Source organism: Salmonella sp. SAL04196 (genome assembly GCF_046550835.1).
GTDB lineage: Bacteria > Pseudomonadota > Gammaproteobacteria > Enterobacterales > Enterobacteriaceae > Salmonella > Salmonella enterica.
On sequence record NZ_JBGDXE010000001.1, the window covers coordinates 805,466 to 860,673 of the forward strand.

The 55,208-nt window shown below is 48.7% G+C and carries 65 protein-coding genes, 2 tRNA genes and 1 pseudogene (1 of these 68 cut by a window edge); 25 read left to right on the forward strand and 43 right to left on the reverse strand.

The genetic code is table 11. The annotated features are described in order from the left end of the window. The 7 genes and pseudogenes from ACLJPE_RS04080 to gstA form a co-directional block, all read left to right on the forward strand. Positions 1-266, forward strand: a pseudogene (locus ACLJPE_RS04080) (electron transport complex subunit RsxC); the annotation flags it as partial. After that, entirely contained in the window at positions 267-1,325 is a 1,059-nt protein-coding gene (rsxD, locus tag ACLJPE_RS04085) for an electron transport complex subunit RsxD (protein WP_000231891.1), read from the forward strand. It begins immediately after the preceding pseudogene. Between the two features lie 3 nt (positions 1,326-1,328). Further along, a complete protein-coding gene (rsxG, locus tag ACLJPE_RS04090) occupies positions 1,329-1,949 on the forward strand; it encodes an electron transport complex subunit RsxG (RefSeq protein WP_000920822.1) in 621 nt (206 codons plus the stop codon). A gap of 2 nt (positions 1,950-1,951) precedes the next feature. Then, positions 1,952-2,644, forward strand: coding sequence for an electron transport complex subunit E (locus ACLJPE_RS04095; RefSeq protein WP_001289628.1), 693 nt, complete (start codon positions 1,952-1,954; stop codon positions 2,642-2,644). Further along, positions 2,644-3,279 carry an endonuclease III gene (nth, locus tag ACLJPE_RS04100; protein ID WP_001030318.1) on the forward strand — a complete coding sequence of 212 codons (636 nt, stop codon included), beginning with the start codon at positions 2,644-2,646 and terminating at the stop codon, positions 3,277-3,279. The genes ACLJPE_RS04095 and nth overlap by 1 nt, the downstream gene beginning before the upstream one ends. Positions 3,280-3,880: 601 nt before the next feature. Further along, complete coding sequence (dtpA, locus tag ACLJPE_RS04105) at positions 3,881-5,386, forward strand: dipeptide/tripeptide permease DtpA (RefSeq protein WP_000100911.1); 1,506 nt, start codon at positions 3,881-3,883, stop codon at positions 5,384-5,386. 104 nt (positions 5,387-5,490) lie between these two features. Next, entirely contained in the window at positions 5,491-6,096 is a 606-nt protein-coding gene (gene gstA / locus ACLJPE_RS04110) for a glutathione transferase GstA (protein WP_000765727.1), read from the forward strand. Between the two features lie 58 nt (positions 6,097-6,154). Here the strand turns inward: gstA and pdxY are convergent, their stop codons facing one another. The 5 genes from pdxY to anmK all read right to left on the reverse strand — a co-directional run bounded on the left by pdxY (position 6,155) and on the right by anmK (position 10,729). Continuing rightward, the gene (gene pdxY / locus ACLJPE_RS04115) at positions 6,155-7,015 is read right to left on the reverse strand and encodes a pyridoxal kinase PdxY (protein ID WP_023232825.1); all 861 of its coding nucleotides are present in this window, start codon (positions 7,013-7,015) and stop codon (positions 6,155-6,157) included. Between the two features lie 59 nt (positions 7,016-7,074). Beyond that, a complete protein-coding gene (tyrS, locus tag ACLJPE_RS04120; protein WP_023232826.1) occupies positions 7,075-8,349 on the reverse strand; it encodes a tyrosine--tRNA ligase in 1,275 nt (424 codons plus the stop codon). A 126-nt stretch (positions 8,350-8,475) separates the two neighbouring features. Then, a complete protein-coding gene (gene pdxH, locus ACLJPE_RS04125; protein WP_001282334.1) occupies positions 8,476-9,132 on the reverse strand; it encodes a pyridoxamine 5'-phosphate oxidase in 657 nt (218 codons plus the stop codon). Between the two features lie 58 nt (positions 9,133-9,190). Next, positions 9,191-9,520: a C-type lysozyme inhibitor gene (mliC, locus tag ACLJPE_RS04130; RefSeq protein ID WP_023232827.1), complete on the reverse strand. Its 330-nt coding sequence runs from the start codon at positions 9,518-9,520 to the stop codon at positions 9,191-9,193. Positions 9,521-9,607: 87 nt separating this feature from the next. After that, positions 9,608-10,729: an anhydro-N-acetylmuramic acid kinase gene (anmK, locus tag ACLJPE_RS04135; RefSeq protein ID WP_023232828.1), complete on the reverse strand. Its 1,122-nt coding sequence runs from the start codon at positions 10,727-10,729 to the stop codon at positions 9,608-9,610. 272 nt (positions 10,730-11,001) lie between these two features. Here anmK and slyB point away from each other — a divergent pair, with 272 nt between their 5' ends. Continuing rightward, positions 11,002-11,469: an outer membrane lipoprotein SlyB gene (gene slyB, locus ACLJPE_RS04140; protein ID WP_000597179.1), complete on the forward strand. Its 468-nt coding sequence runs from the start codon at positions 11,002-11,004 to the stop codon at positions 11,467-11,469. 47 nt (positions 11,470-11,516) lie between these two features. On the opposite strand, the gene slyA is transcribed toward slyB, so the two are convergent. Further along, the gene (gene slyA, locus ACLJPE_RS04145; protein ID WP_000764551.1) at positions 11,517-11,957 is read right to left on the reverse strand and encodes a transcriptional regulator SlyA; all 441 of its coding nucleotides are present in this window, start codon (positions 11,955-11,957) and stop codon (positions 11,517-11,519) included. Between the two features lie 194 nt (positions 11,958-12,151). On the opposite strand from slyA, the gene ACLJPE_RS04150 reads away from it, so the two are divergent. The 3 genes from ACLJPE_RS04150 to ACLJPE_RS04160 are packed head-to-tail and all read left to right on the forward strand — an operon-like array spanning position 12,152 to position 15,290. After that, positions 12,152-12,388, forward strand: coding sequence for a DUF1656 domain-containing protein (locus ACLJPE_RS04150; protein ID WP_000649755.1), 237 nt, complete (start codon positions 12,152-12,154; stop codon positions 12,386-12,388). Between the two features lie 2 nt (positions 12,389-12,390). After that, the gene (locus tag ACLJPE_RS04155; RefSeq protein WP_023212224.1) at positions 12,391-13,251 is read left to right on the forward strand and encodes an HlyD family secretion protein; all 861 of its coding nucleotides are present in this window, start codon (positions 12,391-12,393) and stop codon (positions 13,249-13,251) included. Continuing rightward, on the forward strand, positions 13,251-15,290 hold the full coding sequence (locus ACLJPE_RS04160; protein ID WP_023212225.1) for an FUSC family protein: 2,040 nt from the start codon (positions 13,251-13,253) through the stop codon (positions 15,288-15,290). The genes ACLJPE_RS04155 and ACLJPE_RS04160 overlap by 1 nt, the downstream gene beginning before the upstream one ends. Here the strand turns inward: ACLJPE_RS04160 and sodC2 are convergent. The 3 genes from sodC2 to ACLJPE_RS04175 form a co-directional block, all read right to left on the reverse strand. Further along, positions 15,266-15,787: a superoxide dismutase [Cu-Zn] SodC2 gene (sodC2, locus tag ACLJPE_RS04165; RefSeq protein WP_000826820.1), complete on the reverse strand. Its 522-nt coding sequence runs from the start codon at positions 15,785-15,787 to the stop codon at positions 15,266-15,268. The genes ACLJPE_RS04160 and sodC2 overlap by 25 nt on opposite strands. A 79-nt stretch (positions 15,788-15,866) precedes the next feature. Then, positions 15,867-16,763 carry an aldo/keto reductase family oxidoreductase gene (locus tag ACLJPE_RS04170; protein WP_020898737.1) on the reverse strand — a complete coding sequence of 299 codons (897 nt, stop codon included), beginning with the start codon at positions 16,761-16,763 and terminating at the stop codon, positions 15,867-15,869. Between the two features lie 50 nt (positions 16,764-16,813). After that, positions 16,814-17,053: a DUF1289 domain-containing protein gene (locus ACLJPE_RS04175; RefSeq protein ID WP_001538148.1), complete on the reverse strand. Its 240-nt coding sequence runs from the start codon at positions 17,051-17,053 to the stop codon at positions 16,814-16,816. 102 nt (positions 17,054-17,155) lie between these two features. On the opposite strand from ACLJPE_RS04175, the gene ACLJPE_RS04180 reads away from it, so the two are divergent. The 4 genes from ACLJPE_RS04180 to rnt all read left to right on the forward strand — a co-directional run bounded on the left by ACLJPE_RS04180 (position 17,156) and on the right by rnt (position 20,135). Beyond that, complete coding sequence (locus ACLJPE_RS04180; RefSeq protein WP_001041827.1) at positions 17,156-17,755, forward strand: TetR/AcrR family transcriptional regulator; 600 nt, start codon at positions 17,156-17,158, stop codon at positions 17,753-17,755. 58 nt (positions 17,756-17,813) lie between these two features. Further along, on the forward strand, positions 17,814-18,911 hold the full coding sequence (locus ACLJPE_RS04185; protein ID WP_000092927.1) for an alkene reductase: 1,098 nt from the start codon (positions 17,814-17,816) through the stop codon (positions 18,909-18,911). 68 nt (positions 18,912-18,979) lie between these two features. Then, complete coding sequence (gloA, locus tag ACLJPE_RS04190) at positions 18,980-19,387, forward strand: lactoylglutathione lyase (protein WP_001237787.1); 408 nt, start codon at positions 18,980-18,982, stop codon at positions 19,385-19,387. 100 nt (positions 19,388-19,487) lie between these two features. Further along, on the forward strand, positions 19,488-20,135 hold the full coding sequence (gene rnt, locus ACLJPE_RS04195; RefSeq protein ID WP_001282270.1) for a ribonuclease T: 648 nt from the start codon (positions 19,488-19,490) through the stop codon (positions 20,133-20,135). Positions 20,136-20,212: 77 nt separating this feature from the next. On the opposite strand, the gene grxD is transcribed toward rnt, so the two are convergent. Then, entirely contained in the window at positions 20,213-20,560 is a 348-nt protein-coding gene (gene grxD / locus ACLJPE_RS04200; RefSeq protein ID WP_000108176.1) for a monothiol glutaredoxin 4, read from the reverse strand. Between the two features lie 335 nt (positions 20,561-20,895). Between grxD and ACLJPE_RS04205 the strand changes: the two genes are divergently transcribed. Together ACLJPE_RS04205 and sodB are read left to right on the forward strand one after the other, a co-directional pair. After that, positions 20,896-21,717, forward strand: coding sequence for a C40 family peptidase (locus ACLJPE_RS04205; RefSeq protein WP_001552090.1), 822 nt, complete (start codon positions 20,896-20,898; stop codon positions 21,715-21,717). Positions 21,718-21,843: 126 nt separating this feature from the next. Further along, entirely contained in the window at positions 21,844-22,425 is a 582-nt protein-coding gene (gene sodB, locus ACLJPE_RS04210; RefSeq protein WP_000007294.1) for a superoxide dismutase [Fe], read from the forward strand. A gap of 82 nt (positions 22,426-22,507) precedes the next feature. On the opposite strand, the gene ACLJPE_RS04215 is transcribed toward sodB, so the two are convergent. Then, the gene (locus ACLJPE_RS04215; protein ID WP_000102277.1) at positions 22,508-22,597 is read right to left on the reverse strand and encodes a YnhF family membrane protein; all 90 of its coding nucleotides are present in this window, start codon (positions 22,595-22,597) and stop codon (positions 22,508-22,510) included. Between the two features lie 295 nt (positions 22,598-22,892). On the opposite strand from ACLJPE_RS04215, the gene purR reads away from it, so the two are divergent. Further along, complete coding sequence (gene purR / locus ACLJPE_RS04220; protein WP_000190992.1) at positions 22,893-23,918, forward strand: HTH-type transcriptional repressor PurR; 1,026 nt, start codon at positions 22,893-22,895, stop codon at positions 23,916-23,918. Here the strand turns inward: purR and punR are convergent. Further along, positions 23,915-24,847, reverse strand: coding sequence for a DNA-binding transcriptional activator PunR (punR, locus tag ACLJPE_RS04225; RefSeq protein WP_000269523.1), 933 nt, complete (start codon positions 24,845-24,847; stop codon positions 23,915-23,917). The two genes, purR and punR, sit on opposite strands and share 4 nt — an antisense overlap. A 112-nt stretch (positions 24,848-24,959) precedes the next feature. Here punR and punC point away from each other — a divergent pair, with 112 nt between their 5' ends. Continuing rightward, complete coding sequence (gene punC / locus ACLJPE_RS04230; protein ID WP_001182317.1) at positions 24,960-26,165, forward strand: purine nucleoside transporter PunC; 1,206 nt, start codon at positions 24,960-24,962, stop codon at positions 26,163-26,165. Between the two features lie 289 nt (positions 26,166-26,454). Further along, positions 26,455-27,603, forward strand: coding sequence for a cyclopropane fatty acyl phospholipid synthase (gene cfa, locus ACLJPE_RS04235; protein WP_000098879.1), 1,149 nt, complete (start codon positions 26,455-26,457; stop codon positions 27,601-27,603). Between the two features lie 41 nt (positions 27,604-27,644). Here cfa and ACLJPE_RS04240 read toward each other — a convergent pair whose 3' ends face one another. After that, a complete protein-coding gene (locus tag ACLJPE_RS04240; protein ID WP_000493971.1) occupies positions 27,645-28,286 on the reverse strand; it encodes a riboflavin synthase in 642 nt (213 codons plus the stop codon). Between the two features lie 216 nt (positions 28,287-28,502). On the opposite strand from ACLJPE_RS04240, the gene mdtK reads away from it, so the two are divergent. From mdtK to ACLJPE_RS04255, 3 genes are all read left to right on the forward strand, one after another. Next, a complete protein-coding gene (gene mdtK, locus ACLJPE_RS04245) occupies positions 28,503-29,876 on the forward strand; it encodes a multidrug efflux MATE transporter MdtK (protein ID WP_001175081.1) in 1,374 nt (457 codons plus the stop codon). Positions 29,877-30,027: 151 nt separating this feature from the next. Then, a tRNA-Val gene (locus ACLJPE_RS04250) sits at positions 30,028-30,104 on the forward strand. Between the two features lie 10 nt (positions 30,105-30,114). Next, positions 30,115-30,191 (forward strand) — tRNA-Val (locus tag ACLJPE_RS04255). A gap of 157 nt (positions 30,192-30,348) precedes the next feature. On the opposite strand, the gene ssaU is transcribed toward ACLJPE_RS04255, so the two are convergent. The 30 genes from ssaU to spiC form a co-directional block, all read right to left on the reverse strand. Then, positions 30,349-31,407 (reverse strand): SPI-2 type III secretion system apparatus protein SsaU, encoded by a 1,059-nt coding sequence (ssaU, locus tag ACLJPE_RS04260; protein WP_001291707.1) that lies wholly within the window; start codon positions 31,405-31,407, stop codon positions 30,349-30,351. Beyond that, positions 31,404-32,183 carry an SPI-2 type III secretion system apparatus protein SsaT gene (gene ssaT / locus ACLJPE_RS04265; protein ID WP_000193733.1) on the reverse strand — a complete coding sequence of 260 codons (780 nt, stop codon included), beginning with the start codon at positions 32,181-32,183 and terminating at the stop codon, positions 31,404-31,406. The genes ssaU and ssaT overlap by 4 nt, the downstream gene beginning before the upstream one ends. Next, positions 32,184-32,450: an SPI-2 type III secretion system apparatus protein SsaS gene (ssas, locus tag ACLJPE_RS04270; protein WP_000999982.1), complete on the reverse strand. Its 267-nt coding sequence runs from the start codon at positions 32,448-32,450 to the stop codon at positions 32,184-32,186. Continuing rightward, entirely contained in the window at positions 32,447-33,094 is a 648-nt protein-coding gene (ssaR, locus tag ACLJPE_RS04275; RefSeq protein ID WP_000056367.1) for an SPI-2 type III secretion system export apparatus protein SsaR, read from the reverse strand. The genes ssas and ssaR overlap by 4 nt, the downstream gene beginning before the upstream one ends. Before the next feature lie 67 nt (positions 33,095-33,161). Continuing rightward, complete coding sequence (gene ssaQ, locus ACLJPE_RS04280; RefSeq protein WP_000944189.1) at positions 33,162-34,130, reverse strand: SPI-2 type III secretion system cytoplasmic ring protein SsaQ; 969 nt, start codon at positions 34,128-34,130, stop codon at positions 33,162-33,164. Then, on the reverse strand, positions 34,111-34,485 hold the full coding sequence (gene ssaP, locus ACLJPE_RS04285; protein ID WP_001223304.1) for an SPI-2 type III secretion system apparatus protein SsaP: 375 nt from the start codon (positions 34,483-34,485) through the stop codon (positions 34,111-34,113). The genes ssaQ and ssaP overlap by 20 nt, the downstream gene beginning before the upstream one ends. Beyond that, on the reverse strand, positions 34,466-34,843 hold the full coding sequence (ssaO, locus tag ACLJPE_RS04290) for an SPI-2 type III secretion system apparatus protein SsaO (protein ID WP_000449092.1): 378 nt from the start codon (positions 34,841-34,843) through the stop codon (positions 34,466-34,468). The genes ssaP and ssaO overlap by 20 nt, the downstream gene beginning before the upstream one ends. 2 nt (positions 34,844-34,845) lie before the next feature. After that, on the reverse strand, positions 34,846-36,147 hold the full coding sequence (gene ssaN, locus ACLJPE_RS04295; RefSeq protein ID WP_000787224.1) for a SctN family type III secretion system ATPase SsaN: 1,302 nt from the start codon (positions 36,145-36,147) through the stop codon (positions 34,846-34,848). Next, the gene (gene ssaV / locus ACLJPE_RS04300) at positions 36,137-38,182 is read right to left on the reverse strand and encodes an SPI-2 type III secretion system apparatus protein SsaV (RefSeq protein WP_001258221.1); all 2,046 of its coding nucleotides are present in this window, start codon (positions 38,180-38,182) and stop codon (positions 36,137-36,139) included. The genes ssaN and ssaV overlap by 11 nt, the downstream gene beginning before the upstream one ends. After that, complete coding sequence (gene ssaM, locus ACLJPE_RS04305) at positions 38,167-38,535, reverse strand: SPI-2 type III secretion system apparatus protein SsaM (protein WP_000383697.1); 369 nt, start codon at positions 38,533-38,535, stop codon at positions 38,167-38,169. The genes ssaV and ssaM overlap by 16 nt, the downstream gene beginning before the upstream one ends. 57 nt (positions 38,536-38,592) lie before the next feature. Next, positions 38,593-39,609, reverse strand: coding sequence for an SPI-2 type III secretion system apparatus protein SsaL (gene ssaL, locus ACLJPE_RS04310; protein WP_000238886.1), 1,017 nt, complete (start codon positions 39,607-39,609; stop codon positions 38,593-38,595). Further along, complete coding sequence (ssaK, locus tag ACLJPE_RS04315) at positions 39,575-40,249, reverse strand: SPI-2 type III secretion system apparatus protein SsaK (RefSeq protein ID WP_023232831.1); 675 nt, start codon at positions 40,247-40,249, stop codon at positions 39,575-39,577. The genes ssaL and ssaK overlap by 35 nt, the downstream gene beginning before the upstream one ends. Then, positions 40,246-40,794, reverse strand: a complete 549-nt coding sequence (locus ACLJPE_RS04320) for a type III secretion system domain-containing protein (protein WP_001531605.1) — start codon at positions 40,792-40,794, stop codon at positions 40,246-40,248. Before ACLJPE_RS04320 ends, ssaK begins: the two co-directional genes overlap by 4 nt. A gap of 17 nt (positions 40,795-40,811) precedes the next feature. Continuing rightward, on the reverse strand, positions 40,812-41,561 hold the full coding sequence (ssaJ, locus tag ACLJPE_RS04325; protein WP_000862881.1) for an SPI-2 type III secretion system apparatus lipoprotein SsaJ: 750 nt from the start codon (positions 41,559-41,561) through the stop codon (positions 40,812-40,814). Beyond that, the gene (ssaI, locus tag ACLJPE_RS04330) at positions 41,558-41,806 is read right to left on the reverse strand and encodes a SctI family type III secretion system inner rod subunit SsaI (RefSeq protein ID WP_001562742.1); all 249 of its coding nucleotides are present in this window, start codon (positions 41,804-41,806) and stop codon (positions 41,558-41,560) included. The genes ssaJ and ssaI overlap by 4 nt, the downstream gene beginning before the upstream one ends. Positions 41,807-41,817: 11 nt before the next feature. Further along, positions 41,818-42,108, reverse strand: coding sequence for an EscG/YscG/SsaH family type III secretion system needle protein co-chaperone (locus ACLJPE_RS04335; protein ID WP_000444713.1), 291 nt, complete (start codon positions 42,106-42,108; stop codon positions 41,818-41,820). Next, a complete protein-coding gene (gene ssaG / locus ACLJPE_RS04340; RefSeq protein WP_000350226.1) occupies positions 42,086-42,301 on the reverse strand; it encodes a type III secretion system needle filament protein SsaG in 216 nt (71 codons plus the stop codon). Before ssaG ends, ACLJPE_RS04335 begins: the two co-directional genes overlap by 23 nt. Before the next feature lie 93 nt (positions 42,302-42,394). After that, positions 42,395-43,084: a pathogenicity island 2 effector protein SseG gene (sseG, locus tag ACLJPE_RS04345; RefSeq protein ID WP_023232832.1), complete on the reverse strand. Its 690-nt coding sequence runs from the start codon at positions 43,082-43,084 to the stop codon at positions 42,395-42,397. Then, the gene (gene sseF / locus ACLJPE_RS04350) at positions 43,081-43,863 is read right to left on the reverse strand and encodes a type III secretion systems effector SseF (RefSeq protein ID WP_023232833.1); all 783 of its coding nucleotides are present in this window, start codon (positions 43,861-43,863) and stop codon (positions 43,081-43,083) included. The genes sseG and sseF overlap by 4 nt, the downstream gene beginning before the upstream one ends. Before the next feature lie 15 nt (positions 43,864-43,878). After that, positions 43,879-44,313: a SycD/LcrH family type III secretion system chaperone SscB gene (gene sscB / locus ACLJPE_RS04355; RefSeq protein WP_000979963.1), complete on the reverse strand. Its 435-nt coding sequence runs from the start codon at positions 44,311-44,313 to the stop codon at positions 43,879-43,881. Between the two features lie 51 nt (positions 44,314-44,364). Then, on the reverse strand, positions 44,365-44,781 hold the full coding sequence (gene sseE / locus ACLJPE_RS04360) for an LcrR family type III secretion system chaperone SseE (RefSeq protein WP_000249602.1): 417 nt from the start codon (positions 44,779-44,781) through the stop codon (positions 44,365-44,367). Positions 44,782-44,783: 2 nt separating this feature from the next. Further along, complete coding sequence (gene sseD, locus ACLJPE_RS04365; protein ID WP_000388320.1) at positions 44,784-45,371, reverse strand: SPI-2 type III secretion system translocon protein SseD; 588 nt, start codon at positions 45,369-45,371, stop codon at positions 44,784-44,786. A 15-nt stretch (positions 45,372-45,386) separates the two neighbouring features. Beyond that, positions 45,387-46,841, reverse strand: a complete 1,455-nt coding sequence (sseC, locus tag ACLJPE_RS04370) for an SPI-2 type III secretion system translocon protein SseC (protein WP_001527831.1) — start codon at positions 46,839-46,841, stop codon at positions 45,387-45,389. 2 nt (positions 46,842-46,843) lie between these two features. After that, positions 46,844-47,317, reverse strand: a complete 474-nt coding sequence (gene sscA / locus ACLJPE_RS04375; RefSeq protein ID WP_000711021.1) for a SycD/LcrH family type III secretion system chaperone SscA — start codon at positions 47,315-47,317, stop codon at positions 46,844-46,846. Beyond that, a complete protein-coding gene (gene sseB, locus ACLJPE_RS04380) occupies positions 47,314-47,904 on the reverse strand; it encodes an SPI-2 type III secretion system translocon protein SseB (RefSeq protein ID WP_023232834.1) in 591 nt (196 codons plus the stop codon). Before sseB ends, sscA begins: the two co-directional genes overlap by 4 nt. A gap of 6 nt (positions 47,905-47,910) precedes the next feature. Further along, positions 47,911-48,237: an SPI-2 type III secretion system chaperone SseA gene (sseA, locus tag ACLJPE_RS04385; protein WP_000972855.1), complete on the reverse strand. Its 327-nt coding sequence runs from the start codon at positions 48,235-48,237 to the stop codon at positions 47,911-47,913. 202 nt (positions 48,238-48,439) lie between these two features. Beyond that, positions 48,440-48,682 carry a YscE family type III secretion system co-chaperone SsaE gene (gene ssaE, locus ACLJPE_RS04390; protein WP_000210202.1) on the reverse strand — a complete coding sequence of 81 codons (243 nt, stop codon included), beginning with the start codon at positions 48,680-48,682 and terminating at the stop codon, positions 48,440-48,442. A gap of 7 nt (positions 48,683-48,689) precedes the next feature. After that, entirely contained in the window at positions 48,690-49,901 is a 1,212-nt protein-coding gene (gene ssaD, locus ACLJPE_RS04395) for a SctD family type III secretion system inner membrane ring subunit SsaD (protein ID WP_039513259.1), read from the reverse strand. Next, a complete protein-coding gene (gene spiA / locus ACLJPE_RS04400; RefSeq protein WP_039513256.1) occupies positions 49,882-51,375 on the reverse strand; it encodes an SPI-2 type III secretion system protein SpiA in 1,494 nt (497 codons plus the stop codon). Before spiA ends, ssaD begins: the two co-directional genes overlap by 20 nt. 1 nt (position 51,376) lies before the next feature. Continuing rightward, positions 51,377-51,778: an SPI-2 type III secretion system protein SpiC gene (spiC, locus tag ACLJPE_RS04405; protein WP_001562740.1), complete on the reverse strand. Its 402-nt coding sequence runs from the start codon at positions 51,776-51,778 to the stop codon at positions 51,377-51,379. 400 nt (positions 51,779-52,178) lie between these two features. Here spiC and ACLJPE_RS04410 point away from each other — a divergent pair, with 400 nt between their 5' ends. Next, positions 52,179-54,941, forward strand: coding sequence for a two component system sensor kinase (locus ACLJPE_RS04410; RefSeq protein ID WP_001050758.1), 2,763 nt, complete (start codon positions 52,179-52,181; stop codon positions 54,939-54,941). A gap of 30 nt (positions 54,942-54,971) precedes the next feature. Beyond that, positions 54,972-55,208: the start of a two component system response regulator gene (locus ACLJPE_RS04415; RefSeq protein WP_000666335.1), read on the forward strand. 402 nt of this gene lie beyond the right edge of the window; the window shows 237 of its 639 coding nt (coding positions 1-237); it begins with the start codon at positions 54,972-54,974; its stop codon lies off the right edge, out of view.

The following is a 55,208-nucleotide window of genomic DNA, read 5'->3' on the forward strand; positions in this document are numbered from 1 at the left end:
CTAAAGCCGCGGTGGAAGCGGCCATCGCCCGCGCCAAAGCCCGTAAGCAGGAGCAGCAGGCTGGAAGCGAACCTGCCGAACCGATCGATCCGCGTAAAGCCGCAGTGGAGGCGGCTATCGCCCGCGCCAAAGCCCGTAAACAGGAGCAGCAGACCGGAAGCGAACCTGTCGAACCGGCCGACCCGCGTAAAGCCGCGGTTGCTGCGGCGATCGCCCGCGTTCAGGCAAAAAAAGCAGCACAGCAGCAGGTTGTTAACGAGGACTAAATGGTATTCAGAATCGCAAGCTCGCCTTATACCCATAACCAGCGCCAGACATCGCGAATCATGTTGCTGGTATTAATCGCCGCTCTGCCGGGGATTGCCGCGCAGACGTGGTTTTTTGGTTGGGGAACGCTTTTCCAGATCGTTCTGGCTGCCATCACGGCGCTCGTCGCAGAAGCCATTGTCCTTAGACTGCGCAAACAATCGGTCGCCAGTCACCTGCAGGATTATTCCGCGTTATTGACGGGGCTTTTGCTGGCGGTCAGCATCCCTCCGCTCGCGCCCTGGTGGATGGTCGTGCTGGGAACCGGATTCGCCATTATTATCGCTAAACAGTTATATGGCGGGCTGGGACAAAACCCCTTTAATCCGGCAATGATCGGTTACGTGGTGCTCTTAATCTCCTTTCCGGTGCAAATGACAAGCTGGTTGCCGCCTTATGAAATAGCCGCAACAACGCCCGATATGCTGGACACGTTGCGGATGATTTTTACCGGGCATACCGCCAGCGGCGGCGATATGACACTGCTACGTATTGGTATTGACGGTATCAGCCAGGCGACGCCGCTGGATACGTTTAAAACGTCCTTGCGCGCCGGGCACTCCGTTGAGCAAATCATGCAGTACCCGATATACAGCGGCGCGCTGGCTGGCGTGGGCTGGCAGTGGGTTAACCTCGCCTGGCTTGTCGGCGGCGTATTCCTGCTGTGGCAAAAAGCTATCCGCTGGCATATCCCGGTCAGTTTTCTACTGACGCTGGCGCTATGCGCCGCGTTAGGTTGGCTTTTTTCGCCCGCTACGCTGGCCTCGCCGCAGCTTCATCTGCTGTCAGGCGCCACCATGCTGGGCGCATTTTTTATCTTGACGGATCCGGTTACCGCCTCCACGACCAACCGTGGACGTTTAATTTTCGGCGCGCTGGCTGGGGTATTAGTGTGGCTGATTCGTAGCTTCGGCGGCTATCCGGACGGCGTTGCTTTTGCTGTCCTGTTGGCGAATATCACGGTTCCTCTGATCGACTACTACACGCGTCCCCGCGTCTATGGACATCGCAAAGGATAAACCATGCTGAAAACGATTCGTAAACACGGTATTACGCTGGCGCTTTTTGCCGCAGGCTCTACGGGATTGACCGCGGTGATTAATCAGATGACAAAATCAACCATCCACGAACAAGCGCTGCAACAACAGCATGCTCTGTTCGATCAGGTATTGCCGCCAGATCGTTACAATAATAATCTGCAAGAGAGCTGTTATCTGGTCGATGCGCCCGCCCTCGGCAAAGGCACACACCGTGTTTTTATCGCTCGCAAGGATGATAAACCCGTAGCGGCCATCATTGAGGCCACTGCGCCAGATGGCTATTCCGGCGCTATCCAGCTTATTGTTGGCGCAGATTTCAACGGTACCGTCCTGGGGACGCGCGTGACGGAACATCATGAGACGCCAGGGTTAGGTGATAAAATTGAGCGCCGTTTGTCTGACTGGATTACCCACTTTAGCGGTAAAACCATCAGCGGTGAAAATGATACGCACTGGGCGGTGAAAAAAGATGGCGGTGATTTTGATCAATTTACCGGGGCGACAATAACGCCGCGCGCCGTGGTGAATGCGGTTAAACGCGCCGGGCTGTACGCCGAATCACTGCCCGCTCAGCTCCCCCATTTAACCGCCTGTGGAGAATAGCCATGAGCGAAATAAAAGACATTGTTGTTCAGGGGTTATGGAAAAATAACTCTGCTCTGGTGCAGCTACTTGGCCTGTGCCCTTTACTGGCGGTGACGTCTACGGCAACCAACGCTCTGGGGCTGGGTCTGGCCACAACGCTGGTATTAACGCTGACCAACCTTACGGTGTCCGCACTACGTCGCTGGACGCCGGCAGAAATCCGTATCCCGATTTACGTTATGATCATTGCCTCGGTGGTAAGCGCAGTACAGATGCTGATCAATGCGTATGCGTTCGGTTTATATCAGTCTTTAGGGATTTTTATTCCGCTGATTGTAACGAACTGCATTGTTGTCGGTCGCGCTGAAGCGTTTGCCGCGAAAAAAGGACCGTGGCTTTCCGCGTTGGACGGTTTTTCCATCGGCATGGGCGCGACAGGCGCGATGTTCGTGCTGGGTTCGCTGCGCGAGATCCTCGGGAATGGTACGCTTTTCGATGGCGCGGATAGCCTGCTGGGAGGCTGGGCAAAAGTATTACGGGTCGAGATATTTCACACCGACTCGCCTTTCCTGCTGGCGATGCTGCCGCCAGGCGCGTTTATCGGCCTGGGACTCATGCTGGCGGTAAAATATCTTATTGATGAAAAAATGAAGAAACGCCGCGCCGAAACCGCGCCTTCCGCTGTTCCGGCAGGTGAAACAGGGAAAGTCTGATGAACAAAGCAAAAAGGCTGGAAATTCTGACGCGCCTGCGCGACAACAATCCGCACCCCACAACGGAACTCAATTTCACGTCGCCGTTTGAGTTGCTGATTGCCGTGTTGCTTTCCGCGCAGGCAACCGACGTCAGCGTGAACAAGGCTACCGCCAAACTTTACCCGGTCGCCAATACGCCAGCCGCGATGCTGGAACTGGGCGTAGAAGGCGTGAAATCCTATATCAAAACCATCGGTTTATTTAACAGTAAAGCGGAAAACGTGATTAAGACCTGCCGTATTTTACTGGACAAGCATAATGGCGAAGTGCCGGAGGATCGGGCGGCGCTGGAAGCGCTTCCCGGCGTGGGGCGTAAAACCGCTAACGTGGTGCTAAATACCGCCTTCGGCTGGCCGACCATCGCCGTTGATACGCATATATTTCGTGTATGCAACCGAACACAGTTCGCGCCGGGTAAAAATGTCGAGCAGGTAGAAGAGAAGTTACTGAAAGTGGTGCCGAATGAGTTCAAAGTGGACTGCCATCACTGGTTAATTTTGCATGGCCGCTATACCTGTATCGCCCGAAAACCCCGCTGCGGCTCCTGCCTCATTGAAGACCTTTGCGAATACAAAGAAAAAGTCGATATTTGATATGCTCGGAGCGCGTCCGTCACGCCAGCGCGCTCCCACCTTCGGCCTGGATCTATTTTAGCCATCAATCATTCCAGTCTCTGTCCTTTTTCTGATGTAATGTGCTTTCGTTTTCCCTCCACGTCAGGTTAATCATTTTTTTAATCGCAAAAATTTCTATCTATCCGTGATCAGGATCACTTTGATAACTTCATGTGAAATTTAATGACATCTAAGGTTACATTTACAACCGGATAGACTGACGCCCCGTTTTCACTACAAAATATTACTCTGCCATTTTTTCAGATAATGGCCTATATCACTGCTTTTCACCTTAAATAGCAGAAGATATCGCCTTTCACCCAAACCAATGGCCTTTTTGCAGTGTAAAAATCTGCCATTCTTCAAATGAAGAAATTTAACGCTGGATAACATTTCTGACATCGGACGATTCAACCAGAAGAGTTATATGTAACAGATTATTACAAAGCTCTTGTCTGGAGAGGAAAGATAGTGAACATTACCTGCCGTTTCCCCTCCAATATAACAATCGGACGGATGAGTCTGACTCATCACGCGCCAGACAATCCCTGTTAATACGGGGCGTAAAAAAGAGGTAAAAGTGTCTACTGCAAACAAAAAACCAACTGAGAGCGTCAGTTTGAACGCTTTCAAACAACCGAAGGCGTTCTATCTCATCTTCTCGATAGAGTTATGGGAGCGTTTTGGTTATTACGGCCTGCAAGGCATTATGGCCGTCTACCTGGTAAAACAACTGGGTATGTCAGAAGCGGATTCCATCACCCTTTTCTCTTCCTTCAGTGCGCTGGTGTACGGCCTGGTCGCCATTGGCGGTTGGTTAGGTGATAAAATTCTGGGCACCAAACGCGTTATTATGCTGGGTGCCGTGGTGCTGGCTATCGGTTATGCGCTGGTCGCATGGTCTGGTCATGACGCTGGCATCGTCTATATGGGCATGGCGGCTATCGCTGTGGGTAACGGTCTGTTTAAAGCTAACCCGTCTTCCCTGCTGTCTACCTGTTACGCGAAGGACGACCCGCGTCTCGACGGCGCATTTACGATGTATTATATGTCCGTCAACATCGGCTCCTTCTTCTCTATGCTGGCGACGCCGTGGCTGGCGGCGCGTTATGGCTGGAGCACCGCGTTTGCGCTTAGCGTCGTCGGTATGCTGATAACCGTCGTTAACTTTGCTTTCTGCCAGCGCTGGGTGAAAAGCTACGGTTCCAAACCCGACTTTGAACCGATCAACTTCCGTAATCTGCTGCTGACAATCGTGGGTATTGTCGTTCTGATTGCGGTCGCCACCTGGCTGCTGCACAACCAGGATATCGCGCGTATGGTGCTGGGCGTAATCGCTCTTGGCATCGTCATTATCTTCGGTAAAGAAGCGTTTTCCATGCACGGCGCGGCTCGCCGTAAAATGATCGTCGCCTTTATTTTGATGCTGCAGGCGATTATCTTCTTCGTACTGTACAGCCAGATGCCGACGTCGCTGAACTTCTTTGCCATTCGTAACGTCGAGCACTCTATTCTCGGTATCGCGTTCGAACCGGAACAGTATCAGGCGCTGAACCCATTCTGGATCATTATCGGCAGCCCGATTCTGGCCGCTATCTATAACAGGATGGGCGATACGCTGCCGATGCCGATGAAATTCGCCATTGGTATGGTGCTGTGTTCCGGCGCGTTCCTGATTCTGCCGCTGGGCGCCAAATTTGCGAACGATGCCGGCATCGTATCCGTAAACTGGCTGATCGCGAGCTACGGCCTGCAAAGTATCGGTGAGCTGATGATCTCCGGTCTGGGACTGGCAATGGTCGCACAGTTGGTTCCGCAGCGTCTGATGGGTTTCATCATGGGTAGCTGGTTCCTGACAACGGCAGGCGCTAACATCATCGGCGGTTATGTCGCCAACCTGATGGCTGTGCCGAGCGACGTGACTGACCCGCTGATGTCCCTGGAAGTCTATGGTCGCGTATTTATGCAGATTGGCATAGCAACCGCCGTTATCGCCGTCCTGATGCTGCTGACAGCGCCTAAGCTGAACCGTATGACCCAGGACGATGATACCGCTGAAAAAGGCTCTAAAGCCGCTACAGTTTAATTTTCCGGGAAACAACATTCAGGCCGCTAACTGTGCGTTAGCGGCTTTTTTTTTGCTCGTCCCCGCACTACCATACTTTAAACCTCAGCAAAAAGGAGTTACCGATGAAACTGTTCTACAAACCGGGTGCCTGCTCTCTTGCTTCCCATATTACCCTGCGCGAAATTGGCAAAGACTTTACGCTTGATGGCGTCGATCTCGCAAAAAAACGCCTGGAAAACGGTGATGATTACCTGGCAGTCAACCCTAAAGGACAGGTTCCGGCTCTGCTGCTGGATGACGGCACACTGTTGACTGAAGGCGTCGCCATTATGCAGTACCTCGCCGACAGCGTTCCCGACCGCCAGCTTCTGGCGCCGGTAAGTAGTCTTGCTCGCTATCATACGCTGGAATGGCTCAACTATATTGCAACGGAACTGCATAAAGGCTTTACCCCGCTGTTCCGCCCTGACACGCCGGAAACACTTAAACCCGCCGTTCGCGCCGGTCTGGAAAAGAAATTGCAGTATGTGGATGAGTCGCTTTCAGACGACCAGTGGATTTGCGGCCAGCGTTTTACCATTGCAGACGCTTATCTGTTTACCGTATTGCGTTGGGCCTATGGCGTAAAACTGAATATGGACGGGTTAACGCATATTGAAAGTTATATGCAGCGTGTCGCAAAAAGACCGACCGTTGCGGCAGCGCTTAAAGCGGAAGGACTGAATTAATGTCATGTTGCCGGATAGCTCGCTGTAGCGCCATCCGGCCTCTTTTTAGCAGCAATAATTACAGCTGCGTTGCGCTGAAGTAATGTTCAGGGTTAGCGATCCTGTCCTGGGCCGCCACGACCTGCAGTTCGTACTCCTGCATCGTTTTGGTGGCGATCATAATCTCATAGACTGCCGCCGTAACGTGCTCCAGCGCCTGCTGCAACGTCGCGCCCTGCAAAAGTTTGACCAGCAATAAACCACTGGTGACATCGCCAACGCCAACCGGCTGACGTGAGCCGAAATCCACCAGCGGACGGCTAATATGCCAGGCTTCCTGCGCTGTCACCAGCAGCATTTCAAAGCGTTCTGAACTGTAACCGGCGCGGGCGAGATGTTTTACCAGTACAATTTCTGGCCCCTGAGCAATCAGTTCTCGCGCCGCCTGCACGGCGTCATTCACATTATTCACGCTATGTTTGCTGAGAATTTCCAGTTCAATCAGGTTAGGCGCGATAATATCGCTGGCGGGTAGCGCATAACGCACATGGAACTCTGCGACGCCAGGCGCCACGATACAGCCCTTTTCCGGATGCCCCATCACGGGATCGCAGAAATATTTTGCCTGCGGATTTGCCGCTTTAACCTGGCGCACAATACCGAGAATGTGTTCTCCCTGCTCGGCAGATCCCAGGTAACCGCTAAGTACGGCGTCGCAGTGCGCTAACTGGCCAATGTCCGCAATCCCCTGGACAATCTCAGTCAGATGGCTGGGCGGCATGACACAGCCGGTCCATTTACCATATTGCGTGTGGTTAGAAAACTGAACGGTATTCAGCGGCCAAACATTCGCGCCAAGACGGCGCATGGGAAATTCGGCGGCGCTGTTGCCCGCATGTCCGAAAACAACATGGGACTGGATAGCGAGGATATTCTTCATTTTTTTACCTGAACATCAAAAATAAGGGAGTGATTTCTCACTCCCTGTTACTTAATGCCTTATTTCCAGCAAATCAGACAATAGTTCTTTTTGCCGCGACGTAATAAGGTATAGCGGCCAAACAGACGGTCCTCATCGTTAAAGATGTATTCAGGATCGGATTGTTTTTCACCATTGATAGTGACAGCGTTGGAGGCGATAGTCTTACGCGCCTGACCACGTGACGGCTGGAGCTCGGCGTCTACCAGCGCCTGCATCAGGTCGGCGCCTTTTTCCATTTCAACCATCGGTACGCCGTCCTGCGCCAACTGCTCAAAGTCAGCTTCGCTCAGCGCGCTCAGTGAACCGCTGAACAGACATTCAGTGATCCGTTTCGCCGCGACCAGCCCTTCTTCACCATGAACCAGGCGCGTCACCTGCTCGGCCAGCACATACTGCGCGCGCGGCGCTTTCCCGCTGTTTTTATCTTCATCTTCCAGGGCATTGATCTCTTCAATGTCCATAAAAGTGAAGAATTTCAGGAAGCGATAAACATCGGCATCTGCGGTGTTAATCCAGAACTGGTAGAATTTGTACGGACTGGTTTTCTTCGGATCCAGCCAGACAGCGCCGCCTTCGGTTTTACCGAATTTCGTGCCGTCAGCTTTGGTGATCAGTGGAACGGTCAAACCAAATACCTGATTCTGGTGCAGGCGACGGGTCAGGTCGATACCGGAAGTGATGTTCCCCCACTGGTCAGAACCGCCAATCTGTAAGGCAACGCCGTGCAGTTTATTCAGACAAGCGAAGTCGTACCCCTGTAGCAGGTTATAAGAGAACTCCGTGAAAGAGATACCCTGATCGTCACGGTTCAGACGCTGCTTCACCGCTTCTTTGTTGATCATCTGATTAACGGAAAAATGTTTACCGATATCGCGCAGGAAAGTCAGCACATTCATGCTGCCGAACCAGTCATAGTTATTGGCCGCGATGGCGGAGTTTTCGCCGCAATCAAAGTCCAGGAATGGGGCAACCTGTTTACGAATTTTCGCCACCCACTCCTGAACGGTCTCTTCAGTGTTCAGTTTACGCTCGGCGGCTTTGAAGCTCGGGTCGCCAATCAGACCGGTCGCGCCGCCTACCAGCGCAACAGGTTTGTGCCCTGCCTGCTGGAAGCGTTTCAGGCATAACAATGGAACCAGATGCCCCAAATGCAAGCTGTCAGCGGTAGGATCGAAGCCGCAATAGAGCGCGATCGGGCCTTGCGCCAGTCGCTCTGCCAACGCGTCTTCGTCCGTCACCTGGGCTACCAGCCCCCGCTCTTGCAATTGTTTAATCAAGTTACTGCTTGCCATCAAAATCTCCATGTATAAAACGACTGCACCTTTGCCGGTACACGACTTTTCGCCAGACGCGAAAGAGACATAGCATAAAACGGCGGATTCATCCGCACCAGTGCTTAAAACAAGATTTTTGCATCTTTAGGGCGCAAGACGGTCGATTTTCCATGCGCCGTCGTCGCGTTGGTATAAAAAGCGATCGTGCAGACGATGTTCGCCGCCCTGCCAGAACTCCATCTGTTCGATACTCACGCGAAAACCGCCCCAGAAGCTGGGTAGCGGCACTTCGCCCTGTTGAAACTTCTGCTTAAGCTCCAGGAATTTGCTTTCGAGGATACCGCGCGCGGAAATGCGGCTGGATTGTTTAGAGACCCATGCGCCAATCTGGCTGTCGCGCGGACGGCTGTGGAAATACCTCACCACCTCAAGTGTGGAGAGACGCTCGGCTTTGCCTGTCACCATCACCTGGCGTTCAAGCATATGCCAGGGAAATAACAGGCTGATACGCGGATTGTGCTCAATCTGATGCGCCTTGCGGCTTCCCAGGTTGGTATAAAAGACCAGGCCTTTTTCATCATAATGCTTGAGCAATACAATACGCTGGTACGGTTGCCCCTTGTCATCTACGGTCGCCACGACCATTGCCGTCGGATCGGCCAGTCTGGCGTCGCACGCTTGCCCAAGCCAGCGCTCGAATAAGGTTAACGGTTCAGCGGGTAAATCGCGGCGACGCAAGCCGCCTTTCGTGTATTCACGGCGCAGATGCGCGATCTGCTGCAATTGGTCGTTATCAGACATGGCGTTGATCAGAAATAAACAGTGGGTGGCGCTATTGTGCGCCCCCATACTGAAAATCTCAACGCTTCGGATTTTGTAACTGACAGTTATTAAGCACAATTCTGTCTCGTTTATAGACCGTGGCGCTCTCGCCTTGCGACCAGAAAACATAAATCCCGTCGGTATAACGCGCGCCCGAGGCCGAGATTCCTTGCTTCAGGGTCAGCAGCTTATTGTCATAAACAAAACTGACCTCTTCACGCAGGTTATTGACTTTAACGGTAAGCGGCTTCTCATCACACTGGTATTCCAGCATATCCGTTTGCATACGTTCAACAAATTGTTGATAAACGCTACAGCCGGTCAGCAGCACAGGTAAACACATTATTGCGATCTTTTTCATAGGCATATCCCGAAAGCTCTCCTGCTTCTGGAAGGGCAAACGCCCCTTCCTGACCTTGCTAGTTTACCGATATAGGGTCCGGGAAAAATTCAGTTAACTCTGAGTTATTGGGTTAGCCGGGTAAATAGCGCCTAAAACAGTGGCTTCTGTAGCCCCCGTCACGGAAGGTAAATTTCCCGGCAGGCCCGCGAGCGTTCGCCAGGCAAGCCAGGCAAAGGCCAGCGCTTCCATATCATCGCCGTTGATCCCCGCCTTATCGGTGGTCGAAACCTCGATACCGGGCAACAGCGCCGCCAGACGGGCCATCACTAACGGATTCCGGCTTCCGCCGCCACAGACCATCAGCCGCTCGCAGCCGCCATTGAGCAGCACCTGTTGGGCGATGGAGACCGCCGTCAGCTCCGCCAGCGTGGCCTGTACATCGCGCGCGTCTGCGCCAGGGAAAGCCGTAAGATGACGCTCTAACCAGCCATAGTTGAAATATTCGCGTCCTGTACTTTTGGGCGCCGACGCAGCAAAGTACGGATCGCGCAACATCTTTTGCAGCAATGGAAGAATAACCTGACCTTCTTTCGCCCATGCCGCATCTTTGTCGTAGGGCTGCGCGCATTGTCGCCAAATCCACGCATCCATCAACATATTACCCGGCCCCGTGTCGTACCCGCGCACCGCCTGTCCGGGGAAAAGCAGAGATAAATTGGCGATGCCGCCGATATTCAGGACCATACGTTTTTCCGTCGGATGTCCCAACAGCGCGTGATGGAAAGCGGGCACCAGCGGCGCGCCTTGTCCGCCCAGCGCAATATCCCGCCGCCGAAAATCGCCGACCACTGTAATCCCCGTATGGGCGACGATGTGATTATTATCGCCAATTTGCAACGTATGCGAGGCCTCGCCGGTCGGCTCATGCCAGACCGTTTGCCCATGACAACCAATGGCGACGATATCCCGCGGCTGCAAACGTTGTTGCGCTAACAGCGCATTAACCGCCTGTGCAAAAAGCCGGCCTAACTGGGTATCCAGCTGGCCGAGTTGCGAGAGCGTAAGCGGCTGTCCCTGGCAAATATCGAGAATGCCTTTTTTCAGATGAACGGGAATGGGCCAGGTGAGACTTGCCTGTTGCGCTACCATTGTTTCATCAATTGCCGCCAGTACAACATCCACGCCATCAAGGCTGGTCCCGGACATAACGCCAATAAAACGGCCCGATTTCATACCTCTTCCTTATTAAGCTGGGTTAAGCCTTAACACTCGGCATAACGTATTTTGCAATGCGATGCCCGCGTCACGTTTTTTGCCGTGCCGTCCACGGATATCAATGACCTATCTTTTCTTGCTTCCCACTTCGTTTAAGAGTAGTTAATTAACTTCTGATTATGATTTTTACATTCTTTTGGCAGAAGATATGACCTTAACTGCATAAATGCCATATAATTTAGCTATAGGGATGCTGAAATAGCGTTTCGTGAAGAACAGGAGATGGGTAAATGATTAAACGTGTACTGGCCGTTTCACTGATGGGGTTATCCTTAGCGGGGTGTGTTAACAATGATAGCCTTTCGGGTGATGTTTATACCGCATCCGAGGCTAAACAAGTTCAGAATGTAACGTACGGTACTATCGTTAACGTTCGTCCGGTTCAAATTCAGGGCGGTGATGATTCTAACGTGATTGGCGCTATCGGCGGCGCGGTGTTGGGCGGATTCCTCGGCAACACTATCGGCGGCGGTACGGGTCGTTCGCTGGCGACCGCGGCAGGCGCGGTGGCTGGTGGCGTAGCGGGTCAGGGCGTCCAGAGCGCAATGAATAAAACCCAGGGTGTGGAACTGGAAATTCGTAAAGACGATGGCAACACCATTATGGTTGTGCAGAAACAAGGAAATACGCGTTTCTCGGCAGGTCAGCGTGTCGTGCTGGCCAGCAATGGCAGCCAGGTTACTGTCTCTCCACGCTAAACCAGGCTTTACGTGTGGTCACATGGCCACACGTATGCCCCTGCACCTCAATCGTGAGAGTGCAATTCCATAATGTTGTGTTCAAGTTTGGCGATAAGTTTAATCAGAAGCTCAATCTCCTCTGAAGAAATCCCAGCCAAAATTTCACCGCGCGTTTTATGAATGACCGCTTCCATCTCAGCGATCAGCGGCTCCGCTTTTTCGGTCAGTTTAATGCGCTTAGCGCGACGATCGCTGGCGCAGGTTTGCCGCGAAATTAGCCCCTTATCTTCAAGTTGATCCAACGTGCGTACCAGCGATGGCTGCTCAATGCCTATCGCTTTAGCCAATTGAATCTGCGACTGGTCAGGCGGCAATTGATGAATATTGTGCAACGTGACCCAATGTGTCTGCGTCAATTCCAGAGGCTTGAGGCGATGGTCAATCAGAGCACGCCAAATGCGCACCAACCGTGCCAGATCAGAACCTAGTGGCGATTCCAATTTCATCTCCTTATAATTAGCTTGCTAAGTTATTATGCTGATTTTAGAATAGTGTGCAGTATTTGTATTCTCAAAACAAATGTATTGCTAAATTTGCTTACCAATAGACATTTTTTCAGACATAGTGCGCACCTGGCACCTGTAGCTTCGGTTCTGGCTAAAACCAAAGCATCGATGTCTGACGCAAAGGAACATTGCTTGTGAAGTGTATACTCAACGCCACAGGATTGCCCTTACAAGATCTCATGTTGGGAGCATCTGTTTACTTTCCGCCATTCTTTAAAGCCTTTGCGCTTGGGTTCGTTATCTGGTTGTTTATTCACCGACTCCTGCGTGACCGGATATACTCTGATGAAATCTGGCATCCCCTGTTAATGGATCTCTCCCTCTTTACGCTTTGCGTATGTCTGGGCCTCGTTTTACTGATCGCGTGGTAAATATGTCGTTAAAAACAATAAAATATTTTTCTACTCTCATTGTCGCCGTCGTCGCCGTTCTGGCCGCGTGGTGGTTATGGAATTACTATATGCAGTCACCGTGGACGCGCGATGGTAAAATCCGCGCGGAACAGGTCAGCGTAACGCCGCAGGTTTCTGGCAGCATTACCCAACTCAATATCAAAGATAATCAGTTCGTCAACGCCGGGGACGTTCTCTTTGTCATTGATAAAACGCCCTTCCATATTGCAGAACTTAACGCGCAGGCGCAGTTGGCCAAAGCGCAGTCCGATCTGGCAAAAGCGAATAATGAAGCCGATCGACGTCGACATTTATCGCGTAACTACATCTCTGCTGAAGATCTGGATAGCGCCAATCTGAATGTTAAAGCGATGCAGGCCAACGTAGATGTCGCACTGGCAACGTTAAAACAGGCGCAGTGGCAGCTTAGCCAGACAGAAGTAAAAGCGCCGGTATCCGGCTGGGTGACCAACCTTTCCACGCGTACCGGTGATTATGCCAGTACCGGTAAGCCGCTTTTCGCCCTGGTAGATAGCCATTCATTTTATGTAATGGGATATTTCGAAGAAACCAAACTACGCCATATCCGCGAAGGTGAGCCTGCATTAATAACACTGTATAGTGGCAATATTAAGTTACAGGGTCACGTTGGCAGTATCGGGCGCGCTATTTACGACCAAAGCGTGGAAAGCGACTCCGGTTTAGTGCCCGATATCAAACCCAACGTACCGTGGGTACGTCTGGCGCAACGCGTACCGGTACGTATCGAATTTGACGCTTTGCCGCAGGATATCACGCTCGTCTCCGGCACTACCTGCAGCGTAGCCATTGGACCGCGGTAATGAAACTCTCCCTGCCGGCCCTGCGAAATACGCCCTGGTTTAAAGCGACCTCCGGCCAGTGGCGTTACGCGTTGCGCAATACCATTGCTATGTGTCTCGCGCTGACATTCGCTTATTATCTCAATCTGGATGAGCCCTACTGGGCGATGACTTCGGCCGCAGTGGTGAGCTTTCCGACCGTAGGCGGCGTAATCAGTAAAAGTCTGGGGCGTATTGCCGGGAGTTTACTCGGCGCGACCGCCGCGTTAATTATTGCCGGCCATACGCTGAATGAACCCTGGTTGTTCTTATTTAGCATGGCCGCCTGGATCGGTTTTTGTACCTGGGCCTGCGCGCATTTTACCAATAATGCCGCTTATGCTTTCCAGTTGTCCGGCTACACGGCGGCAATCATCGCGTTCCCGATGGTTAATATTGTAGAAATCACGCAGTTGTGGGATGTCGCCCAGGCACGTGTATGTGAAGTTATCGTCGGCATCCTCTGTGGCGGCATGATGATGATGATCCTGCCCAGCACATCGGATGGCACAGCCCTGCTCACCGCGTTGAAAAACATGCATGCGCGCTTGCTGGAACATGCCAGTCTACTTTGGCAGCCGGAGACTACCGACGCCATCCGCTCCGCGCATGAGGGGGTCATTGGGCAAATCCTGACCATGAACCTGCTGCGTATTCAGGCCTTCTGGAGTCACTACCGTTTTCGCCGCCAGAATGCATTGCTAAATGCATTGTTACACCAGCAATTACGGCTAACCAGCGTGATCTCCAGTCTGCGTAGAATGCTTTTAAACTGGCCGACGCCGCCGGAAAACAGCCGCGAAGTTATTGAACAACTCTTAGCTGCGCTGGCGAAACCGCGCGCGGACAGCTACACCGTGGCGCGGATTATTGCCCCGCTACGCCCGCAGGATGAACAGGATTATCGTCACCTCGCGTTCTGGCAGCGATTACGCTATTTTTGCCAGCTATATCTGCGCAGCAGCCGTCAGTTATATCTGATCGAAAGCGGCGCGCCGGTGGATCAAATCCATATCCGCCGCACTCCCGGCCTTGCGCGGCATACGGATAACGCAGAGGCCATCTGGAGCGGCGTGCGTACCTTTTGCACGCTCACGGTGATTGGCGCCTGGAGTATTGGCGCGCAATGGGAATCAGGACCCGGCGCATTAACCCTGGCGGCGATCAGTTGCGTCCTCTACTCCATCGTCGCCACGCCGTTTAAGTCGCTTTCCTTATTGATGCGTACTTTAGTGCTGCTGTCCTTATTCAGCTTCGTGGTGAAATTTGGCCTGATGGTGCAAATCACCGATCTGTGGCAATTCTTGCTTTTCCTTTTTCCGCTGTTCGTCACGATGCAACTGCTTAAACTGCAGATGCCTAAGCTGGCGGGACTGTGGGGGCAGCTTATCGTTTTTATGGGCTCATTCATCGCCGTGACCAATCCGCCGGTGTACGACTTCGCCGACTTCCTTAACGATAATACCGCCAAGATCGTCGGCGTCGCGATTTCCTGGCTGGCGTTTGCGATTTTGCGCCCCGGTTCCGATGCCGTAAAAAGTCGCCGCCATATCCGCGCGCTACGCCGGGATTTCGTCGATCAGCTTAGCCGTCATCCTTCCCATAGCGAAAGCGAGTTTGAATCGCTGACCTATCATCACGTCAGTCAGCTCAGCAATAGCCAGGATGCGCTGGCGCGCCGGTGGTTATTACGTTGGGGAGTGGTACTGCTGAACTGCTCGCATGTGGTGTGGCAGCTGCGCGCCTGGGAGTCGCGTTCCGATCCGCTTTCCCGGGTGCGGGATATTTGTATATCCCTGCTGCGTGATGTGATGAGCGAGCGCGGCGTGCAGCAACGCCCGCTTGCCGTCACGCTACAGGAATTACAGCGTATCTGCGACACGCTCGCACATCATCATCAACCCGCCGCGCATGAGCTGGCGGCGATTATCTGGCGTTTACACTGTTCGCTGTCGCAGCTGGAACAGGCTCCAGCGCAGGGAACACTGTCTCCGGGTTATTTAATGACGCCGCAGGCGTAACGCATTCCGCCGCCGCCGAGCGGTTTCGGCTGATCGGACATGTTATCGCCGCCCACATGGATCATGAGCGCTTTATCTTTCACTTCATCAAGAGACTTCAGACGCGGCGCAGTAACCGGTTCGGTGGCGATACCATCATTATTAACGACTAACACCGGGAGGTCGCCCAGATGCCCCTGGCCTTCCGGTCCTTCATGCTTGCCGGTATTTTGTGGGTCCAGATGACCACCAGCGGCCTCTGCGGCAACTGCTTTGCCGTCTTTAATCGCGGGCTGGCAGCTACCGTTGGCATGAATGTGAAAACCATGCTCGCCCGGCGGTAACGCTTTAAGGTGTGGGGTAAATTTTAAGCCGCCTTCGGTTTCATCGATGACGACGGTGCCGATAGACTGTCCTACGCCTTGCGCCGTCACCAGGTTCATCTCTACTTTCTCGCTGGCGGCCTGCGCACCCGCACAGGCCAGCAGCGTCACCATCGCTAAACTTAATCGCTTCATAAAACCTCCGTTACATGTGGTCGTCTGTTAAGTGTAAACCACTGGCGAAAACATGAACGGAAAGTCAACGAGTTGGCGATTACGGCACGTCATAACCCAGTGCCGCCTTGCGGATTCGGAACCACTGTTGACGCGACAATGACAGCGTTTCCGCTTCTAGTGCGGCGCGTACGCGTTCGATTTTACCCGAGCCAATAATCGGCAGCGGCTGCGACGGCAAACGTAAAATCCAGGCATAGACCACCTGTTCAATAGAACTGGCGTTGAGTTCTTGCGCGATAACGGAAAGTTCCTGGCGCAACGGCTGATAAGCCTCATCATTAAACAGCCGACCGCCGCCAAGACATGACCAGGCCATCGGACGAATACGCAGTTGCTGTAATTGATCTAATGTGCCGTCCAGCAACAAAGGCTGATGAACCGGCGAGATCTCCACCTGATTGGTCGCCAGGGTGAACGGCAGGCGCGATTGCAGCAACGTAAATTGCGCTGGCGTAAAATTAGAAACGCCAAAATGGCGCACTTTGCCGCTTTGATGTAGATGTTGAAACGCCTCGGCGACGTCATCCGCATCCATTAACGGATCGGGACGGTGAATTAACAACATATCCAGATAATCTGTCGCCAGATTTTTTAATGACTGTTCGGCGCTCAGAATAATATGGCGGCGATCGGTAATATAATGACCGAGCCTATTTTCCGCTCTGGCGGTGGTCGCAATACCGCATTTGGTAACGATTTGCAGTTTTTCCCGCAAATGCGGCACCAGCGTTAGCGCCTCGCCAAACGCCGCTTCGCACTGATAACCGCCATAAATGTCCGCATGGTCAACGGTAGTGACGCCCAAATCCAGATGTTCTTCGATAAAACTCACTAACTGACGCGCGGACATATTCCAGTCCATCAAACGCCAATAACCCATGACAAAACGCGAAAACTCCGGGCCTTGTGGAGCGATGGTGACACGCTGAACCATAACAGATTCCTCATAGAGAATAATGAGGTTGAGTATACGCAATTCTGCGTTTAAAAGAGTGAAGGTTGTTGAGGATCTTCCGATGGGAGAGGCTTATTTGCGCGTATTTTACGCAAGAAACGCTGGCGACAAAGCCGCAGTACATTTTGTTTCTCGGCATCGCTCATTTTTTGCCAGTTAAACCGTTCGTCGCGGCTGCGCATACATCCCCGACAAAAGCCACGCTCATCAGACTGGCAGATACCGCGACATGGGCTTGCTACAGGAAAAAACTCCAACTGCTCGGCCACATCCCCTCCTCAACGTTTGGCGCTTATGACTATTGAAGACGCTAACTGACATTATGGCAACTCTGCTTGCAGTAGACCGACTGGTCTACTATACTGCCTGTCATGAATAAGCAAACCGAACACGATACCCGCGAACATCTGCTGGCCACCGGCGAGCAGCTTTGTATGCAACGGGGTTTTACCGGCATGGGGCTTAGCGAGTTGCTCAAAACCGCCCAGGTGCCTAAAGGGTCGTTTTATCACTACTTTCGCTCGAAAGAAGCCTTCGGCGTCGCCATGCTTGAACGACATTACGCCTGCTATCATCAGCGTCTTACGGCGCACTTCACCTCCGGTCCCGGTAATCATCGCGATCGTCTTCTCGCCTGGTATCAGGAAACGTTAAAGCAGTTTTGCCAGCAAGGCACCATCAGCGGTTGCCTGACGGTGAAACTGTCAGCGGAAGTCTGCGATCTGTCGGAGGATATGCGCTCTACGATGGATAAAGGGGCGCAGGAGATCATGGCACTGCTTGCACGCGCGCTGGAAGATGGCCGTAATAGCCACTGTTTACATTTCACCGGCCAGCCGTTGCCACAGGCGCAGGTACTTTATGCCCTGTGGCTGGGCGCCAATTTGCAGGCCAAAATATCCCGTAGCGCCGCGCCGCTGGAAAATGCGTTGGCGCATGTTAAGACCATCATTGCAACGCCTGAGCAGTAACAGGCGTTTTTATTTCCTTTATTACAAGACGACCGGTCTACTTATATCAGGAGCCACTATGTCATCAGCAAAATTGTTTACCCCCCTCAAGGTGGGTGCCATCACGGCGACAAATCGCGTATTTATGGCGCCTTTGACGCGTTTGCGGAGTATTGAACCGGGCGACATTCCTACGCCGTTAATGGCGGAATATTACCGTCAACGCGCCAGCGCCGGATTGATCATCAGCGAAGCCACACAAATCTCCGCACAGGCGAAAGGCTATGCCGGCGCACCGGGATTACACAGCGATGAGCAGATCGCCGCCTGGAAAAAAATCACTCAGGGAGTCCATGCCCAGGGCGGCCATATGGCGGTGCAACTGTGGCATACGGGCCGTATTTCACACGCCAGCCTGCAACCAGGCGGACAAGCGCCCGTCGCGCCATCCGCTATCAATGCGGGAACCCGCACCTCTTTGCGTGATGAAAACGGCCAGGCCATCCGCGTAGAGACTTCCACGCCGCGCGCGCTGGATACTCACGAGATTCCAGGGATCGTCAACGATTTCCGCCAGGCTATCGCCAATGCCCGAGAGGCAGGCTTCGATCTGGTGGAGCTGCACTCCGCGCACGGTTATCTGCTGCACCAGTTCCTCTCACCGTCTTCTAATCACCGTACCGATCAGTACGGCGGCAGCGTAGAGAATCGCGCCCGTCTGGTGCTGGAAGTGGTTGATGCCGGCATTAAGGAATGGGGCGCGGACCGTATCGGCATCCGCCTTTCTCCTGTCGGCACTTTCCAGAATGTCGATAACGGCCCGAATGAAGAGGCTGACGCCCTTTATCTGATTGAAGCGTTAGGCAAACGCGGCATTGCTTATCTGCATATGTCTGAACCAGACTGGGCGGGCGGCGAACCGTACAGCGACGCGTTCCGTGAAAAAGTGCGCGCACGTTTCCACGGTCCCATCATCGGCGCTGGCGCCTATACGCCAGAAAAAGCGGAAGATCTGATCGAAAAAGGGCTGATTGACGCCGTGGCGTTTGGTCGCGATTACATCGCTAACCCGGATCTGGTAGCGCGTCTGCAATGTAAAGCGAAACTCAATCCACAGCGTCCCGAAAGTTTTTATGGCGGCGGCGCGGAAGGCTACACTGACTACCCTACTCTGTAATTTCATTGATAGCGGCCTCACATCGCCGCTATACTTTGAATATCTTGACTATTTTAAGGACAACGAAAATGCGTTTATTGCATACTATGCTGCGCGTCGGCGATTTGCAGCGTTCCATCGCTTTTTACACTAACGTTCTGGGCATGAAATTGCTGCGTACCAGTGAGAATCCGGAATACAAATACTCGCTGGCCTTTGTGGGATATGGTCCGGAAACGGAAGAAGCGGTCATCGAACTAACCTATAACTGGGGCGTTGAGAGCTACGACATGGGTAATGCGTACGGGCATATCGCGCTGAGCGTTGACAATGCTGCTGAAGCCTGTGAACGCATTCGTCAGAACGGCGGCAACGTGACCCGTGAAGCGGGGCCGGTAAAAGGCGGTTCGACCATCATCGCCTTCGTTGAAGATCCGGATGGCTATAAAATCGAATTGATTGAAGCTAAAGACGCAGGCCGCGGTCTGGGTAACTGATCCCACGCCGGGCGCAGGTCACTGCGCCCGTTGTTTTACTGCATCCCGGCGTAAAATTTGCCATAATACGCGCTGCATTTTTTCGTATTAAGAGACTCAGATGTCCGATAACGCTCAACTTTCCGGTCTGTGCGACCGTTTTCGTGGTTTTTATCCTGTCGTCATCGACGTTGAAACTGCAGGATTTAACGCTAAAACCGATGCGCTGCTCGAAATCGCCGCCATCACGCTGAAAATGGATGAACAAGGCTGGCTGATGCCGGACATGACGCTGCATTTCCATGTGGAGCCATTCGCTGGAGCCAACTTACAGCCGGAAGCGCTCGCGTTTAACGGTATCGATCCCTCTAACCCGCTACGCGGCGCGGTGAGTGAATATGAGGCGCTACACGCTATTTTCAAAATGGTGCGTAAAGGTATCAAAGAAAGCGGTTGTAGCCGCGCCATTATGGTCGCGCATAACGCCACTTTTGATCACAGTTTTATGATGGCCGCCGCAGAGCGCGCCTCGCTGAAACGTAACCCGTTTCATCCGTTCGTCACCTTTGATACTGCGGCATTGAGCGGACTGGCGCTGGGACAAACGGTGTTATCAAAAGCGTGCCTGGCGGCAGGTATGGAGTTTGACGGCGAAAAGGCCCATTCCGCTTTGTATGATACCGAGCGGACAGCGGTGCTGTTTTGTGAAATCGTCAATCGCTGGAAGCGCCTGGGCGGCTGGCCGTTACCTTTGCCGACGGACAAATAACGTGGCTAACGACGCCGCTTTTGCTCACGATGGCAGTAAAAAAGCGACCTTTACAGGTCGCTTTCTCCTTTCACAGATTACTCTGCGTCCGGCTCCTGAGTTTTATATTTTGCCGCAGTTTCTTTAATAAGCTGCTGCAACTCACCACGCTGATACATTTCAATCACAATATCACACCCGCCGACCAGCTCGCCGTCCACCCACAGTTGTGGGAATGTCGGCCAGTTGGCGTATTTCGGTAATTCAGCGCGAATATCCGGGTTTTGCAGGATATCAACATAGGCAAAACGTTCCCCGCAGGCTGAAAGCGCCTGAACGGCCTGCGCAGAGAAACCACAGCTTGGCAGTTTCGGTGAACCTTTCATATACAGGAGAATCGGGTTTTCAGCGATCTGGCGCTGAATTTTTTCGATAGTGGTGCTCATTGTCTCGCTTCCTTAAACTACTTTTACGACTGAAGCCTGTCATTGTAACGGGTCAGGCTGGCAACGGAAAATAACATTTTCATCATGCCTTATTATTTTACCGTCTGCGGGAATAAGTTGTATACAAAATATCTTTTAAGCGGGTTGCCACGCTGTGATTTGTAGATAACGCGTTCGTGTTTAGCATTAATTGCTATTTTTTTTACATCTGTTAACGAAACACAGCTTCAGAAACCAAAAGCAATTACCAATCTGTGCTTTTGTAGATTAGAATTATCAGGTTTTGTAAATCATACGCAGGCATGAATCGCCTGCCTTTAACAGAGGATTGCTCAGTGGCGCGGATAAACAAAATCTCGATCACGCTCTGTGCTTTACTTTTTACTACTCTCCCTTTTACGCCAATGGCCCATGCTTCCAGGCAAGCCAAAGCGACGCCTGCTGTTTCTCATGTCACGAAAACGGCAGATAAAAAGAAAAGCACAACGAAAAAGATCAGTAAGACCAACAAAAAAAACGTAAAAAAAACCTCAAAAACCAGCCGTTCTTCTTCCGCTTCTACGCCAAAACGTACCACCGCCTCCACGAAATCTCATCATACGACGCATCGTCGTAACAGAACCGCGCCCACGTCAATCGCCGCCCTCGACGTAACGGAAAAATGCACGACGCGTAAAGGCCGTAAGCCGCACTGCGTGAAGGGGAAAGGAACATTGCCGGTCTCTATTGCCGATGCGCATCGTGCAAAAGTACAAAAAGCGACGAAAACCGCGATGTCCAAGCTCATGAATCAGATTGGTAAACCGTATCACTGGGGAGGCGCGTCGCCGCGCACCGGTTTTGATTGCAGCGGTCTGGTGTATTATGCCTATAAAGATTTAGTGAAGATCCGTATCCCCCGAACGGCGAATGAGATGTATCACCTGCGTGACGCGGCGCCCATTGAGCGTAGCGAGTTGAAAAACGGCGATCTGGTGTTCTTTCGTACGCAGGGGCGCGGCACCGCCGATCACGTTGGCGTCTATGTCGGCAACGGTAAGTTTATTCAGTCCCCGCGCAGCGGTCAGGAAATTAAGATCACCTCACTGAACGAAGAGTACTGGCAGCGTCATTATGTCGGCGCCCGCCGGGTGATGACGCCTAAAACAATTCGCTAATATTTTATCCTGTCGTTTAACGACAGGATAACTTCTTCTTTTGCGCCACCTCTCAATTTGCTACCCTATCCTTACGCGCACCAGGGGTATTGTGCGTGCGCAATATTAATAATAAGGAGAGAAGCAATGTCGTTCGAATTACCTGCATTACCGTATGCCAAAGATGCTCTGGCGCCGCATATTTCTGCTGAGACGCTGGAATATCACTATGGCAAACATCATCAGACTTACGTGACCAATCTTAACAATTTGATCAAAGGCACGGCGTTTGAAGGCAAATCGCTGGAAGAGATCGTGCGCGCCTCCGAAGGCGGTATCTTTAATAACGCCGCTCAGGTATGGAACCACACCTTCTACTGGAACTGCCTGGCGCCAAACGCTGGCGGCGAACCGACCGGGAAACTGGCTGATGCTATCGCGGCATCTTTTGGCAGCTTCGCGGAATTTAAAGCGCAGTTCACCGATGCCGCTATCAAAAACTTTGGTTCCGGATGGACATGGCTGGTAAAAAGCGCTGATGGCAAACTGGCTATCGTTTCTACCTCAAATGCCGGTACGCCGCTGACTACGGATGCAACGCCGTTGCTGACGGTTGATGTGTGGGAACACGCGTATTACATCGACTACCGCAACGCCCGTCCAAACTATCTGGAGCATTTCTGGGCGCTGGTTAACTGGGAATTTGTTGCGAAAAATCTCGCCGCATAAGTCTGAGTACGCAGAAGGTACGCCTTCTGCGTTTTAGAGAGGGATAGAATAGAGGAGACGCCCACCCTCAGAAGAGAGGAAATCAGTGCAGAGCGGCCGTTAATCCACCTGCGACAATCACGCCCAGAACAATCAGCGTAGTAATCAACGAAAATTTCAGGTCGGTACTCATCAAGTTTTCTCCTTTTTATTCCCACACAAAAAGTGATATAGCGCATTTTTGCACATTCCCGCACAAAAATCTCTCATGTTTTATATTGATAACTGTTTTTAACGCTTCCCCTTTTCCTCAAGATCAGACAAAATTCCAGGCTTACTGAATTAGCGTAACGGCCATTGACCCCTTCCTGACGTTCCGTGTCGTTTTTCCGGCGTGCCGCAACCCTGATGTTGCGATTAGGGTGTGTGTAGGCAAACGTTTACCTGGCGTTTCTCAGGAGCTTAGCGAGGGTCTGGAGTGAAATGTAATGGCAACAATTAAAGATGTAGCGAAACGGGCAAACGTTTCCACTACAACTGTATCACACGTAATCAACAAAACGCGTTTTGTCGCTGAAGAAACGCGTAACGCGGTCTGGGCGGCAATTAAAGAGCTGCACTACTCTCCCAGCGCCGTCGCACGTAGCCTGAAGGTTAACCATACCAAGTCGATAGGCTTACTGGCGACCAGCAGCGAAGCGGCCTATTTTGCCGAAATTATCGAGGCAGTTGAAAAAAACTGTTTCCAGAAAGGCTATACGCTGATTTTAGGCAACGCCTGGAATAACCTGGAAAAACAGCGCGCCTACCTGTCCATGATGGCGCAAAAGCGCGTGGATGGCCTGCTGGTGATGTGTTCTGAGTATCCAGAACCTCTGCTTTCCATGCTGGAAGAGTATCGCCATATTCCGATGGTGGTGATGGACTGGGGTGAGGCGAAGGCCGATTTTACCGACACGGTGATTGATAACGCCTTTGCAGGCGGCTATATGGCGGGTCGTTATCTGGTTGAGCGCGGCCACCGGGATATTGGCGTTATTCCCGGCCCGCTGGAGCGCAACACCGGCGCGGGCCGGCTGGCAGGCTTCATGAAAGCCATGGAGGAGGCGCTGATCAACGTGCCGGACAACTGGATTGTTCAGGGCGACTTCGAGCCGGAATCCGGTTACCACGCGATGCAGCAAATTTTATCGCAGTCACATCGCCCTACCGCCGTTTTCTGCGGCGGCGATATTATGGCGATGGGCGCGCTTTGCGCGGCTGACGAAATGGGGCTTCGCGTACCGCAGGATGTTTCGGTGATCGGTTATGACAATGTGCGTAACGCCCGTTTCTTTACCCCGGCGCTGACGACGATTCACCAGCCCAAAGACTCTTTAGGCGAAACCGCATTTAATATGCTATTGGATCGCATCGTCAATAAGCGTGAAGAGTCACAATCTATTGAAGTTCATCCACGCCTGGTTGAGCGTCGCTCAGTCGCTGACGGCCCGTTCCGCGACTATCGGCGTTAATCCCCGCTGTCGGGAGCCTCTTCTGGCTCCCGCAGCCACTCCCGATTCAACGTTTCGCTATCGCCCAAATAGTCCAGCAGCCATGCCAGCGCGGGCGAGGCCTCGTTTTGCTGCCACGTCACGCAACAGGCCGCATCGGGAAACGGATTCTCTAACGTCAGCGCCACCCATTTTCCGCTGTCTATCCACTGTCGGGCAAAATGCGTCGGCACCATTCCCACGCATAGTCCTGCCGACAGGCAGGTTGCCGATGACTCCCAGTCCGGTACGACGACCCTTTTTTGGTTATCCAGCAGCCAGGTAATCCGTTTCGGTAAGGTTCGCGAAGTGTCTTCCCTGACCAGCGACGGCCAGTTGCGCAGGGTATCATCGCTTAACGGCCCAGGCATCGACGCCAGCGGGTGATCGCTTGCCACTACGCAGCTCCAGCTCAGGGTCCCCATATCCCGAAAAGCGTAACGCCCCCCTACCGGAATCGCCTGCGTCGCCCCAATCGCCAGTTCGACACGCCCGTCGGAGAGCGCGTCCCAGACGCCGTTAAACACCTCCTGAAAAACCAGCAGTTCCACATCGTCAAAATGGCGATAGAAATCGACGATCATCTGCCGGGTACGTTCTGGTCTGACGATATTGTCCACCGCAATAGCTAACTGCCCGCGCCAGCCATTAGCAATTTGCTGACACTGTTGGCGAGTGATCTGCATTTTTTTGATAACAGAACGCCCTTCTTTTAAAAACCAGACGCCAGCAGGCGTCAGTTCAACATCACGGTGACGTCGTACAAAAAGCGGTACGGCCAGCCACTCCTCTAGCTGACGAACGGTGTAACTGACTGCTGAAGGCACACGGTGCAGTTCCTGCGCCGCCGCGCTAAAACTGCCATTGCGCGCCACGGCGTCAACCACTTCAAGCGAGTATTCCGACCACATAATTTGCCTACAAAAATTTTGAATTCACTGGACAAATATTAACGTTTCACAACCGTAATTTCACTCCCTACACTCTGCGACAATGTCTGTCTGATAAGAAAGAGAAACAAATATGCAACCTGGAAAAGGTTTTTTAGTCTGGTTAGCCGGCCTTAGCGTGCTGGGATTTCTGGCTACGGACATGTACCTGCCCGCGTTTGCCGCCATACAGGCGGATTTACAAACGCCTGCCGCCGCGGTCAGCGCCAGCCTCAGCCTGTTTTTAGCTGGCTTTGCCGTCGCGCAACTCCTCTGGGGACCGCTATCGGATCGTTATGGCCGTAAACCGATTTTACTGCTGGGGTTATCTATCTTTGCGCTCGGAAGTCTGGGGATGCTGTGGGTAGAAAGCGCGGCAGCACTGCTGACGCTGCGCTTTGTGCAGGCCGTCGGCGTTTGCGCGGCAACGGTAATCTGGCAAGCGCTGGTGACCGATTATTATCCTTCGCAAAAAATTAACCGTATCTTCGCCACTATCATGCCACTGGTGGGATTATCCCCGGCGCTTGCGCCCTTACTGGGAAGCTGGATACTGACGCATTTCTCATGGCAGGCGATTTTCGCCACCCTATTCGTGATTACGTTGTTGCTGATGTTGCCGGCGCTGCGTTTAAAACCATCGGTAAAAGCGCGTACCGAAGGACAGGATAAACTCACTTTCGCGACGTTGTTACGCTCTAAAACCTATCGCGGTAATGTGCTGATTTATGCCGCCTGTTCCGCCAGCTTTTTTGCGTGGCTAACAGGGTCCCCGTTTATTCTCAGCGCGATGGGTTACAGCCCGGCAGTAATTGGCCTGAGCTATGTTCCGCAAACCATCGCTTTTCTGATTGGCGGATATGGTTGCCGCGCGGCGCTACAAAAATGGCAGGGCTACCAATTGCTTCCGTGGCTGTTAGGGCTGTACGCGCTGAGCGTTATCGCCACCTGGGGAGCGGGCCTTCTGAATAATGCCTCACTGGTGGAGATCCTGATTCCTTTCTGCGTAATGGCGATTGCTAATGGCGCCATCTACCCTATCGTCGTCGCGCAAGCGTTACGCCCTTTCCCTCAAGCCACGGGGCGCGCTGCGGCGCTACAAAATACGCTGCAACTGGGGTTATGTTTCCTGGCAAGCCTGGTGGTTTCATGGCTCATCAGCACGCCGCTGTTGACCACCACCAGCGTAATGCTCTCTACCGTTGTTCTGGCGGCGTTAGGTTACAAAATGCAGTCTCATGCAGAGTGCGCTGAGGCCGAATTTCACCATGCCAATGTCGCCCACGACAAGTCTCACTAAAAGCTTGTTAACCGCTGGTAATTAGCACGCTAACAATTTTCGGTTGAATCATCAAAAATTGCGGCCTATACTGATTCACGGTTGTTTATATTACGATAATTATTAGGCATTAACGGGAACCGGAGCGTTCCCGATTCACCATGGATGGCCTTTTCGGCAAGGGTTCCTCCCTTCCTCTGTTCTACGTCGGATAACTGGCTCACGGAATTGCCCGTGGGATTTCTCACAAAGCCAAAAAAGCGTCTACGCTGTTTTAAGGTTCTGATCACCGTCCAGTGATGGAGAAACTATGAGTTCATCGTGTATAGAAGAAGTCAGCGTACCGGATGATAACTGGTACCGAATCGCCAACGAATTGTTAAGTCGCGCGGATATTACAATTAATGGTTCCGCCCCGTCTGACATTCGTGTTAAGAATCCCGATTTTTTTAAACGCGTCCTTCAGGAAGGATCGTTGGGGTTAGGTGAGAGTTACATGGATGGCTGGTGGGAATGCGAGCGTCTGGATATTTTCTTCAGCAAAGTCTTACGTGCCGGTCTTGAAAATCAACTCCCCCACCATGTTAAAGATACGCTCCGTATCCTCGGCGCGCGTCTGATTAATCTACAAAGTAAAAAACGCGCCTGGATTGTCGGCAAGGAACATTACGATCTTGGTAATGACCTTTTTTCCCGTATGCTCGATCCCTATATGCAATATTCTTGCGCCTACTGGAAAGATGCCGATACGCTGGAAGCGGCACAGCAAGCCAAGCTGAAATTAATTTGCGAAAAGCTACAGCTACAACCCGGGATGCGTGTGCTGGATATCGGCTGCGGCTGGGGCGGCCTGTCGCAATATATGGCGACCCATTATGGCGTTAGCGTGGTGGGCGTAACGATCTCCGCTGAACAACAAAAAATGGCGCAGACGCGTTGCGAAGGTCTGGATGTCTCCATTCTCCTGGAAGATTATCGCGACCTTAACGATCAGTTTGACCGAATCGTCTCCGTCGGTATGTTCGAACATGTCGGGCCAAAAAACTACAACACCTATTTTGAGGTTGTTGACAGGAATTTAAAACCGGATGGTCTTTTCCTGCTCCATACTATTGGTTCTAAAAAAACCGATCATAATGTCGATCCGTGGATCAATAAGTATATTTTCCCCAACGGTTGCTTGCCGTCTGTTCGTCAAATCGCCGAGGCCAGCGAATCACACTTTGTAATGGAAGACTGGCATAACTTTGGCGCCGACTATGACACGACTCTGATGGCGTGGCACGAGCGCTTTATCAATGCCTGGCCAGAGATTGCGGGCAATTATAACGAGCGCTTTAAACGTATGTTCAGCTATTATCTCAACGCCTGCGCGGGTGCGTTTCGCGCGCGTGATATCCAGCTTTGGCAGGTGGTATTTACGCGCGGCGTTGAAAACGGTCTGCGCGTTCCTCGCTAATCATCTCCCCCGTATTTCATGCGGGGGAATCTTATTTTCCGTTAGCCAATGTCGGCCTGATTTCTGACCGCATTTTCTCGTGCAGCCAGTACGCGTTCTACGGTATCAACAACCGCCTGCGTTTGCGGATCGATCTCGATATTCACACGCTCACCCAGTTTTTTTCTGCCAAGCGTAGTACGTTCCAGCGTTTCCGGAATGAGATGCACGCAGAAGCGCGTTGGCGTTACCTCGCCGACGGTCAAACTGATGCCGTCGACGCCGATAAAGCCTTTATACAGGATATACTTCATCAGGGACGCATCCTGCACTTTAAACCACACCTGATGGTTATTTTCGGAGGTCAGGATTTTCGCGATCTCCGCCGTCGTAATAATATGCCCCGACATCAGATGACCACCGATTTCATCGCTGAATTTGGCGGCGCGCTCTACGTTGACCTCATCACCTACCCTCAACGCGCCCAGATTGGTGATGCGCAACGTTTCTTTCATCAGATCGAAACTTATCTGGTTGCCGTTTATTTCAGTCACCGTCAAACAGCATCCGTTATGCGCTACCGACGCCCCCGTCTCCAGCCCCTCCAGCATGTAGTCCGGTAACGTCACCACATGGGTGCGAAAGTTGGGTTTTTCATCAATCGATACCAGTTTCGCGGTACCCTGTACGATCCCCGTAAACATATCTTCAACTCCTGAAATAAATAAAAGCAGAACTGTTCAGCACAATAGCAGGTGGAAAAACAGCTTGCCAGCAATGCGCCGTTAACAACTGTTTTTTCGCTGGAGAAATAGTAATACCCCGCTACAATAGACTGAAATTTCCCCTGCTATTTCTTTTGGCTGCCACTACGGCGGCTTTTTAGTCTTTCATATAACAACAAAATAAAAGGTGAATACGTGCAGAAGTATACCAGTGAAGCGCGTCAGTTATTAGCGTTAGCGATACCGGTGATCCTTGCGCAAGTGGCACAGACCGCAATGGGATTCGTCGATACCGTCATGGCAGGAGGCTATAGCGCTACGGACATGGCTGCCGTCGCTATCGGCACCTCTATCTGGCTTCCCGCCATTTTGTTTGGTCACGGCTTACTGCTGGCCTTGACGCCCGTGATTGCGCAACTCAATGGCTCCGGCCGTCGTGAGCGTATCGCGCATCAGGTTCGACAAGGGTTCTGGCTGGCGGGCTTTGTCTCCGTGCTGGTGATGATTGTCCTGTGGAATGCCGGATACATTATCCGCTCCATGCATAATATTGATCCGGCGCTAGCTGATAAAGCCGTGGGTTATCTTCGCGCGCTACTGTGGGGCGCGCCAGGATACCTTTTCTTCCAGGTAGCGCGAAACCAGTGCGAAGGTCTGGCCAAAACCAAACCGGGTATGGTGATGGGATTTTTGGGCCTGCTGGTGAATATTCCGGTGAACTATATTTTTATCTATGGCCATTTTGGTATGCCGGAACTCGGCGGTATCGGCTGCGGCGTTGCGACCGCGGCGGTCTATTGGGTGATGTTTATCGCCATGCTTTCTTACATTAAACACGCGCGTTCAATGCGTGATATTCGTAATGAAACAGGCTTTGGCAAACCCGATAGCGTCGTCATGAAGCGCCTGATTCAACTGGGGTTGCCGATTGCGCTGGCGCTGTTCTTTGAAGTGACGTTGTTTGCGGTCGTTGCGCTGCTGGTTTCGCCATTAGGTATTGTGGATGTCGCGGGTCATCAGATTGCGCTTAACTTTAGCTCGCTGATGTTCGTACTGCCGATGTCGCTGGCTGCGGCGGTAACGATTCGAGTGGGTTATCGTCTGGGCCAGGGCTCGACGCTGGATGCGCAAACCGCAGCGCGTACCGGTTTAGGCGTCGGCATTTGTATGGCTGTGGTTACCGCGATCTTTACCGTTACTCTGCGTAAGCATATTGCTTTGCTCTACAATGACAACCCCGAGGTCGTGGCGCTTGCCGCGCAATTAATGCTGCTCGCCGCGGTTTATCAGATTTCCGACTCTATACAGGTTATCGGCAGCGGTATTCTGCGCGGTTATAAAGATACGCGTTCCATCTTTTTTATCACCTTTACCGCCTACTGGGTGTTAGGTTTACCCAGCGGTTATATCCTGGCGTTAACGGATCTGGTGGTGGATCGTATGGGACCGGCGGGCTTCTGGATGGGGTTCATCATCGGCCTGACCTCGGCGGCGGTGTTAATGATGCTACGGATGCGCTATCTACAACGTCAGCCGTCCGCCATCATTTTGCAGCGCGCTGCGCGATAATACGACGATAGCCGTCGCATGGCGGCTATTTTCTCGACATGTTGCATATTTCCACCGCAATCAGGTGATTTCAGGAAGAAAATTGCGATTTCCCTCTTGCCTCATTGCAGTTGTGACGCTAATATTCGTCCCCGTTGTCACCTACAACGTTGCGTTCATAGCTCAGTTGGTTAGAGCACCACCTTGACATGGTGGGGGTCGTTGGTTCGAGTCCAATTGAACGCACCATCATTTTAATGCGTCTGTAGCTCAGTTGGTTAGAGCACCACCTTGACATGGTGGGGGTCGATGGTTCGAGTCCATTCAGACGCACCAATCCATTTCTTGTGTAATTTTAAAATACGCTATCTGGTGCTTGTGCCAGGCTAAAAGCGATTATTTTCAGTCTCTCACCTTTATCGTCAAGCGCTGCACTATACTGTATTACCCCTCTTAACCTTCGCAGTGGCCTGAAGAAGCATACCAAAAGCATTTATGGTGTTTCGGTAGAATGCGCATAATCTATCTTCATCACCATACGTAACAAGGCTGCAACGGGTTCAAATAACGTTTCAGGAATTTTATCTCCACGTTCCACTTCAAAAAATAATGAGCGGGCCAGCTCAACATTTTCAACAACGGGGATGCAGTTGCGTTCAGCGATGTTAACAATATAGTTAGCTTGAGCATCACTACCTTTTTCCAGAACGCGTGGTATTGGCATATCGGTGGGATGATAGCCAAGACAAACCGCAATATGCGTTGGATTACGCACTACCGCAACAGATTGTTTAACCGATTGAGCTAAACTCCCACTTTGTATTTCACTCTGCATTTCCCGACGCCGTGTCTTCATTTGAGGGTCTCCCTCCAGATCTTTATGCTCCTGTTTTACGTCATCTTTACTCATTTTTAGATCTTTTCTAATCTTATAATATTGAAAAGAATAGTCCAGTATGCCAACGACGATATAAAAAGCCATTACCCCTACCCATAACCATTTTATTAAAGAAGAAACTACAAGCAGGCCACAGGCTAACCCACAGTACGGTAGCGCCCGAAAAGTACTGGCATAATAATAAAAGAAAAAGGCAAAGATAAGAGATAGCATGATAACTTTTAGGCTGGATTTACATAATTCCACTACGCTATGTAAAGAGAATATCTGCTTAAAATTACTTACCGGATTTATATGCTCACTTTTAAAACCAATGGCCTTACTGGCAATAACCACCCCCACCTGAAGAAACACGCTACCCACAGTAGCAACTATTACCCCTGCGCCCAGAAACAGCAGTGCAGAAGTCAATGACTCTATCAAAGCATGAGTCAATTGCGTTAATGCATAAGAAAATGGTTTATTTACTAATTGTAATGTGAAAGTTATTGACGCAATCAGTATCAAAATCATCTTTTCAGTAAAGAAATGAAAATACAAATAAAGCGCAATCAGCTGAAATAATGATGTTATTTCAATACTTTTGACGACCTGCCCTTCCTTACGGCCATCACGTAATTTCTTTTCTGTAGGCTGTTCTGTTTTCTCGCTCATACAGATGGGAACCAGTCTTTCAGATAAATATAAAATTTATCGCTTTCAACCAAATAGTGATGAAGAGCATAAGGGAATGAGATCAGTAGCGTTAGTAAAACTAATATACTTTTGAGCGGCATTGAGAAGAAAAATACATTCAATTGTTGTGCCGACCGATTTAAAAGACCTAAAGCCAGATCGGCTAATACCATACATATTATGGCAGGAAGAGAGAAGCTGATGCATAATTGATAAAGCGTTCTCCACTCTGCCTGGATATATTTTAAAAATTGCCGGTCAAATAATAAAGTACGCCCTGGCGGTAAATATTGGTATGACTCATACAGAATGTTTAATATAAACTCCATGCCGCCGCTTATAAAGAAAATAACACACAAAAACTGGCTGAAAAGCAAGCCAAAAAGTGAGGTTTCAGCTTCCATTGTAGAATTGAATATCGTACCCATTGTCGCGCCACGTAAAGTATCAAGCAGAAACCCCGCCATATCAACGGCCCAAAAGGGAACCGCCGCACAAAACCCAATTAAAAAACCAATAATCACCTCTCCGGTGACTAACCCTAACCAACTGTAATCTTTACCAATATGCATAATAATCTTCTGCTGGTAAATGATTGGTAATATCGGAAAGGTAAGTGACATAAGCACGCCATTACGTAAAAGTGCGGCCCCTAAACTGCCACTTTTTAATAGGGGAAGTAATAAAGAAAGGCTCAATGGTCGAATAAAAGCCACAGCCAATGCAATAAGCCACTCATTTAACTGTTGTGTCATTCAACCATGCTCTCCAATTCGTAACATTATCTGCCGGGTATAATTCAACAGGATACCGCTAAGCCATGGGTAGCTGACCATTAAGGTTATTGCAATTGCCAATAATTTAATCATGAACTGTAGCGTTTGGTCCTGTATTTGAGTCAAGGCCTGAACAAGGCTTACGATGACACCAACTACCGATGCCACCAACACCACCGGCATAGACGTAAAAAGGACGATCCATAAAAGTTGCGTTACAAATTGCGTCAATTCAGAATCATTCATGAAAAGCTCTGTACCAATTGCGCCAGTGTCAGATCCCAACCGCCTGCCAGTAAAAATATTAGCAGCTTAAACGGTAATGAAATGGTCATCGGCGACACCATCATCATTCCCATAGCCAGCAGTATATTTGAAATAAGCAGGTCAATAGCCAGAAAGGGAAGATAAATAAGTAATCCAATCCGAAATGCCTGCGTTAACTGACTCACCGTAAATGCCGGAATTAATATGAGCAAAGAATCAGGTTTTATCTTTCTTTTTATGTCTTCAGGCCAAGTTCGTTTTATCAAATTCCGAAAATAATTGGCTTCCTTCTCTTCAGAGTTTTTTTGCAAAAACTGTCGATAAGGCGCTAATGCTTTACTGTCCCACTCAGACGTCCAGAAAGGAGCGCCAGCGACCTGAACCGGATGCCAGCGCTCTTTTACAGCTAATAGCGTCGGCCCCATAATGAATAAGGAAAGTACAAGCGCAAGCCCATACAGTGCAATGTTTGGGGGAACTTGTTGAATACCCAGTGCATTTCGTAAAATCGAAAACACCACCGCCAGTTTAAGGAAAGAGGTTCCCATGACGATAATGAGAGGCAGTATTGAAAGCAGAAACAATATACCAATCAGTTGCAAAGGCGAATCGGGTAAAGACATACTGTATCTCTCATGACACGACCTGGAACGCTATTATATTGTTCGCATATTATTTTTCTTATCAGGTTTACGCTGTATTTTTGGAAAGATACCAACGTGTAATACGCACCATAAATTCATTGCCACAGGCAATCAACTCACCTTGCCCAATAATACGGTCATTTACTCTTATCGTCACCTCTGGCGCAAAACATCCACCTACAGGCAAAACGTCCCCCGTTTTAAGTTGCCGTAATTGTCCAATTTCCAGACTCGCACGTCCGATCTCAAAGAGCACCTGTTGTGGTATCTGCTCAAGTTCGACTGAAGACGTTCCGTCACTCTTTGACATTGGGCTCCCTGACGCAAGTAGCGTTTCGATATCCTGGACTAATTCGTCAAATTTCATCGTGTTATCCTCTGTCAGCAATACCCTTGCGTAGATTCCCCCTGGTAGTTGAATAGCAAAAAAACCGAGTCTGATGTCGCCAAAGCAATGAATCCGAACGCCCATGCCGATTTCGATAGACTCAAGTTCAATTAATGTAAGCTGGCACCAGCCTAAATATACAGGGACTACAATAGGAGGAGCAGGATAAATCTGTTGACGCTCAGCAGAAAGCTCTCCGACTATATTGCGCAAAAAACCCGTTGGCCATGTAAAAATAATGCTATGGAACTCATGCTCTTCAACTATCCATTTAATATGCAACGCTAGCTGATGTGGTAGATTACTGCAGGATGTTGGCGGTTCGTTCTGACAGAGGGTGGCATCACTGGCTTGCAATAACGGCGCCAGCCCCCATTCAGCTATTCCATATAGCAATTCAGGATCGATAGCCGATCGATTAGCGGTGCCAATTAACCCTTCACACCAGCGCTGCCAGCATTGTTCTGCAATCCACACCCTACCCAGCTCATTATGATAATTTATGGTAAATAATGTCCCTTGCTGTACTGGATATTGTTGCATACTCAATGTCAGCTCACCAATGGTAGCGCCTTGCGTTGGAAGTATCTCCACCCACGGACGCTCTTCATTCGCTATTCTTAACATAGAATATCTCCAGGGAAATTATATACCCCATATGCAGCAACTGAGACTCCAGCCACTGCTTTAGCGCTTTCATCGAACGGTAAATTTCATGATGAGGGACATTGATTCTTAACTGGATTAGCCCCCCTGATTCACATACTTCACACTCTACACCGTCAAGATAACCGCCACTAACACGATAACGTTGCGTGAAAACCACGTTCTTATTCAATGCTGCAGGAGGATTATTCTCACCAATGGGTAATGCCTGGTGCATGAGTTGTTCAAAGTCCATACGTTCCGCCTCCGCCTCGTTATCATCCTGATAAGACTGGCATGGCAACCCAAGACTTCCCTCAACTTTGGTAATACGCATCGCTTAATACCATAGTAATTTTTTCTTTCTTTTTCATAAGCGCATTAAAATTCTTCTGTAATTCGCTTCGCCGGGAGACAAGCTGCTGATACTGATTTTCTAACTGCTGCCGTTGCGTCAAAAAGCTCTGCGCCTGAGTGAATAGCCCGGCCATTTGTTGTTTCTTATCCAACAATAAATGACAAGATAACGTACCTTGCCAGCCCATTAATTCTTTCAGTCTGGTAGTCACTGCTAAAGCGCGCGTCTGGCAAATCTGCTGTTCCGTAATAATCGCCTGTTGCTGCTGATCAAGTACGGTAAGTTTGCCGCGTAATTGCTTTTCACGCCGCGCGATTATCTCCAGCAAAGTTTCCATGATCACTCGGTGAGTATTTGGTGTAATTTTTCTATAAGTAGCTCGGGTCCGCATACTTCATCCTTACTTTGTCGCAAAAATGTGCAAATATCCGGATAGGTATCAATGGCTTTGTCAGTATCAGTATCAACTCCTCGCTGGTATTCCCCAATGCGTATTAACAGTTCAACCTCCTGGTAAAGCGCCAGGCGCCGTCGCAATATCGCCGCCAGTTGACGATGCTCATGGCTGGTAACGACTGGAAAAACGCGGCTGAGCGTTGCCAACACGTCAATGGCAGGATAATGCCCCCTCTCTGCAAGCCGTCGGGATAGCACAATATGTCCATCAAGCAGTGAACGGACCTCATCCGCCAACGGCTCATTCATATCATCGCCTTCCACCAGTACCGTATAAAATGCGGTAATACTGCCTTTTTCTCCCATTCCTGTACGTTCTAAAAGTCGTGGCAATGCACTAAATACGCCTGGCGGATATTCTCCAGAAACCGCGGTCTCTCCGGCGGCCAGAGCGATTTCCCGTGCGGCCCTGGCATAACGCGTCAGTGAGTCGGCAAGCAAGACGACTCGCTTTCCATTATCGCGAAAAAATTCTGCTATCGTGGTGGCCACAAACAGCGCCCTCACGCGCTCTAAGGCGGGTCTGTCAGAAGTTGCGACAACAATGACACAACGTTTTCGGGTCTCTTCAGACAGTGTAAAATCGATGAACTCGCGGACTTCTCGTCCACGTTCACCAATTAACACCAGAACATTGCTGTCTGCGTCTGGAGCATTACACAGCATCGCCAGAAGCGTGCTTTTCCCCACGCCAGGAGCAGAAAAAATACCCACTCGTTGCCCTTCGCCACAGGTCGCAACGCTATCAATAGCGCGAATCCCCGTCATTAATGGTTGAGTGATAGGCTGTCGAACCATTGCGGGAGGAGGCATTGCATCATAGTCTTTCCAGCAGACGTCGGGCAGTTCGCGGCCATCAAGGGGACGACCAAAGCCATCAATGACTCGCCCTAATAACGCTTCGCCCACGGGAACCTGATGGCGTCGCCTTAAGGCCGTCACTTGCTGCCCGCAGTGAAGTCCGATAGTACTCGTAAAAGGAGATAGCAAAGCTTTGCTGCCATTAATCCCCACGACTTCAGCAAGTTCTTCTCCAGGCTTTATACAGCACAACTCGCCCATAAATACCCCAGGCAACCACGCATTTAACAACGTTGCGCTGACATCCTGAATTCGGCCCCATCGACAATAACCATCAGGGGGCGGATATTTCAGCCTCAGACGTTGCATCAATTCATTCTTCATTGTCCGCCAACTCCTCTTCGCTAAGGTCAATACTTTCTACCACTTGTATAAGGCTCTCCTCTCCTAATTCCTGCCATGACAAAATCGGTACGTCGAACAAGGTGGCTTCTGTAATTTTTCGCAAGAAACGTCGGGTGTCGACAGAAGTGACAATGAATAATTTGGCTGACTGCTTCAGCGCCTGCTCGATAAGTTGCAGGATCTGCGTCTTATGACGAGACGACAGCGCAGTATAGGTCCCCATTGCCGTCTGGCGAATGGATTCACGCACGAGGTTCTCAATACCTTCGCCGATCCGCAAAATCGGCAGCGGTTTTCCTTCCGGATTAAGACGACGCAGAATATGACGGCGAAGCGCGATACGGACATATTCTGTCAACATCAGGACATCTTTTTCACGTGGTGCCCAGTCAATTAAGGTGCCGAAAATAAGACGTAAATCTCTAATAGAAACCCGCTCTGATACAAGCCGCTGCAAAGTTTCAGCGATTTTATTAATGGGTAACTGGCGCTGAAGTTCTTTCACCAGCTCAGAGTAGTTTTTTTCCATCGCATTCATTAGATAACGCGTTTCCTGAACACCAATAAACTCTCCCATATGCCGAAGCAGGACACATTTTAATAAGGCAGAGATACGTTGGCTGCCCGCGAAAACGTCCAGTCCAAAACCTTGCGCCTTATGGGCCATGTCTTTTGTAAGCCAACAGATCTGCCCCATCCCGTTCGGTAACGTCTGGCTATCACCCACCACACTGGCGTCCGCGCCTATCAATAAATAATCCGCCTGGGCGGGAATAGATAAACTAAATACGGGTTCCTGATATAGCAGTACCGTCAATTTTTCGGTGGGTTCAGGCAAAACCTCAATATTCACCTCAGGGAGAGGAACGCCGGTATCCTCAAATAAAAACCATCTCATGGCGTCAATATCACGAATCAGGTCGGCAGAATGTAACGTCGGGGTAAGACGTAAGATTAGGGGACATGCGCCGGGAACCATACTATCTTTTTCCGGCGCTTCGACGCCATTTGCGGAAACCACAGACTTTTTGCGACGAATGAGGATAATTGGCAATGCTAACAACGCTGAAAAGAAAGCGAGAGTGATAAAAGGAAAGCCGGGAATTAAGGCGAGGAGCATTAAAACCACAGCGGTTAATATTAGCGACTGAGGTTGTCTGGCAATTTGAGAACTCAACTCTGTCGCCAGGTTCTGGCGTTTCTCACCCGGAACACGGGTGACAATAATTCCCGCGCTAAGGGAAATCAGCAGCGATGGAATTTGCCCACATAAACCATCTCCGATTGACAGTACGCTATAAGTGTGAACAGCCTCACTCATCGACATATCATATTGTACGATAGCGATAATAATACCGCCGATAATGTTCACCAGAACAACAATAATACCGGCAATCGTATCGCCTTTAACAAATTTCATCGCACCGTCCATCGCACCGAGAAAGCGGCTTTCCTGCTGGACGTGCTGTCTTAATGTACGGGCATGGTCTGCATCGATAACTCCGGCACGCAAATCGCCATCGATACTCATTTGTTTGCCTGGCATCCCATCAAGCGAGAAACGTGCGCTAACTTCCGCCACCCTCTCGATACCTTTTGTAATGACAATAAACTGCACGATAGTAATGATGGTAAATACGACCAACCCAACGGTGAGATTTCCTCCTACGACAAACTTACCGAAAGCATCCACAATATTACCGGCATTATGTTGTAACAGTACCAGCCGTGATGTGCTGATTGTGAGTGACAAACGATATAATGTAGTAATAAGTAATAAAGACGGAAATACCGATAAATCGAGAGGGTCACTAAGATAAATAGCAATTAAGAGCAGGATCACTGAAAACATAAGGTTGATAGTAATCAGGATATCAACCATCCAGGTCGGTAAAGGTAACAGCATCATCACAATAGCGATTAATAACACCGTCGCCAGAACCATATCCTGCCGACCCGCGCATACACTGAGCCACTGTTGCGCCCTGATTCCCTCACCTAACCATGAACGCATTGCGACTCCAGAAATTTTATTTGTCGATGATGTAATCGTAACCAGAGCTCGGCGGAGCTGGAAAGAGGAGGAGAACAGCTCATTGCAAGCCCATCGCGCAACAAAAATAATCGCTGAGGAATACCCAGGAACGCTGCAGGTTTCCAGTGAGTTAAGGCTTTAAAAAGCAGATCTTCGTCTAAGAAGGTTTGCTTGAGTATCTGACATAAGTGAATACGACCGTTATGATAGTTTAGATAGGTTTCATATTGTCCTTGCCGCCAGAACATATTGGTTGCTAAAGGCCGTTCAGCTAATCCTGCTAATTGAATAAAAAGCTGAATATTACGTTCAGTAATGAGATCCCAATCCATCCTGCCGCCTCATGATGAGCCAGAACGCCAATTTACCTAAATATTGAAAGCCAGGTATCAGAATAAAACCTGATTTACCTTTACTTCACGAAGCGTTTCGAGAATTTGTTCACGTTGATCTTCGTCGTTAAAACAGTTATCGGGTATCAGCATAAACTGCGCATCAAGTTGTTGGAGTAACCGATTGAACATCTTCGATGAAGAAACTATAGCGGTAAGTCTATCAAGCAACCAATCACTGAAAAGCCAACGCTCACAAATGATATCGAGTAGTAGCGGCAGTAATGTATTAGGCGGCAACTGGCAAATCCACTCCTCACGCTGGCACTCTTTTTCAAGGCCAAGGAATAACAACAAACGACGCAAACGTACTAATGCCGCGGCCAAACGACTTTGCTCCGAGGGTTCGATGCATATGCTAAGTTCAAAGGCTATTGCTCTTAGCAAAATACGGACCCGTTCACAGCGATCCGGCCAGTCTGCCACGCGTCTGAACCACTGCGATAAGGGCATTTCATCGTTGTCTATCGCCTGTTGCATAAAACGCTTCAGCGAGGACAGCGTAGCGGTATCCACTTCGCCAAGTTCCAGTAAACTAAAAACGGCAAGTTCCCATCCCTCCTCCGCTGTAAGCGTATCCAGTTGCGATTGCAAATCGCGTTTTTTCTTTTTTGACAACCCGCCGGCAGTAAGCGCCATTGCAAGAGCGATAATTTGATACGCATTCTGTAAATCAGGATCACTATTCTCTTCGGTAAGCGGACGCAACGTTGCCCCATTATCCTCCTGTATTTGTTTTATCAAACGCAGCAAAGCCTGCTGTCTGCGCTCCAGTTTCTCAGCATCCGTGAATTTATAACTTTCGCGCAGTTTACCACTCAGCGCCATTCCTATTTCTTCCATCGTCTCATAGAGCGCTGCCCCCGTCGTTTCCTGTAACTCCTGGAGAGCTAACATTGAAGGTGAAATAACCTCTTGTTCCTCTATAACCTGACCAGGGGTAAATGCTGTAGGGGGCGTCATTTTTATCTCATTAATTTTAATATTCATCGCTACCTCTTTTATCTTCACCATTACGTAACCATTTCAGTAACGCGTTGAAATGACGAGAAAGTGAAAATTCAACGGCATATCGTGTTGAGGAAAGTTCAGCCTGATCGGGAGAGAAACCAGGCTCGATAATCAACGTAAACCGCTTGCCAAAAGTTTCACGCATCAATGCCTCTTTTTCAGGATGAATACGCAAATAAAGCGCTCCCTCTTCCGCCATAGCCGTGGCCTGGCGTGCCAGACGATGGCACATAACACTGTCTACCGACTGTTGGTCGAACCAGGCCAACAGAACCTGTTCTATACTATTTTTAATATGATGCGCTGCTTGATCGACCAATGAACGAAATTGATTTTCATCGTCTTGTAAATGTTTTACATGCTGTTCCAGCCATTCCACTTCCATTTTTTCCAGCGTATTTTTACGCAACCACGCTAGTTCTTGTTGCTGCTCAACTTTCTGTTCACGCTGATAACGATAGGCGTCTCGGATGATTTTTTCAGCCTTACGGTAAGCGGAGCTCACAATAGCATGTGAAACGCTCTTAGCTTGTTGTTCTTGTGCAAATAAAGTTAATTGTAATGTTATCCACTGTGACTCAATAATATTTCGAGCGGGTAGCTTATGGTTAATTTCCGTCAGTGGAAGTGAAGTGAAACTCATAGCAAATGCTCCATGAAGATAATCTCGGTAAGAGAAGTCTTCGGCCAAAGTATACGCTGCGGAGGGGGTAATAATACTAATAGCGCATGTAAAACCGCATCGTCATGCGCTTCCCGATTAAGAATGGCGGTACCGATCTGCAATGCAGTTTGTTGCATCACTTGCGGAGGAAGTAATTTGCCATCTCTTTGCCCCAACCAACCATATAGCTGCCAGATCTCATCCTCGCTAAACCACTGTAGAAGCAATTGCCGATACTCTGGTAGCATAAAATAGTCACTGCACCTGAGTTTGAATAATCCCAGCCCAAAGGCAAATGCCGATATACGCGGCGCAAGACGAACCTGCCGTTTTTGCCTGTCATTTAAACAGGCTGGAATAACAGAGCTTCCCCTTAGTCTATTTAACGCTCTGTCAAGAAGACGATCCAACTCGGGCCGATCGCCATAACGCCAGCAGTTTGAAGGATGAAAACCCAGCTTATCAAGCCATTCCGGTACAGCGTAACGAGCAGGTTGCCAGAAATAACGATAAAGTTGCAACACCTCGGGATCAGGTCGGCTCAAAAACGGCGTCTCAGGCAAAAATAGCCGATCAGGATGCCCACTCCTATTAACAGTCCTGTCAACGATAACATCAACTGATAAGGGTATTTCATCAACCACTTCTCCACCTTCCCTTTATTGGCGTTGATCACGTCCATAATCCAGAATGTTTGTTTCACGGGTACATCAGGTACCATTCTGAATTCAGCAGGCTGCATCAAGATACTAATCTTACTGTATTGCAACCCAGGAATTGACATTTCTATTAAATCTTTAATTTTTACCCGAAAGGCCTCCATATTGACCTGAGGTGAATATTTTATAAATACGGCAACTGAGCTCGGAGAAGCGTTACTCCCCTCATCATAAGTCGGTAGCGCAATGGTCACTTTTGCATTAATTACGCCCTCCATCTGACTCAGCATTCCTTCAATTCTTTGTTCTTTTAAAAAATTAATCTTCTGCTGTTCTTCCTGGGGTGATACCACTAACTGATTAGCCGGAAACATCTTATCCGCCGTTGTAAACTGACGATGCGGATAACCGTTAAGTCTAAGTAGTTCAACCGCGTTAATAAACTGCGACTGCTCGACACGTAAGGTAACACCGTCCTCTTCCTGTTTTTTTTCCGCATCGATATGATGCTGCATAAGTAATGCCAGCATTTGATTCGCCTCATCTTCTGGCAATGAGCGATAAAGATCCACATCACATGCCGTAAGAAAGAACGTAAGGACAGTAAGAAATACTATACGATGAACCTTCATGTCATGCTATCCAGCTTATTAAGCGCTTGCGATGCTGCGCCTGATATTCTGGCAAGATAATCGACGCCTACCGTTAACTGCATATAATCCATTTGTCTGGTCAACATAACCTGCGGTAATAAAGCACTGGCGTTACTGGTGGATGCATCATCTTTCAGCAATTGTTCAAAAAAATTAATTTGCTCCTGGCTCGGTTCTGCAGAGGACTTTACATAAGATTGAGTGCTTACAGGCACTACGCTCATATCAGAAATATTCAATTTTCAAACCCCTCATTTGGTGCAGGAAATAACAGACGCAGCGCCATAGCCTCTGGCAAATCAATATCCGATAAAATTTTCGCGGCTTTTAGCGGCTCATTTAAACCCGCCAACAATAATGCCAGACATACCAACTGTAATTTTTTATCCGGAACAATAACCGTTAGCGCTGGTAACATCGCATGTACCTGGGAAATCAGGCTATGGTTAACGCCCGCAAACATGATTTCCAGCAGCAACCGTCGAACATCGTCGCTAATAACTTCAGATTTTAGCAATGATTCCACTAAGCATATCCTTGATCATTTTGATCAGTGAACTTTCGTAATTAATAAATGTAGAATACTGCTGTAAGGCAAATTGCGCTTTAATCATCGATTCTGGGTTGAGCAAATCATTACCATTCATTTTGTCATTAATGGCCTGGCCTGCCTGGTGCGCCATGTGGGAGAGCATATCCACTAATTGTGCAATATCCATAATGCTTTTCCTTAAAATAAATACATCGTAAGGATACTGGCAACATAGCAAAATTTAGAAATCAATGAACATCCGGTATATACCTGAAAACGATTACTCCGGCGCACGTTGTTCTGGCGTCACTTGGGCCAGTAAACGATATAATGGGCTGCTGACCTGCATACCGGTCATTGCCATCCCATCCATACCGAAGCGAGTAAAACTCATTAGTCCGTAGGTAATATCATTAAAGCGCTCTAATAAATGAGGCTGTAGTCCCAAACTACCACTCCAGTATGAATGCGTCATTACCGTCGCGGTTAAGGCTAATCTACCTCCCAGGGAGACAGCTTTAGCAATCGCCATACTTTTGCGTTGATTGACAAAACAATTAGCAATACAAAAAACGGCATTGCCTATACTGTCGTGAGCCATAGGCAAATGATGTTTATGATGGTAGATAAGACAGGCGACATCCGCAATGGCAATAGCAAGGCCAATTCCCGCCAGGGCTAAGAGCGGTGCGCCTCCACCACTTAGCACTGTTAATGCTATTCCAGCGGAACAGCATAAAATCTGTCCGCCCAAAATGACCGTTTGCCAACTAAAAATTTCTTTTGGAAAACATTCTATCACTCGTTTCGCAAGTCCGGCCAATACCCGCTCTTTTCCTTGTTGAGGTCCTATTTTACCACTCTCTATATTGGTTTCCGGATGTGGCAATGAGGGACATGGAGGTGATTCCTCAGGCGCGTAAACAGGACGTTGCCCTCCTACCTGAGCATTTGGGCTAACAGGTTTCATGGTTCTCCCCGATATGTATGACCAGAACTGTCCATTAATGCAGGTGTAGTAGCAGATTGACAGAGCGATGCCATTTGTTCCGCCAATAACACACTGGGATCGGCATGAAGTTCATCAACAGAATTTTCCCGATCGTCGCCAGAGCGGCGGGCAAGGCAATAATCCAGTACCGCACCTATCGCCGTCAGGCTAACGGAGGTAATTACACTCCCCATGTCCAAAGAGGCCGCAATATTTTCAGCGGCGGGCAGTGGAAACTGTAGGGGTAAAACCAACATAGAAATAGCGATTCCTGAACGTATTAATAAAGAAAGACAATTAGCAAGGGTGTTAGCGCAGTTAAGACTTGCCCCACATTTTAAGGCCAGCGCACTGACCACAAGAGCAACGCTATCACTGGCGGTTTGTAACGGCTCCTTTTGCTGACATATCAATTGATAATTATGATACGCACAGCAAGTATCCCCAATAGCAATCACGAGCGCCGCCCCCGCAAGAATAGCAATGGGTAATCCTGCCCCGCCAGAAATTACCGCTGCAGCAACCGATAACCCAAACACGACTGTCGCACCCAGCGCACGAATAGTGTATTGCATAAAATGTATCGCATAATCCCTCTGCTGCCTTATTTGTTCAGGCGTAAGCAGCACTGGGGCTGCGGGGGTACCTGGGGCTGGAATTTCAGGGGGAGGAAACGATACCTCCTTCGCTTGTATATCGGAAGGAGGGCTATTACCATCGACTATATTACTTGCCGCTGACGGAATATGAATTTTCATATTTCGTTCTGTTATTTAAGCAATAAGAGTATCAACCATTATTTGCGCATTCTGGCGAATCTCACTCCATGAGGCATCCGCATAACTCATCTTGATTGCGGTTTGAAAAGCCTCTCTCGCCAACCCGGGTTCCCCCATCATTTTGAGACAGACGCCCGTTTGGTAAACCGGTTCTGGATGGCTGGCATCCAGCATTAAGGCATGTCCATAGAAATTAATGGCCGTCGTGTATTCTTTAAGCATCATCCAGGTGCCAGCCAATGCAATATGGGCACGCCAACTCCATGGCTGGGCCATCACCAGCCAGCTAAAATCGATTACGGCGCGCGAATAATCCCCCTCCTGCCATGAGGCGTAACCACTGGCATAAACGGTTTCCGGATCAACGGATAATAGCTGTTTCAGAATGTCTTCGGGTATTTTATTTTTCTGATCTTCTTTCATCATCATACCTATTGATTGTTATTTTCACGTGATAATGATTTACGTCAGGAAGGTCATTTAAAAACGTCGCTGGATAAGATGCTCGGCGGATAAAACTGTCCAGTTATCGCCATCAAGCTGTGTAAAGGTCGCTCCCATTACTGTCAGGATGCGCAATAATTTCCTGCGTAGCAGGGCTTTTTTTTCATCCAGAACGTCGGTGATTATCAACATCTTTAAACATGTTAACTGCGGGTGATGCACAAATATCCCGCGTAAAAGTCCCAGTAAGTGAAACAATTGCTGTGGTCGAGGTTGCCCGGGCGTCAGGCGCCTGAACTCACAAATAATCATTTCTTTTGCCTCAATACGATAGATCACCAGGTAAGGCGATAATATAAACTGTTGCCCAAGTAATATGGCGGTCTCCCCTAAATATGCAGGCTCAGTAAACACCTGATGCCGACGCAACCATTGCTCTATTTCTTGCACCATATTTACCTCGTTAATGCCCGGAGTATTTCAGCAAGAACCGTGACCAGTGACGACCCCACACCGATGATTTGCTGCATAATTTCAGCCGCTTTCTCCATAATATCCATCAGGGATTTATTATAAGATTGGGCCCCATTTTGTTGCAGGTCGGCAATCGCTTTATCTTGATCACTTTGACGTTGCGCTACACCAGCCCCCAGGCCCATGACGCCCCCAGCTGTGTGGCCTACGGCTTGACCCGCTATAAGACCGGTTTCCCCGCCTACAGCCCCTAATCCTATCGTCAGCACTCCCGACAATATTGCGCCACCCGCAGTAATCATTGATGCTTTAAACGCTTGATCAATTGTTTTCATTTGCGTCTGTAAAACATTGACTTGCAGTTCCCAGCCCAGCCGTTGTTTTACTACGTTATAGCTGCGCATGATATCGCGCAACTTTTTGGCAAGCTCCATTAGCTTCGTCCAGATATCATCAAATAACAGAAGCATTGATTCAGTACCCATTCCCTCCCCGGAGGGAGCTTGACTGGAAGAAGGCGTTAACAAGGAAGGCGCTGGTAATACCAGTGCTACGTTACTCGCTTCCATATTTTTATCCTCAGATTAAGCGCGACAGCCAGCTATTCTCGCCTGAACGCTACTATAGTGATCAATGGTATCTAATACATCTCTAAGCGCGGCACCGCTACTCTTATAAAGCTCCTCTAAGCGTTTTTGTTCTATCTTTTTTTGGTCTTCCGTTTGTTGCATTATGAAATCCAGAAATCGTTGCTGAGTTATTAATTGCTCTATTTTCTTTTCGAGCTTCGCTTTTTCTGTGTTAACCATGCCAGTATTCATCTGACTGGCACCCTCGGTTGCACATCTGATAGCCTGTAAGCCTTTAAATGAACAATCCCTCAGTAAGGCATACAGGATTTTTTGGAACATATTCCAGAGAACTTTCTTACGAAAATTTTTTAACAGAAATTTTCCCCCTTCTTGCGCATATTTTTCCAGGGCTTCTTTTGCCGCTGCTTTTGCCATGGCTTTCACCCCCTCTTTCGTAAAGCTTTTTCCCGCGCTTCGCGTCATATTATTTTCTACCTCACGAGAAAACTCGGCAGACTCCTCTGCCATCTCATTCGCCATAACCATTTCACGTTCAAGCGGCTCAAATTGTTTGAGAAAACTTTCGCTCACTTCTTCGCCAAACTTTTCAGCCAACTCCTCTATTTCTGCTTCCCCTGCACCAACCATACGCTCAACCACTTCCTCGCCAAAACCGGAGTCAAGCACTTTTGCAGCTGCGCCAGATAAACCTCTCGTCGCCATAAAAGCACGGCCAATCTGGAAAACATCCAGTGCCAGCGCGACGGCTTCACAACCAAATTGAATCTTACTTGTCACGTCAATAATCGCCTGACAGGTATCGTGGTCAGCACCGCACATCATTGCCGTTTCGGCTCCGGCTTTAACCATTCCTGCACAACCTGCGGCTATATAAGCTACGCCGCTAGCCATTTCTGCGGGATTACCGGACAGAAAACCTTCCACAACCTTTAAGGCGCCAATCACGGTTTCAAATATGCCGGTAATCCAGTCAAAAATAGCGCCAAAAATGCCCGCTTTACGCGCTTTATCCTCCTGCTCTATCGCTTTCTGGATCTGCTCCTGATACTCCTTTACCTGCTTATCACGTAATGCATTTTGCACCTCAGTTGCCCGCTCAAGCTGTTGGCATAACGATTGAGCGTTATTACCAAAAACGCTGAGTATTAATGTCGTCATCATCATTGATAAAACCGCGGGATTGGTCTGCAAAAAGTCAGGCAATGATGGACGCTTATGATTTCCGGGTACGGCATCAAGCAGTTGCTTCAACGCATTGCTTGCCTCCTGAAGACTAATTTTCCCTGACAGCAGACACGCGGCGTTGCCATCGCCAAAAGTAGAATTCACACGATGCTGGCGCTTTCCCAGCGAACCCGAGGAAACGCAACTGACATTGCTTAAGTGATGATGTGTTAAGGCGGTTACTCCTGCGGCGCTATCGCTATTACTGTGAATTCGATTCATTTTTAGCTCCTGTCAGAAAGTTGCTGTAACATCTTTTCTGCACGTAGTCGGAGGATTTGATGTTCACTGACCTCGCCGCAAATACGCACCACAGCCTTTAGCGCTTTTATTGCATAACAGACGTTATCACACGCGAGATAGCATTCCGCTGCGGCCCATGGCGCCTGCGGCGCATCAATCTTAATTTGTGCCGCGCGTCCATAGGCGTATATCGCTTCCCCCCAATGTTTTTGAGCCTGGCAGCATTCCCCTAACCGAAACCAGTAGTCAAATGACCAGGCATCATATATCGTCAGCAATTGAAAAAGTCGCGCTGCGCCGGCGAACTCTTTTACATCCATAAGCTGCATGGCATAGCGATACAGTGTATTAAGCGGCTGTGTAACATCGTCATCCAACAACATACGCAGCGAGCCGCCACGCCGGAAAAACCGCATCGTGTCATGTGCCTGTTGTAGGGTCGGGTCTTTTTTCATGAGTACGTTTTCTGCGCTATCATACTGGAAATTTCCCCCCACTTACTGATAAGCCCTGTCAGTTGGGTAAGGACAGCGTTAAGCTCCTGAGACATTTTTTGAATTGTTATCTGCCCCTGACTCATAAGATCGGTATTCCGGTTGGCGTCATTATCCAAAGCCGCTTTGACCGCCTGTAGACCACCTTTATCCAGCTTCCCATGATCGCCATATTTAGCCATATAATCATCAATGGTCATACCATCGATGAGAATACCGTGTTCACGCATGTATATAATGACGTCATCAGGCACCTCCTCTTTGGTTTTAGCATCCCCTTTGGCTGCTTTAGCAATCACCTCATCCATCTCATTTGACTTTTCCTGGGTATTTCTGGCACGTTCAGCGTTCTTCTGGACTTCAATAAATTTATCGTTTGCAATAGCCTGAATAACCATAAGGAGAATAAGCAAAACACCATACCCTTCGGCAAACGGATTTTGCTGGGATAAGTCATCCTGCCCCCCGGTATCAGTGTTGCTAACGCCGAAACTATTTTTAAACACAATAGGGTTTTGACTTCCCCATAAGATGTTTCCTGAAGACATTATGCTTTACCTTTTTGTTTTTCCTGACGGTATCTCCACCGGGGCTTGAGCATTAAGTTGTTTCAGTCGTACTTCAAGTTGTTTAAACAAACTTACTATTTTCTTTAAATCCTTCTCGGCCTCCTGGTTAACCCCGGCAACGCCTTGTGGAAATAGGTTATGAAGAATACTCTCTGTCTCTCTGCTCTTTTTGGGGCTCTCTGCCCTTTCAGCAAGCTGTTGACTCACCTTAGCCCGGATTTGGTGAAATTTTTTAAGACAGTGATTTAGCTGCATGTAACTTTGCTCTAAATCACGATATTCACTAAACGCAGCCTTTTTCTTTATCATCATTCCCCTCCATATACACGATAGATAATTAACGTGCTAACTAAGAGCCTATCCCATTAGAGCTATTTTACTTGCCATTTTGGACCTGGGCAGTGCTCAAAATCCTCACGTACTACGTGTACGCTCCGGTTTTTGCGCGCTATCCGTGTCCAGGCTGGCTGCGCCAATTAACGCCTGGTGGGATAGGCTCTAAGATATTTTTACTTTACTCTTGCTCACTCACTACAAGTGCGCTGTTATGGTAACGATAATAAATAATGTTGATGATATTTTCGGCCTGCTCGATCGCTTCAAGCAATAAGGTGTTTTGCTGATATTGCTGCGGATCCTGTAACTTACCGTTGTTCTCTTCTAACTGTTTCCGGGCAGCCCTTAATTGTAAAATTATGCCTTTGGCCTCTTCACGCGAATGAAGCAGCAAATCTTCTAACCGGGTCAGAGTTGTCATTTTCCACTCACTTAAAATCTAATGGATAGTTAATCAAAGTATCATTATGTTTAATCGTTACCACATCGGCACTCAGATGGACAATTTCTCCCCCATTGGGTAACAATGCCCCTACACGTAAACGCTCTTTATTCGTCAGTAATAAGTAATTACCATGGCGACTCTGTACAAAGCCAGCCACTGGCGCAGGCAGATACTTGCTTTCATCATGAGAAGGCGCAATATCCTGATAAATTAAAGAAAGAGCGGGGTCCTTTTTCTTTAATGCTGCTAACGTTTCTTGCAAAATGCGTTGATGAGATTCATCCAGTACACCACTGATAACAAAAGAGCGCCGCATTGGCGTAACATTGACAAGCCCCACTAAACCGTTCTCTATTATCGCAGAAATAATATCATCCCCCTGAGACTGATGAGAATGACTAATCTGCCAGTGCAATAACCCGGGAATATCTGCAAGTAATGGTTGAACCTTACGCCATTGCTGATCCATTTGTATATCATCATGAATTAACACGCTTCCCGGCCCTTCGCTGGATACTTCAGCATGCGGGTAACCCATTTTTATCAAAACATCCTGCACTTCTCGTACCAATAAGTCATCACAGATTACACCATCCCGATACATGACCCCCCATGATTCGAGAGTCGCTCTCACCTTTTGCATCTGTTCGCTTGACGAACAATATCCGGACAACTGCAGGCTTCCATCTTCTTTCCATTGCGCCCGCACATAATGAATATTGCTTTTGTCTAATAAAAACTTAACCCGCAAAGGTAAGTCATTTACCGTTTCAGGCTGACCGCCAACACTTAACAGGACACCCATTCCACCGATGAAAATCAAGAATACGCCAGTCAACCACCAGTACCCTGATCTGGAAACGGGTATTTGATAATCAGCAAGTTCACAATCCTGTTTACCAAACGCGATAGCCACTCCCGCAACCTGCAAAACCCCACTGGATGGTAGCGGTTTATTTGGATTAAATCTGCGGCCGTTAACTTTAACTCTGGCTTTCCCGGCATCAACAAATAAACTATCTGCCTGTTCTCTCAGAATAATTTTTTCATTTATAGTAAGCGGAATACAAATATCGCATCCTTTCTCCCCCAGTGACAGGTTACCTTCATTCAGCCATACTTCCCGGCCTTGTAAAACGTGACCTAAAAAACGTATTTTCCATGAACTCTTTGGATTAACCATGAGATATGCCATTATTTACTACTGAGGCTTTAATCAAAAAAAGCCTGATTACACTATGCACTTGAGTCGTATCATTGCGAAACAAATGACCTACGACAGGAATATCTCCCAATAAAGGGATTTTGTTTTGCGAGTGGATTTGTTTACCTTGTTTAAATCCTCCCAGCAATAGACTTTGCCCGGCCAATAATGTGGCTTGCGAAGCAATTTCAGAATTTTGCACTTCGGGCAGCGGGTCTGTTTCGCTTTGCGTATCACTTTGTTGTCCATCCTGAATATTAAGATTAAGCATTATTTTTTGCGTGCCATTGTCATTTAACAAGCGAGGTGTAACGCGCAACAAAGAACCCGTAGTGATGGATTCAAGTTTAGCCACTTTTTCTCCCTGCAGTTTGGTATAGAAAGTAATATTCTTATCCAGCACAGCCTGGATATTATTTAAAGTCACCACAGATGGCTGGGAAAGTACATAAGCCTGAGAGCTTTTTTCCAGGGCATTCAAACGCACCATAAAGTTTGAGGTATCGCTGATTACCGTTGAAAAACCGCTAGCTCCACCGTCATTCAAACCTGTATTGAACGCAATTTTCTTGCCACCCAGCGACACTGCCGTTCCCCAGTCGATGCCTAACTGGTTAATATCGCCAGCATTAACATCGATAATTTTCACCGAAATCTCTATCATCTGCTGGCGTTGATCTAATTCTGTGATGAGTTTCCGATACCCGGCCATATTGGCCGCATAATCACGAACGATCACTGCATTCTGGCGTGGGTCGGCAGCAAACATGGGCAATGCCTGTGTAGCGGGTGAACCATTGTTCGTCGATGACGCCGGGACGCTGGTTTTACTCATCTCACGCAATACACTCACGACCCCAGGAACCACGACGGACTGATCGCGATATTGGTATTGGGTATCCATCGCAGTGGCATACTTAAGCGTATATATACTTACACTCACCGCACTGTCTTTTCGTTTGATTAACGCATTATCCAGCACTGAAGCTAATTGACTAATACGGGTCAGGCAACTGGGAACACCGCTCACCTCCACAGCTCTGGTACCGGTAATTTCTTTAACCTCGCATCCCGGTGATGAAAGGATATTCTGGCTGCGTAAGTAATGAATGAACCGCCCAGTAGATAAAATATTGAAAGTGATAACCTGATGTTTTAATAACGATGCAGGATATACATATAACATGCTACCATCAAACCAGGTAAGCAAATCATATTGTGCTGCCAGGTTATTCAAAATATCGACCGGTGGTCCAGGCGGAATTTTTCCACTAAATGTAGCTGTTATCAACGGGCTAATAGTAATAGCCGTATCATAGTTCTCTGAGAGCAGATGTAAAACCTCTGCTAATGGCATTTGTCTGGCATAAAGGGTGAAGTCATTACCTTTCCATGATAACTCATCACTCTTTGCCGTATTGAGTATAAATAGTAAAATTAAAATTAAATGTTTATTTACTACCATTTTATACCCCACCCGAATAAAGTTTATGGTGATTGCGTATTACATTTTTTAAAATGCAAGTTAAAGCCAGGTGTTTTTCTATCTCAATAGCAATAAGCTCAGAGCTACTACTTGTGGTATAATAACCGTTTAACCATCCCCCATCCGCTGTGAGCTGTATAGCATAATCATGGACATCCGGGTGTGCTGCAAGCAGTAGTGTCACATAGGCGAGACAAGGCTTAGGTAAGCTTTCCAGGTCATTTAAGAACAAAGAAATAGAAAATGCTTCTGAGAAAATTTCTCCTCTGGCAGGATGCCCATCAATAGTCATTATCCAGGATCGGCTATTACCTTCGGCCTTGATATCCTGAATTAATGGAATGCCTTTTAAAACTGCCAGCATGAATCCCTCCTCAGACATAAATGAGAGTTTCTATCAAATTCGCTCACAACCACATCCGTAAAAAGCCTGATTCACATTTATTTCGACTATACTCTTCTTGTACAATATCAAGATGCTGTCTACATACACCTTGTGACAGGCGATTCTATCATTCGGATTTTCCGATAAATTCACAATTACACTTTCAGTATTGACATAAAAAATTACAATTTGAAAAGTTATTTATTAAATAAACTGTTACGATGTTTTTACATCGCCGCTTTATTAAAAAGTAATTGTAGTCATCGACTGGGTTATATATGAAGAAATTTACCTTCCTAATGATAACACCATCGATTAATCTTCTGATGAAACTATATGTACTGCGATAGTGATCAAGTGCCAAAGATTTTGCAACAGGCAACTGAAGGAAAGCATTATGAATTTGCTCAATCTCAAGAATACGCTGCAAACATCTTTAGTAATCAGGCTAACTTTTTTATTTTTATTAACAACAATAATTATTTGGCTGCTATCTGTGCTTATTGCAGCTTATATATCAATGGTTCAGAAACGGCAGCATATAATAGAGGACTTATCTGTTCTATCCGAGATGAATATTGTACTAAGCAATCAACGATTTGAAGAGGCTGAGCGTGACGCTAAAAACTTAATGTATCAATGCTCATTAGCGACTGAGATTCATCATAACGATATTTTCCCTGAGGTGAGCCGGCATCTTTCTGTCGGTCCTTCAAATTGCACGCCGACGCTAAACGGAGAGAAGCACCGTATCTTTCTGCAGTCCTCTGATATCGATGAAAAAAGCTTTCGTCGCGATAGTTTTATTCTTAACCATAAAAATGAGATTTCGTTATTATCTACTGATAACCCTTCAGATTATTCAACTCTACAGCCTTTAACGCGAAAAAGCTTTCCTTTATACCCAACCCATGCCGGGTTTTACTGGAGTGAACCAGAATACATAAACGGCAAAGGATGGCACGCTTCCGTTGCGGTTGCCGATCAGCAAGGCGTATTTTTTGGGGTGACGGTTAAACTTCCTGATCTCATTACTAAGAGCCACCTGCCATTAGATGATAGTATTCGAGTATGGCTGGATCAAAACAACCACTTATTGCCGTTTTCATACATCCCGCAAAAAATACGTACACAGTTAGAAAATGTAACGCTGCATGATGGATGGCAGCAAATTCCCGGATTTCTGATATTACGCACAACCTTGCATGGCCCCGGATGGAGTCTGGTTACGCTGTACCCATACGGTAATCTACATAATCGCATCTTAAAAATTATCCTTCAACAAATCCCCTTTACATTAACAGCATTGGTGTTGATGACGTCGGCTTTTTGTTGGTTACTACATCGCTCACTGGCCAAACCGTTATGGCGTTTTGTCGATGTCATTAATAAAACCGCAACTGCACCGCTGAGCACACGTTTACCAGCACAACGACTGGATGAATTAGATAGTATTGCCGGTGCTTTTAACCAACTGCTTGATACTCTACAAGTCCAATACGACAATCTGGAAAACAAAGTCGCAGAGCGCACCCAGGCGCTAAATGAAGCAAAAAAACGCGCTGAGCAAGCTAACAAACGTAAAAGCATTCATCTTACGGTAATAAGTCATGAGTTACGTACTCCGATGAATGGCGTACTCGGTGCGATTGAATTATTACAAACCACCCCTTTAAACATAGAGCAGCAAGGATTAGCTGATACCGCCAGGAATTGTACACTGTCTTTGTTAGCTATTATTAATAATCTGCTGGATTTTTCACGCATCGAGTCTGGTCATTTCACATTACATATGGAAGAAACAGCGTTACTGCCGTTACTGGACCAGGCAATGCAAACCATCCAGGGGCCGGCGCAAAGCAAAAAACTGTCATTACGTACTTTTGTCGGTCAACATGTCCCTCTCTATTTTCATACCGACAGTATCCGTTTACGGCAAATTTTGGTTAATTTACTCGGGAACGCGGTAAAATTTACCGAAACCGGAGGGATACGTCTGACGGTCAAGCGTCATGAGGAACAATTAATATTTCTGGTTAGCGATAGCGGTAAAGGGATTGAAATACAGCAGCAGTCTCAAATCTTTACTGCTTTTTATCAAGCAGACACAAATTCGCAAGGTACAGGAATTGGACTGACTATTGCGTCAAGCCTGGCTAAAATGATGGGCGGTAATCTGACACTAAAAAGTGTCCCCGGGGTTGGAACCTGTGTCTCGCTAGTATTACCCTTACAAGAATACCAGCCGCCTCAACCAATTAAAGGGACACTGTCAGCGCCGTTCTGCCTGCATCGCCAACTGGCTTGCTGGGGAATACGCGGCGAGCCACCCCACCAGCAAAATGCGCTTCTCAACGCAGAGCTTTTGTATTTCCCCGGAAAACTTTACGACCTGGCGCAACAGTTAATATTGTGTACACCAAATATACCAGTAATAAATAATTTGTTACCACCCTGGCAGTTGCAGATTCTTTTGGTTGATGATGCCGATATTAATCGGGATATCATCGGCAAAATGCTTGTCAGCCTGGGCCAACACGTCACTATTGCCGCCAGTAGTAACGAGGCTCTGACTTTATCACAACAGCAGCGATTCGATTTAGTACTGATTGACATTAGAATGCCAGAAATAGATGGTATTGAATGTGTACAATTATGGCACGATGAGCCGAATAATTTAGATCCTGACTGCATGTTTGTGGCGCTATCCGCTAGCGTAGCGACAGAAGATATTCATCGTTGTAAAAAAAATGGGATTCATCATTACATTACCAAACCAGTGACGTTGGCTACCTTAGCTCGCTATATCAGTATTGCCGCAGAATATCAACTTTTGCGAAATATAGAGCTACAGGAGCAGGATCCGAGTCGCTGCTCAGCGCTACTGGCGACAGATGATATGGTCATTAATAGCAAGATTTTCCAATCACTGGACCTCTTGCTGGCTGATATTGAAAATGCCGTATCGGCTGGAAAAAAAATCGATCAGTTAATTCACACATTAAAAGGCTGTTTAGGTCAAATAGGGCAGACTGAATTGGTATGCTATGTCATAGACATTGAGAATCGCGTAAAAATGGGGAAAATCATCGCGCTGGAGGAACTAACCGACTTACGCCAGAAAATACGTATAATCTTCAAAAACTACACCATTACTTAATATTATCTTAATTTTCGCGAGGGCAGCAAAATGAAAGAATATAAGATCTTATTAGTAGACGATCATGAAATCATCATTAACGGCATTATGAATGCCTTACTACCCTGGCCTCATTTTAAAATTGTAGAACATGTTAAAAATGGTCTTGAGGTTTATAATGCCTGTTGCGCATACGAGCCTGACATACTTATCCTTGATCTTAGCTTACCTGGCATCAATGGCCTGGATATCATTCCCCAATTACATCAGCGTTGGCCAGCAATGAAT

What these genes read in the sequence shown, in the direction of transcription:
- spiA (WP_039513256.1), bottom strand. Translation starts at nt 51,375, where the DNA reads ATGGTAGTAAATAAACATTTAATTTTAATTTTACTATTTATACTCAAT.
- ssas (WP_000999982.1), bottom strand. Translation starts at nt 32,450, where the DNA reads ATGAATGATTCTGAATTGACGCAATTTGTAACGCAACTTTTATGGATC.
- ACLJPE_RS04095 (WP_001289628.1), top strand. Translation starts at nt 1,952, where the DNA reads ATGAGCGAAATAAAAGACATTGTTGTTCAGGGGTTATGGAAAAATAAC.
- sseG (WP_023232832.1), bottom strand. Translation starts at nt 43,084, where the DNA reads ATGAAACCTGTTAGCCCAAATGCTCAGGTAGGAGGGCAACGTCCTGTT.
- rnt (WP_001282270.1), top strand. Translation starts at nt 19,488, where the DNA reads ATGTCCGATAACGCTCAACTTTCCGGTCTGTGCGACCGTTTTCGTGGT.
- sscA (WP_000711021.1), bottom strand. Translation starts at nt 47,317, where the DNA reads ATGAAAAAAGACCCGACCCTACAACAGGCACATGACACGATGCGGTTT.
- ACLJPE_RS04170 (WP_020898737.1), bottom strand. Translation starts at nt 16,763, where the DNA reads ATGGTTCAGCGTGTCACCATCGCTCCACAAGGCCCGGAGTTTTCGCGT.
- purR (WP_000190992.1), top strand. Translation starts at nt 22,893, where the DNA reads ATGGCAACAATTAAAGATGTAGCGAAACGGGCAAACGTTTCCACTACA.
- ssaL (WP_000238886.1), bottom strand. Translation starts at nt 39,609, where the DNA reads ATGGTGAAGATAAAAGAGGTAGCGATGAATATTAAAATTAATGAGATA.
- tyrS (WP_023232826.1), bottom strand. Translation starts at nt 8,349, where the DNA reads ATGGCAAGCAGTAACTTGATTAAACAATTGCAAGAGCGGGGGCTGGTA.
- sodC2 (WP_000826820.1), bottom strand. Translation starts at nt 15,787, where the DNA reads ATGAAGCGATTAAGTTTAGCGATGGTGACGCTGCTGGCCTGTGCGGGT.
- spiC (WP_001562740.1), bottom strand. Translation starts at nt 51,778, where the DNA reads ATGTCTGAGGAGGGATTCATGCTGGCAGTTTTAAAAGGCATTCCATTA.
- ssaN (WP_000787224.1), bottom strand. Translation starts at nt 36,147, where the DNA reads ATGAAGAATGAATTGATGCAACGTCTGAGGCTGAAATATCCGCCCCCT.
- punR (WP_000269523.1), bottom strand. Translation starts at nt 24,847, where the DNA reads ATGTGGTCGGAATACTCGCTTGAAGTGGTTGACGCCGTGGCGCGCAAT.
- ssaT (WP_000193733.1), bottom strand. Translation starts at nt 32,183, where the DNA reads ATGACACAACAGTTAAATGAGTGGCTTATTGCATTGGCTGTGGCTTTT.
- ssaM (WP_000383697.1), bottom strand. Translation starts at nt 38,535, where the DNA reads ATGGATTGGGATCTCATTACTGAACGTAATATTCAGCTTTTTATTCAA.
- ssaK (WP_023232831.1), bottom strand. Translation starts at nt 40,249, where the DNA reads ATGAGTTTCACTTCACTTCCACTGACGGAAATTAACCATAAGCTACCC.
- anmK (WP_023232828.1), bottom strand. Translation starts at nt 10,729, where the DNA reads ATGAAATCGGGCCGTTTTATTGGCGTTATGTCCGGGACCAGCCTTGAT.
- sscB (WP_000979963.1), bottom strand. Translation starts at nt 44,313, where the DNA reads ATGATGATGAAAGAAGATCAGAAAAATAAAATACCCGAAGACATTCTG.
- rsxG (WP_000920822.1), top strand. Translation starts at nt 1,329, where the DNA reads ATGCTGAAAACGATTCGTAAACACGGTATTACGCTGGCGCTTTTTGCC.
- sodB (WP_000007294.1), top strand. Translation starts at nt 21,844, where the DNA reads ATGTCGTTCGAATTACCTGCATTACCGTATGCCAAAGATGCTCTGGCG.
- slyA (WP_000764551.1), bottom strand. Translation starts at nt 11,957, where the DNA reads ATGAAATTGGAATCGCCACTAGGTTCTGATCTGGCACGGTTGGTGCGC.
- ACLJPE_RS04180 (WP_001041827.1), top strand. Translation starts at nt 17,156, where the DNA reads ATGAATAAGCAAACCGAACACGATACCCGCGAACATCTGCTGGCCACC.
- ssaI (WP_001562742.1), bottom strand. Translation starts at nt 41,806, where the DNA reads ATGAGCGTAGTGCCTGTAAGCACTCAATCTTATGTAAAGTCCTCTGCA.
- ssaU (WP_001291707.1), bottom strand. Translation starts at nt 31,407, where the DNA reads ATGAGCGAGAAAACAGAACAGCCTACAGAAAAGAAATTACGTGATGGC.
- ssaE (WP_000210202.1), bottom strand. Translation starts at nt 48,682, where the DNA reads ATGACAACTCTGACCCGGTTAGAAGATTTGCTGCTTCATTCGCGTGAA.
- ACLJPE_RS04410 (WP_001050758.1), top strand. Translation starts at nt 52,179, where the DNA reads ATGAATTTGCTCAATCTCAAGAATACGCTGCAAACATCTTTAGTAATC.
- sseE (WP_000249602.1), bottom strand. Translation starts at nt 44,781, where the DNA reads ATGGTGCAAGAAATAGAGCAATGGTTGCGTCGGCATCAGGTGTTTACT.
- gloA (WP_001237787.1), top strand. Translation starts at nt 18,980, where the DNA reads ATGCGTTTATTGCATACTATGCTGCGCGTCGGCGATTTGCAGCGTTCC.
- ssaV (WP_001258221.1), bottom strand. Translation starts at nt 38,182, where the DNA reads ATGCGTTCATGGTTAGGTGAGGGAATCAGGGCGCAACAGTGGCTCAGT.
- pdxY (WP_023232825.1), bottom strand. Translation starts at nt 7,015, where the DNA reads ATGAAGAATATCCTCGCTATCCAGTCCCATGTTGTTTTCGGACATGCG.
- ACLJPE_RS04155 (WP_023212224.1), top strand. Translation starts at nt 12,391, where the DNA reads ATGTCGTTAAAAACAATAAAATATTTTTCTACTCTCATTGTCGCCGTC.
- sseF (WP_023232833.1), bottom strand. Translation starts at nt 43,863, where the DNA reads ATGAAAATTCATATTCCGTCAGCGGCAAGTAATATAGTCGATGGTAAT.
- gstA (WP_000765727.1), top strand. Translation starts at nt 5,491, where the DNA reads ATGAAACTGTTCTACAAACCGGGTGCCTGCTCTCTTGCTTCCCATATT.
- sseA (WP_000972855.1), bottom strand. Translation starts at nt 48,237, where the DNA reads ATGATGATAAAGAAAAAGGCTGCGTTTAGTGAATATCGTGATTTAGAG.
- ssaO (WP_000449092.1), bottom strand. Translation starts at nt 34,843, where the DNA reads ATGGAAACTTTGCTGGAGATAATCGCGCGGCGTGAAAAGCAATTACGC.
- cfa (WP_000098879.1), top strand. Translation starts at nt 26,455, where the DNA reads ATGAGTTCATCGTGTATAGAAGAAGTCAGCGTACCGGATGATAACTGG.
- rsxD (WP_000231891.1), top strand. Translation starts at nt 267, where the DNA reads ATGGTATTCAGAATCGCAAGCTCGCCTTATACCCATAACCAGCGCCAG.
- nth (WP_001030318.1), top strand. Translation starts at nt 2,644, where the DNA reads ATGAACAAAGCAAAAAGGCTGGAAATTCTGACGCGCCTGCGCGACAAC.
- ACLJPE_RS04215 (WP_000102277.1), bottom strand. Translation starts at nt 22,597, where the DNA reads ATGAGTACCGACCTGAAATTTTCGTTGATTACTACGCTGATTGTTCTG.
- sseB (WP_023232834.1), bottom strand. Translation starts at nt 47,904, where the DNA reads ATGTCTTCAGGAAACATCTTATGGGGAAGTCAAAACCCTATTGTGTTT.
- ACLJPE_RS04185 (WP_000092927.1), top strand. Translation starts at nt 17,814, where the DNA reads ATGTCATCAGCAAAATTGTTTACCCCCCTCAAGGTGGGTGCCATCACG.
- ssaQ (WP_000944189.1), bottom strand. Translation starts at nt 34,130, where the DNA reads ATGTTAAGAATAGCGAATGAAGAGCGTCCGTGGGTGGAGATACTTCCA.
- grxD (WP_000108176.1), bottom strand. Translation starts at nt 20,560, where the DNA reads ATGAGCACCACTATCGAAAAAATTCAGCGCCAGATCGCTGAAAACCCG.
- ssaP (WP_001223304.1), bottom strand. Translation starts at nt 34,485, where the DNA reads ATGCGTATTACCAAAGTTGAGGGAAGTCTTGGGTTGCCATGCCAGTCT.
- sseC (WP_001527831.1), bottom strand. Translation starts at nt 46,841, where the DNA reads ATGAATCGAATTCACAGTAATAGCGATAGCGCCGCAGGAGTAACCGCC.
- slyB (WP_000597179.1), top strand. Translation starts at nt 11,002, where the DNA reads ATGATTAAACGTGTACTGGCCGTTTCACTGATGGGGTTATCCTTAGCG.
- sseD (WP_000388320.1), bottom strand. Translation starts at nt 45,371, where the DNA reads ATGGAAGCGAGTAACGTAGCACTGGTATTACCAGCGCCTTCCTTGTTA.
- ssaG (WP_000350226.1), bottom strand. Translation starts at nt 42,301, where the DNA reads ATGGATATTGCACAATTAGTGGATATGCTCTCCCACATGGCGCACCAG.
- ACLJPE_RS04160 (WP_023212225.1), top strand. Translation starts at nt 13,251, where the DNA reads ATGAAACTCTCCCTGCCGGCCCTGCGAAATACGCCCTGGTTTAAAGCG.
- ACLJPE_RS04240 (WP_000493971.1), bottom strand. Translation starts at nt 28,286, where the DNA reads ATGTTTACGGGGATCGTACAGGGTACCGCGAAACTGGTATCGATTGAT.
- ssaD (WP_039513259.1), bottom strand. Translation starts at nt 49,901, where the DNA reads ATGGCATATCTCATGGTTAATCCAAAGAGTTCATGGAAAATACGTTTT.
- punC (WP_001182317.1), top strand. Translation starts at nt 24,960, where the DNA reads ATGCAACCTGGAAAAGGTTTTTTAGTCTGGTTAGCCGGCCTTAGCGTG.
- ssaR (WP_000056367.1), bottom strand. Translation starts at nt 33,094, where the DNA reads ATGTCTTTACCCGATTCGCCTTTGCAACTGATTGGTATATTGTTTCTG.
- ssaJ (WP_000862881.1), bottom strand. Translation starts at nt 41,561, where the DNA reads ATGAAGGTTCATCGTATAGTATTTCTTACTGTCCTTACGTTCTTTCTT.
- pdxH (WP_001282334.1), bottom strand. Translation starts at nt 9,132, where the DNA reads ATGTCTGATAACGACCAATTGCAGCAGATCGCGCATCTGCGCCGTGAA.
- mliC (WP_023232827.1), bottom strand. Translation starts at nt 9,520, where the DNA reads ATGCCTATGAAAAAGATCGCAATAATGTGTTTACCTGTGCTGCTGACC.